The 56,998-nt window shown below is 69.4% G+C and carries 54 protein-coding genes and 1 pseudogene (1 of these 55 cut by a window edge); 22 read left to right on the top strand and 33 right to left on the bottom strand.

The window, feature by feature from the left end; genetic code table 11:
• A protein-coding gene (locus tag C1I95_RS02380; protein ID WP_111212084.1) for a ThuA domain-containing protein crosses the window boundary here: on the top strand, positions 1-3,204 show its 3' portion. It extends 876 nt beyond the left edge of the window; only the last 3,204 of its 4,080 coding nucleotides appear in the window; its start codon lies off the left edge, out of view; its stop codon occupies positions 3,202-3,204.
• Between the two features lie 283 nt (positions 3,205-3,487).
• Here C1I95_RS02380 and C1I95_RS02375 read toward each other — a convergent pair whose 3' ends face one another.
• Together C1I95_RS02375 and amcA are read right to left on the bottom strand one after the other, a co-directional pair.
• Positions 3,488-4,156 carry a pentapeptide repeat-containing protein gene (locus tag C1I95_RS02375; protein ID WP_111212083.1) on the bottom strand — a complete coding sequence of 223 codons (669 nt, stop codon included), beginning with the start codon at positions 4,154-4,156 and terminating at the stop codon, positions 3,488-3,490.
• A 74-nt stretch (positions 4,157-4,230) separates the two neighbouring features.
• Complete coding sequence (gene amcA / locus C1I95_RS37040) at positions 4,231-4,326, bottom strand: multiple cyclophane-containing RiPP AmcA (RefSeq protein ID WP_325048761.1); 96 nt, start codon at positions 4,324-4,326, stop codon at positions 4,231-4,233.
• Positions 4,327-4,773: 447 nt separating this feature from the next.
• Here amcA and C1I95_RS02365 point away from each other — a divergent pair, with 447 nt between their 5' ends.
• Positions 4,774-5,430 (top strand): HAD family hydrolase, encoded by a 657-nt coding sequence (locus tag C1I95_RS02365; RefSeq protein ID WP_111212082.1) that lies wholly within the window; start codon positions 4,774-4,776, stop codon positions 5,428-5,430.
• Here the strand turns inward: C1I95_RS02365 and C1I95_RS02360 are convergent.
• A complete protein-coding gene (locus C1I95_RS02360) occupies positions 5,427-6,761 on the bottom strand; it encodes a helix-turn-helix domain-containing protein (RefSeq protein WP_111212081.1) in 1,335 nt (444 codons plus the stop codon). The two genes, C1I95_RS02365 and C1I95_RS02360, sit on opposite strands and share 4 nt — an antisense overlap.
• Positions 6,762-7,413: 652 nt before the next feature.
• Between C1I95_RS02360 and C1I95_RS02355 the strand changes: the two genes are divergently transcribed.
• On the top strand, positions 7,414-7,992 hold the full coding sequence (locus tag C1I95_RS02355; RefSeq protein ID WP_111212080.1) for a carboxymuconolactone decarboxylase family protein: 579 nt from the start codon (positions 7,414-7,416) through the stop codon (positions 7,990-7,992).
• 87 nt (positions 7,993-8,079) lie between these two features.
• Here the strand turns inward: C1I95_RS02355 and C1I95_RS02350 are convergent, their stop codons facing one another.
• From C1I95_RS02350 to C1I95_RS02345, 3 genes are all read right to left on the bottom strand, one after another.
• Complete coding sequence (locus C1I95_RS02350) at positions 8,080-11,157, bottom strand: VWD domain-containing protein (RefSeq protein WP_111212079.1); 3,078 nt, start codon at positions 11,155-11,157, stop codon at positions 8,080-8,082.
• A 283-nt stretch (positions 11,158-11,440) separates the two neighbouring features.
• On the bottom strand, positions 11,441-11,590 hold the full coding sequence (locus C1I95_RS35095; RefSeq protein WP_158566256.1) for a hypothetical protein: 150 nt from the start codon (positions 11,588-11,590) through the stop codon (positions 11,441-11,443).
• A 217-nt stretch (positions 11,591-11,807) separates the two neighbouring features.
• Positions 11,808-13,328 (bottom strand): non-reducing end alpha-L-arabinofuranosidase family hydrolase, encoded by a 1,521-nt coding sequence (locus C1I95_RS02345; RefSeq protein ID WP_111212078.1) that lies wholly within the window; start codon positions 13,326-13,328, stop codon positions 11,808-11,810.
• 323 nt (positions 13,329-13,651) lie between these two features.
• On the opposite strand from C1I95_RS02345, the gene C1I95_RS02340 reads away from it, so the two are divergent.
• Positions 13,652-14,119, top strand: a complete 468-nt coding sequence (locus C1I95_RS02340) for a hypothetical protein (RefSeq protein ID WP_111212077.1) — start codon at positions 13,652-13,654, stop codon at positions 14,117-14,119.
• Between the two features lie 270 nt (positions 14,120-14,389).
• Positions 14,390-14,998 carry a TMEM175 family protein gene (locus C1I95_RS02335; RefSeq protein WP_111212076.1) on the top strand — a complete coding sequence of 203 codons (609 nt, stop codon included), beginning with the start codon at positions 14,390-14,392 and terminating at the stop codon, positions 14,996-14,998.
• On the opposite strand, the gene C1I95_RS02330 is transcribed toward C1I95_RS02335, so the two are convergent.
• The 4 genes from C1I95_RS02330 to C1I95_RS02315 form a co-directional block, all read right to left on the bottom strand.
• The gene (locus C1I95_RS02330) at positions 14,934-16,241 is read right to left on the bottom strand and encodes an MFS transporter (protein ID WP_111212075.1); all 1,308 of its coding nucleotides are present in this window, start codon (positions 16,239-16,241) and stop codon (positions 14,934-14,936) included. The two genes, C1I95_RS02335 and C1I95_RS02330, sit on opposite strands and share 65 nt — an antisense overlap.
• A 134-nt stretch (positions 16,242-16,375) precedes the next feature.
• Positions 16,376-18,007, bottom strand: a complete 1,632-nt coding sequence (locus tag C1I95_RS02325; RefSeq protein ID WP_199523568.1) for an amidase — start codon at positions 18,005-18,007, stop codon at positions 16,376-16,378.
• Complete coding sequence (locus C1I95_RS02320; protein ID WP_111212073.1) at positions 18,004-18,306, bottom strand: hypothetical protein; 303 nt, start codon at positions 18,304-18,306, stop codon at positions 18,004-18,006. Before C1I95_RS02320 ends, C1I95_RS02325 begins: the two co-directional genes overlap by 4 nt.
• A 223-nt stretch (positions 18,307-18,529) precedes the next feature.
• Entirely contained in the window at positions 18,530-19,522 is a 993-nt protein-coding gene (locus C1I95_RS02315) for a helix-turn-helix transcriptional regulator (RefSeq protein ID WP_111212072.1), read from the bottom strand.
• Between the two features lie 146 nt (positions 19,523-19,668).
• Here C1I95_RS02315 and C1I95_RS02310 point away from each other — a divergent pair, with 146 nt between their 5' ends.
• Positions 19,669-20,130, top strand: coding sequence for a VOC family protein (locus tag C1I95_RS02310; RefSeq protein WP_111212071.1), 462 nt, complete (start codon positions 19,669-19,671; stop codon positions 20,128-20,130).
• A gap of 205 nt (positions 20,131-20,335) precedes the next feature.
• Here C1I95_RS02310 and C1I95_RS02305 read toward each other — a convergent pair whose 3' ends face one another.
• Entirely contained in the window at positions 20,336-23,428 is a 3,093-nt protein-coding gene (locus C1I95_RS02305; protein ID WP_146605614.1) for a hypothetical protein, read from the bottom strand.
• A gap of 211 nt (positions 23,429-23,639) precedes the next feature.
• Between C1I95_RS02305 and C1I95_RS02300 the strand changes: the two genes are divergently transcribed.
• A complete protein-coding gene (locus C1I95_RS02300) occupies positions 23,640-24,011 on the top strand; it encodes an ArsR/SmtB family transcription factor (RefSeq protein WP_111212069.1) in 372 nt (123 codons plus the stop codon).
• Positions 24,012-24,204: 193 nt separating this feature from the next.
• Here C1I95_RS02300 and C1I95_RS02295 read toward each other — a convergent pair whose 3' ends face one another.
• From C1I95_RS02295 to C1I95_RS02280, 4 genes are all read right to left on the bottom strand, one after another.
• Positions 24,205-25,614 (bottom strand): FAD-dependent oxidoreductase, encoded by a 1,410-nt coding sequence (locus tag C1I95_RS02295; RefSeq protein ID WP_111212068.1) that lies wholly within the window; start codon positions 25,612-25,614, stop codon positions 24,205-24,207.
• Positions 25,615-25,714: 100 nt separating this feature from the next.
• A complete protein-coding gene (locus C1I95_RS02290; protein ID WP_111212067.1) occupies positions 25,715-26,044 on the bottom strand; it encodes an ArsR/SmtB family transcription factor in 330 nt (109 codons plus the stop codon).
• 8 nt (positions 26,045-26,052) lie between these two features.
• Positions 26,053-27,297 carry a M28 family metallopeptidase gene (locus C1I95_RS02285; RefSeq protein ID WP_199523567.1) on the bottom strand — a complete coding sequence of 415 codons (1,245 nt, stop codon included), beginning with the start codon at positions 27,295-27,297 and terminating at the stop codon, positions 26,053-26,055.
• On the bottom strand, positions 27,294-27,542 hold the full coding sequence (locus tag C1I95_RS02280; protein ID WP_111212066.1) for a hypothetical protein: 249 nt from the start codon (positions 27,540-27,542) through the stop codon (positions 27,294-27,296). The genes C1I95_RS02285 and C1I95_RS02280 overlap by 4 nt, the downstream gene beginning before the upstream one ends.
• A 152-nt stretch (positions 27,543-27,694) precedes the next feature.
• Here C1I95_RS02280 and C1I95_RS02275 point away from each other — a divergent pair, with 152 nt between their 5' ends.
• The 7 genes and pseudogenes from C1I95_RS02275 (at position 27,695) to C1I95_RS02250 (ending at position 31,650) form a co-directional block, all read left to right on the top strand.
• Positions 27,695-28,078, top strand: coding sequence for an ArsR/SmtB family transcription factor (locus tag C1I95_RS02275; RefSeq protein WP_111212065.1), 384 nt, complete (start codon positions 27,695-27,697; stop codon positions 28,076-28,078).
• Between the two features lie 154 nt (positions 28,079-28,232).
• Positions 28,233-28,919, top strand: coding sequence for an arsenate reductase/protein-tyrosine-phosphatase family protein (locus C1I95_RS02270; protein WP_111212064.1), 687 nt, complete (start codon positions 28,233-28,235; stop codon positions 28,917-28,919).
• 154 nt (positions 28,920-29,073) lie between these two features.
• Positions 29,074-29,817 (top strand): aquaporin, encoded by a 744-nt coding sequence (locus C1I95_RS36110; protein ID WP_233513328.1) that lies wholly within the window; start codon positions 29,074-29,076, stop codon positions 29,815-29,817.
• Positions 29,818-29,997: 180 nt separating this feature from the next.
• The gene (locus C1I95_RS36105) at positions 29,998-30,405 is read left to right on the top strand and encodes an arsenate reductase ArsC (protein WP_233513327.1); all 408 of its coding nucleotides are present in this window, start codon (positions 29,998-30,000) and stop codon (positions 30,403-30,405) included.
• Between the two features lie 15 nt (positions 30,406-30,420).
• Positions 30,421-30,531, top strand: a pseudogene (locus C1I95_RS37035) (thioredoxin-disulfide reductase); the annotation flags it as partial.
• Between the two features lie 88 nt (positions 30,532-30,619).
• A complete protein-coding gene (locus C1I95_RS02255; RefSeq protein WP_146605613.1) occupies positions 30,620-30,913 on the top strand; it encodes a hypothetical protein in 294 nt (97 codons plus the stop codon).
• Between the two features lie 155 nt (positions 30,914-31,068).
• Positions 31,069-31,650: a hypothetical protein gene (locus C1I95_RS02250; protein ID WP_199523565.1), complete on the top strand. Its 582-nt coding sequence runs from the start codon at positions 31,069-31,071 to the stop codon at positions 31,648-31,650.
• Positions 31,651-31,934: 284 nt separating this feature from the next.
• On the opposite strand, the gene C1I95_RS02245 is transcribed toward C1I95_RS02250, so the two are convergent.
• Positions 31,935-32,894, bottom strand: coding sequence for a hypothetical protein (locus C1I95_RS02245; RefSeq protein ID WP_111212062.1), 960 nt, complete (start codon positions 32,892-32,894; stop codon positions 31,935-31,937).
• Positions 32,891-33,244: a PadR family transcriptional regulator gene (locus C1I95_RS02240; RefSeq protein ID WP_199523564.1), complete on the bottom strand. Its 354-nt coding sequence runs from the start codon at positions 33,242-33,244 to the stop codon at positions 32,891-32,893. Before C1I95_RS02240 ends, C1I95_RS02245 begins: the two co-directional genes overlap by 4 nt.
• Positions 33,245-33,684: 440 nt before the next feature.
• Between C1I95_RS02240 and msrB the strand changes: the two genes are divergently transcribed.
• Positions 33,685-34,116, top strand: a complete 432-nt coding sequence (gene msrB / locus C1I95_RS02235) for a peptide-methionine (R)-S-oxide reductase MsrB (protein ID WP_233513326.1) — start codon at positions 33,685-33,687, stop codon at positions 34,114-34,116.
• Positions 34,117-34,363: 247 nt separating this feature from the next.
• A complete protein-coding gene (locus tag C1I95_RS02230) occupies positions 34,364-34,918 on the top strand; it encodes a hypothetical protein (RefSeq protein ID WP_111212059.1) in 555 nt (184 codons plus the stop codon).
• Between the two features lie 219 nt (positions 34,919-35,137).
• Here C1I95_RS02230 and C1I95_RS02225 read toward each other — a convergent pair whose 3' ends face one another.
• A complete protein-coding gene (locus tag C1I95_RS02225) occupies positions 35,138-36,172 on the bottom strand; it encodes a hemolysin family protein (protein ID WP_111212058.1) in 1,035 nt (344 codons plus the stop codon).
• The gene (locus C1I95_RS02220; RefSeq protein ID WP_111212057.1) at positions 36,169-37,521 is read right to left on the bottom strand and encodes a hemolysin family protein; all 1,353 of its coding nucleotides are present in this window, start codon (positions 37,519-37,521) and stop codon (positions 36,169-36,171) included. The genes C1I95_RS02225 and C1I95_RS02220 overlap by 4 nt, the downstream gene beginning before the upstream one ends.
• A 341-nt stretch (positions 37,522-37,862) precedes the next feature.
• Between C1I95_RS02220 and C1I95_RS02215 the strand changes: the two genes are divergently transcribed.
• Entirely contained in the window at positions 37,863-38,405 is a 543-nt protein-coding gene (locus C1I95_RS02215; RefSeq protein WP_199523563.1) for a DUF1990 domain-containing protein, read from the top strand.
• A gap of 134 nt (positions 38,406-38,539) precedes the next feature.
• Here C1I95_RS02215 and C1I95_RS02210 read toward each other — a convergent pair whose 3' ends face one another.
• Positions 38,540-40,225, bottom strand: a complete 1,686-nt coding sequence (locus tag C1I95_RS02210) for an MFS transporter (RefSeq protein ID WP_199523562.1) — start codon at positions 40,223-40,225, stop codon at positions 38,540-38,542.
• A 96-nt stretch (positions 40,226-40,321) separates the two neighbouring features.
• Positions 40,322-40,660: a hypothetical protein gene (locus tag C1I95_RS02205; RefSeq protein WP_111212055.1), complete on the bottom strand. Its 339-nt coding sequence runs from the start codon at positions 40,658-40,660 to the stop codon at positions 40,322-40,324.
• Positions 40,661-40,954: 294 nt separating this feature from the next.
• Between C1I95_RS02205 and C1I95_RS02200 the strand changes: the two genes are divergently transcribed.
• Both C1I95_RS02200 and C1I95_RS02195 read left to right on the top strand, forming a co-directional pair.
• On the top strand, positions 40,955-41,368 hold the full coding sequence (locus C1I95_RS02200; protein ID WP_111212105.1) for a hypothetical protein: 414 nt from the start codon (positions 40,955-40,957) through the stop codon (positions 41,366-41,368).
• A gap of 110 nt (positions 41,369-41,478) precedes the next feature.
• Positions 41,479-41,949, top strand: a complete 471-nt coding sequence (locus C1I95_RS02195) for a UPF0158 family protein (protein WP_111212054.1) — start codon at positions 41,479-41,481, stop codon at positions 41,947-41,949.
• A 119-nt stretch (positions 41,950-42,068) separates the two neighbouring features.
• Here the strand turns inward: C1I95_RS02195 and C1I95_RS02190 are convergent, their stop codons facing one another.
• Positions 42,069-42,578 (bottom strand): DUF2199 domain-containing protein, encoded by a 510-nt coding sequence (locus tag C1I95_RS02190; protein WP_233513283.1) that lies wholly within the window; start codon positions 42,576-42,578, stop codon positions 42,069-42,071.
• A gap of 308 nt (positions 42,579-42,886) precedes the next feature.
• Between C1I95_RS02190 and C1I95_RS02185 the strand changes: the two genes are divergently transcribed.
• Positions 42,887-43,336 (top strand): SMI1/KNR4 family protein, encoded by a 450-nt coding sequence (locus C1I95_RS02185; protein ID WP_199523561.1) that lies wholly within the window; start codon positions 42,887-42,889, stop codon positions 43,334-43,336.
• A gap of 119 nt (positions 43,337-43,455) precedes the next feature.
• On the opposite strand, the gene C1I95_RS02180 is transcribed toward C1I95_RS02185, so the two are convergent.
• A complete protein-coding gene (locus C1I95_RS02180; RefSeq protein WP_111212052.1) occupies positions 43,456-43,899 on the bottom strand; it encodes a winged helix-turn-helix transcriptional regulator in 444 nt (147 codons plus the stop codon).
• 141 nt (positions 43,900-44,040) lie between these two features.
• On the opposite strand from C1I95_RS02180, the gene C1I95_RS02175 reads away from it, so the two are divergent.
• Entirely contained in the window at positions 44,041-44,907 is an 867-nt protein-coding gene (locus C1I95_RS02175) for an aldo/keto reductase family oxidoreductase (protein WP_199523560.1), read from the top strand.
• 157 nt (positions 44,908-45,064) lie between these two features.
• Here the strand turns inward: C1I95_RS02175 and C1I95_RS02170 are convergent, their stop codons facing one another.
• The 4 genes from C1I95_RS02170 to C1I95_RS02155 form a co-directional block, all read right to left on the bottom strand.
• Entirely contained in the window at positions 45,065-45,853 is a 789-nt protein-coding gene (locus C1I95_RS02170) for a hypothetical protein (protein ID WP_146605612.1), read from the bottom strand.
• A gap of 634 nt (positions 45,854-46,487) precedes the next feature.
• Positions 46,488-47,408, bottom strand: a complete 921-nt coding sequence (locus tag C1I95_RS02165) for a carbohydrate ABC transporter permease (RefSeq protein ID WP_111212049.1) — start codon at positions 47,406-47,408, stop codon at positions 46,488-46,490.
• Positions 47,408-48,808 (bottom strand): ABC transporter permease, encoded by a 1,401-nt coding sequence (locus C1I95_RS02160; protein WP_111212048.1) that lies wholly within the window; start codon positions 48,806-48,808, stop codon positions 47,408-47,410. The genes C1I95_RS02165 and C1I95_RS02160 overlap by 1 nt, the downstream gene beginning before the upstream one ends.
• Positions 48,808-50,115, bottom strand: a complete 1,308-nt coding sequence (locus C1I95_RS02155) for an ABC transporter substrate-binding protein (RefSeq protein ID WP_111212047.1) — start codon at positions 50,113-50,115, stop codon at positions 48,808-48,810. The genes C1I95_RS02160 and C1I95_RS02155 overlap by 1 nt, the downstream gene beginning before the upstream one ends.
• Before the next feature lie 465 nt (positions 50,116-50,580).
• Here C1I95_RS02155 and C1I95_RS02150 point away from each other — a divergent pair, with 465 nt between their 5' ends.
• Positions 50,581-51,750, top strand: coding sequence for a uroporphyrinogen-III synthase (locus C1I95_RS02150; protein ID WP_158566254.1), 1,170 nt, complete (start codon positions 50,581-50,583; stop codon positions 51,748-51,750).
• A 48-nt stretch (positions 51,751-51,798) separates the two neighbouring features.
• Here the strand turns inward: C1I95_RS02150 and C1I95_RS02145 are convergent, their stop codons facing one another.
• The 6 genes from C1I95_RS02145 to C1I95_RS02120 all read right to left on the bottom strand — a co-directional run.
• On the bottom strand, positions 51,799-52,233 hold the full coding sequence (locus C1I95_RS02145) for a hypothetical protein (RefSeq protein WP_111212045.1): 435 nt from the start codon (positions 52,231-52,233) through the stop codon (positions 51,799-51,801).
• Positions 52,230-53,339: a hypothetical protein gene (locus tag C1I95_RS02140; protein ID WP_111212044.1), complete on the bottom strand. Its 1,110-nt coding sequence runs from the start codon at positions 53,337-53,339 to the stop codon at positions 52,230-52,232. Before C1I95_RS02140 ends, C1I95_RS02145 begins: the two co-directional genes overlap by 4 nt.
• Positions 53,340-53,461: 122 nt before the next feature.
• Entirely contained in the window at positions 53,462-54,061 is a 600-nt protein-coding gene (locus C1I95_RS02135; protein WP_111212043.1) for a hypothetical protein, read from the bottom strand.
• A complete protein-coding gene (locus C1I95_RS02130) occupies positions 54,058-55,392 on the bottom strand; it encodes a hypothetical protein (protein WP_111212042.1) in 1,335 nt (444 codons plus the stop codon). The genes C1I95_RS02135 and C1I95_RS02130 overlap by 4 nt, the downstream gene beginning before the upstream one ends.
• Positions 55,389-56,192 (bottom strand): ABC transporter ATP-binding protein, encoded by an 804-nt coding sequence (locus tag C1I95_RS02125; protein WP_438941272.1) that lies wholly within the window; start codon positions 56,190-56,192, stop codon positions 55,389-55,391. Before C1I95_RS02125 ends, C1I95_RS02130 begins: the two co-directional genes overlap by 4 nt.
• A gap of 66 nt (positions 56,193-56,258) precedes the next feature.
• On the bottom strand, positions 56,259-56,998 hold a 740-nt coding region (locus C1I95_RS02120), incomplete at its 5' end, for a hypothetical protein (protein ID WP_111212041.1).

Below are 56,998 nucleotides of genomic sequence, written 5' to 3'. Positions count from 1 at the left end.
AAGCAGTACACGTTCACCAACACCCAGGCGTACCAGTACTACCGGCTGAACATCACCGCGAACAGCGGTGAGCCGCTGATCCAGCTCGCCGAGCTGTGGCTGATCGGCCCGGACGCAGGACCGGCGCCGGAGAGCCGGGTGCAGGAGGCCGTGGTCGACGTGGTTGACCGGCAGCACCCGGCGAACAAGGGCCTGCCGTTGAACTGGACCCGGTCCGACCAGTGGATGAACTGGGACCCGAGCCCGGTCGGCCGGGTACACACCATCGCCCAGGTCAAGGAGAACACCTACGACGCCGGGCTGGCCGGCAACGGCGCGTTCCACCCGATCTCGTGGTGCCGGGACTACGACGGCGGCCGATCGTTCTACACCGGGATGGGGCGTACCGAGGCCAGCTACACCACCGACACGCGGTTCCGCAGCCATGTGCTCGGCGCGCTCCAGTGGACGGCCGGGCTGGTCCGCGGCGACTGCCAGGCGACCATCGCGTCGAACTACCGAATCGAGCGGCTGACCGCCACCAACCAGTCCGGTCAGCTCGACCAGATCGGTGAGCCGCACGGCCTGACCATCGCCGACGACGGCAAGGTCTTCTACATCGGCAAGGCCTCCTGCCCGAGCGGGCCGGTCGCGAACTGGACCGACCCGAACGTGGGCCTGGGCTGCGGCACCATCCACCAGTGGGATCCGAAGACCAAGCAGGTCAAGCTGCTGACCACCCTCAAGGTGATGGGCAACCGGGGCAGCGGCACCGAGCTGGTGAAGAACGAGGAGGGCCTGGTCGGCATCACCCTCGACCCGAACTTCACCGAGAACGGCTGGTTCTACGTCTTCTGGATGCCGCACGAGTCGATCGACCGGGACCGTCGGGTCGGCCAGCGTACGGTGTCCCGCTTCACCTACGACCACGCCAAGCAGTCGGTCGACCAGGGCACCCGCAAGGACCTGCTGAACTGGGACACCCAGATCCACAGCTGCTGCCACGCCGGCGGCGGCATGACCTTCGACAAGTCCGGCAACCTCTACATCGGTAGCGGTGACAGCACCTCCTCCGGCGGGTCCAGCGGCTACTCCGCGAACAACTGGACCCAGGAGTACGCGGGCATCTCGTTCCAGGACGCCCGCCGTACCTCCGGCAACACCAACGACCTGAACGGCAAGATCCTGCGCATCCACCCCGAGCCGGACGGGACCTACACGATCCCGGACGACAACCTGTTCACCGGTCAGGAGCAGGGCGGCGGCAAGACCCGTCCGGAGATCTACGTGATGGGCGTCCGCAACATCGCCCGCCTCGCCTGGGACCCGGTGAACGACTGGCTCACCGCCGCGTGGGTCGGCCCGGACGCCGGCGCGCCGGATCCGGAGCTCGGCCCGGCGAAGTACGAGACGGCGACGGTCATCACCTCGGCGGGCAACCACGGCTGGCCGTACTGCATGGGCGACCGGCAGCCGTACCGGGACCGCAGCAACACCGACGCGACCGTGCTGACCGGCTGGTACGACTGCGACAACCCGAAGAACGAGTCGCCGCGTAACACTGGTCTGGTCAACCTTCCGCCGGTGCGGGACAACATGATCTGGTACTCGCCGCAGGGCGGTGGCCCGGTCTTCCCGAAGCGCACCGACGGCAGTGGCCTGCCGACCTACAAGACCGCGGACGTCACGCTCACCCAGCCCTACCTGAGCGGCGGCGGTCAGGCCATCATGGACGGTCCGACCTACCAGCGTTCGAAGGTCGACGTCAACAGCGGCGTCGCCTGGCCGGCGTACTGGGACAACAAGTGGTTCATCGGCGACCAGTCCAACGCCAACAACCGGATCGCCGTCACCGTCGACCCGGGCACGGTCAGAGAGGCCGGAGCGCCGGCCTTCGCCGAGGATCTGCGCAGCATCATCCCGGGCGGCAACGGCGCCACCCAGCTCCAGTCCTGGATGGACGCGAAGTTCGGGCCGGACGGTGCGCTTTACCTGCTCGACTACGCCAGTGGCTTCTTCAGCCTGCACGCGAACCAGAAGCTGATCCGCGTCACCTACCAGGGTGGCCCGGCCACCCCGAACCCGAGCCTGGCCACGGCGCAGTCGGTCGCGCCGAGCCAGCCGCGGACCATCGGGTTCTCCGCCGCGAAGGTCGGCGGCGTGGCCTGGGAGTGGGACTTCGGCGACGGCAGCAGCAGGCGGGCGACCGCGCCCCACCCGACGCACACCTACAAGCGGTACGGCACCTTCCAGGCGACGGTGAAGGTGACGTACGCCGACGGTGAGGTGGTCACCGAGAAGGTCGACGTGAACGCCGGCTGCGGTGCCGCCGACGCTCGCCCGACGGTCTGGATGATGGACACCGACACCGGGGTGGCCAACCGGCAGGCCGGCGGCGGCTGCACGATCAACGACCTGATCGACGACGAGACGACCTGGCCGAACCGGGCGTCGTTCGTCACCCACCTCGACGCCGTGCTCGACGAACTGACCGCGGCCCACGTCATCGACAACCGCGAGATGCGGGCGCTGCGCACGGCCGGTAGGCAGTCCCCGATCGGCGCCACCAACGGCTACCAGCCGATCTTCGACGGTTCGGCGAAGTCGCTCGCCGGCTGGCGCCAGGCACCCGGCGGGTCGTTCGGCCTGCGTCCCGACGGCTCGATCCGCAGCTCCGGCGGCCTCGGCATGCTGTGGTACGCGGATCGGCAGTTCGCCAACTACTCGATCAGGGTGCAGTTCCGCGACATCTCCCCGGACAACGTCCGGGCCAACAGCGGCATCTTCGTACGGTTCCCGGACCCGAGGACCCCGCTGGACCAGCGTCCCGCCGGCAGTTGCGGCACGGTGGGCTCGGCCCGTAGCTCCCAGGCCTGGGTCGCGATCTACTGCGGCCACGAGATCCAGATCTACGACGGCGAGACCGGCGAGACGCAGAAGACCGGCTCGGTCTACAACTTCGCGCCGAACACGCTGGACAAGGCCGGGGTGACCCCGAAGAACCAGTGGAACGACTACGAGGTCCGCGTGATCGGCCAGCACTACACCATCACCCGTAACGGTGTGGTGATCAGCGAGTTCGACAACACACCCGGCAAGCAGTCGTCCCGCCAGGGCGACCCGCCGACCGATCTGCGGCAGTTCCTCAGCGGCTTCGTGGGCTTGCAGAACCACGGCAACAACGACGTGATCGAGTTCCGCAACATCAGGGTGCGCCAGCTCTGACCGACTGGTGCCGGATACGGGCCCGACGCCCGTATCCGGCACCGCCACGGCCACGCCCAAAGACACTGACACCGCCGCCATGCCCGATGCGCGGCCTCCCAGATGAGCCGAGGGCGCGCCACCGGGGTGCGGAACCAGACGGCAGCCGTGTCTCACGGTCACACCGAGCGCACTGGCCTTGTAGGGCGCTCGGAGCGACCGGCTGTGGCTGGCCCGCCAAGCGTTGGACGAGGGTGGGAGATCGTCCGCAGTGAGCTCAGGGCGTAAGCGGTCTCGGCTCCCTTCAACCCTCGGTACGGACGACGATGCTCAGGGCCTCGACGGCCAGGCGGGTTAGGTCGGGAAGCTGGTCCGCACCGAGAGCGACGCCTTGCAGGTTGTCCAGCGGTGTTCTGAAGTGGTGCAACCGGCTGCCCTGCAGATCGGCGCCGTCGAGGCGGCAGGATTCCAGCTCCAGGTCGCTGAGATCACAGGAGCGCAGTGCGGTGCCGGACAGGCGGCAGGACGACCAACTGCCGTGGCCGAGGGTGCAGTTGGTGAATGCCACCGAGCCAGCTGCGCTGACTCGATTCAGGGTGGCGTAGTCGAACCGGCAATTGTCGAACAGGACGTCTTTGAGGCGGACATCGGTGAGCCGGGTGCCGGTGAACCTGGATCCCGTGAACGAACACCGCTCGATGCTGATGCCGGTGAGGGTCGCACCGGACAAGTCCGTCCCAACGATTTCACATCCGTAGAGAGCCCCGGCTTCCCAGCTGACCTCACCGAGGTCCGCGCCGGTGATCCGGCAACCTCGGATGCTCTGGTCCGCAAACTGCTCACCACGCCAGGAGACCCCATCCACGAGACCGTCGCGGATGTCATCAATGGGTAGGTCGGCGACCTGGTCGAGGTCCTCCGGATCGAGGTCCGGCAGGAGAATCGTCACGTCACCCACGGTGGTGGTCCGCATGTCCCCTCAACCTGCTTGGGCGCGGGGTGGGCATCCCACCTCGCATCGAATCGCACCGCCGATCGGCGGACGAACTACTTCTTCTTGTTCCAGTTGTCCCAGCCGGGGCGGCTGTCGAAGTTCCCCTTGTTGTCCCAGGTGGGACGGCTGTCGAACTTCCCCGCGTCGATCGACGCTACCGCGCGGGTCGGGTCGACGCCGAGGAGGGCGAGGCGGTCCGGCGGGGGCGTCGAGAAGCGCGGCGAGGGCGTGGGTCATGACGGTTCTCCTTGAGGGGTGAGGACGCAGCCGCCGGCGTCCTCCTGCGTGACGAGGCCGGGCGGGTTTGGTGGTCCACCCGACGTGGCGGGCGTCTGAGGACGGACCCGCGACCTCTAACAGGTAGTCGGCCGCACTGAACCGCGATCGTGTTGCACGTGGCAGGTCAGGCATGGCGGAGCTACCGGTTGCTGCCGAATTAGAACGGCCTCGCGGCGGAGGTGGTTGCGACAGCCTGCTGCAGGGTCACGATCGGATCGTCGAACACGATCACCTTCGCCGCGGACTGCAGCCTCAGCGCTGGCCCGACCCGCGCGGTGCACGTTGATCCACCTGGGAGCACCAGGCACAATCGCCGGGTGATCGCGAGCGTGTTCTTCGATGTAGGCGAGACCATCGTCGACGAGTCCCGGGAGTACGGCACCTGGGCGGACTGGCTCGGGGTGCCGCGCCACACTTTCTCGGCGGTCTTCGGGGCGGTGATCGCTCGCGGCCTCGACTACCGGGAGACGTTCCAGGTCTTCCGGCCGGGCTTCGACCTGGCCGAGGAGCGGAAACGCCGGACGGCGGCGGGACAGCCGGAGTCCTTCACCGAGAAGGACCTCTATCCGGACGCTCGGCCATGCTTGGCCGCGCTGCGCGAGTCAGGGCTAGAAGTCGGCCTGGCCGGCAACCAGACAGCGCGGGCGGAGACCATCCTGCATGCCCTCGACCTGCCTGTGGACGTGATCGGCACCTCGGACGGCTGGGGTGTGGAAAAGCCCTCCGCCGCGTTCTTCGACCGAGTGGTCACCGAGGCAGGTTGCCCGGCTGACCAGGTGCTTTACGTCGGGGACCGGTTGGACAACGACATCCGGCCCGCTCAGGAGGCGGGTATCGCGACCGCCCTGATCCGTCGCGGCCCGTGGGGTCACATCCTTGGTGACAAGGCGGTCAGCGATCGTTGCCTGTTCCAGCTCGACTCGCTGGCCGAGCTGCCCGACCTCGTACGCAAGCACAACGAGTCGGCTCGCTAACTGCCTGGAAGGGCTGCCCGGCCGGCGGTGAGCGCGACGACGCGTTCGTCGAGCAGGGTGCCGTGTCGGCTGTCACCGAGCACGGGACGGACGGCTCGGACCCGGTCGAGGCCGACGCCGTACCAGTCGGTGTGCAGGGCGTCGACGGCCTGGTTGAGGTAGTCGGAGGCCCTGTCGCCGTCACTGCCGTAAGCGGTGGCGAGGTCGGCGAGTACTACGCTGCGCTGCTTGGCGCCGGTGGCGGTGAGCGCGGCGAGTGCCTGGTTGAGCTGGCCGGCGGCTTCGCTGTGGTCGCCGCTGGCGAGGGCCGCGTAACCAGCGAACGAGTGCAGGCGGCCGTTGTCGTAGAAGTCGAGCCATTCGGGTGGGGTGCCGTCACCGTCGACCGCGCCTGCGGCGAGGTCGATGTGGCGGCGGCTAGCGGCGGCGGCTCCGGCGCGGGCTTCGATCTCCGAGGCGACGCAGTGCAGCCATGACCGGATCATGGGGTTGACGCCGTGCCAGGTGTGTTGGAGTGCCGCGTCGATCAGCGGCCGAGCGTTGGCCGGCTGGTGGCCGAAGGCAGGAATGAACGCCATATGGCCGAGGACAGCGGCGGCCAGGGAGTGGTCGCCGGCCTCGCGGGTGGCGGCGAGGGCGACGTCGTAGCAGCGTTCGGCAATTGCAGGTTGACTGAGGTCGAAGAAGGCGAGCCGGGCGGTGAGCAGCGCGGACTCCGCGAGAGCAGAAGCAAGAGTGGTCCGGCTGGCACCGGTGGCAGCGCGCAGGAGCCCGACGCCGAGCTGGGTGTGGGCGTAGGCGGCCTCGTAGAGCGGCCGGGCCGGGCTGGTCCAGTACAGCTCGCGTTGGCAGCTCACGATCTGCTGGTACGAGTCGGGGTCGATGGTCTTGCTGTCGGCGTGTGCGGCTTCCGGGTCAAGGGACAGTAAGGGCGCGACCAGGGGCAGCATGCTGGCGCCGACCAGTGCGCGTAGCACGGATGCGCGGTCCCAACCGTTGCCGTTGTCCTCTCCAGTGAGCATGTCCCACAACCTCCTGAACTCGTGCAGTGTTTCCGTGTCCGGACGTACGGCCAGCTCGTCGGGGGTGAGCAGGCCAAGGTCGCTGGCCGGCTTACCGAAGATCGCGACCAGGTGTTTGCGGTACCGCGGATCTGGCCACCGCTCGCCGATCTCCCACCGACGGACGGTGTTGGCGTTGAGCCCGGTGTCGGTCTCACCGGCGCGGCTCATCTCGGTGCGAATGCGTTCGGTGACCTCCTCGTAGGACCAACCGCGTTGGAGTCTCTCCCACGCTAGCCGCCGGTTCGAGGGGTAGCGCCGTCCCGCCATCGCGCACCTCCGGGCATCGCCTGCCGACATCGATCACGCTAGCCAGTCCGGCTACCCGTCGTCACCACGTGGTTGCGATTGGACGGGTGGTGGACAGTACCGGACCGCTGCCGTGGACGGTTCGCTATTGCCGGACATCGAAGCCGCCCGTCCTGGGCTGGCCTCGGTGGTCGCCGACCAGTCCCGTCTACGGCATGAGGTTCATGGTGGACACGTCGCACAGACCCGAGATTGCGTCGCCCCGGATGGATCCGATTGCCGCGACGGTGGTCGGCTCCGGTGCCGTGAGGTTGACTCCGCGCCCGCGTACCGCCAATGAGGCTGCGCGGGCGGGTGATCGGCGAGAATCCCCCACTCGCCGCCTCCCGGTCGCGGGCCCGCCAGGCTCCCAGCGGGCCCGCAACACCGGTCGCCGATTCCGCGTGCGGGACAGCCGTTCGCAGGTTGCGCAACAAATCGACCGCAACGTTGCCGAGAAGCCGGATCTGATCTGGCCCAACCGGCAAAGAGCAACGAGCGAGGAAGCGCGACCGGCAGGCGAAATGGGATCGTGGCTGTGCGGCGTCACTCACGCCGCCCCGCGCGGCAGCCGTCCTCGGTAGCGACGTCGTCCGGTCGGGCCGCATCTCGCTGCTGAAAGGGCATCGCAACCATGACGCACATCGATCTCGGGATCGACGAGAAGCAGTTTCCCGGCATCACCGGCCTGATGCGGTACCGCCCGGAAACGGCGAAGCCGCTCAACGAGCTGGCCGAGGTGCTGCTGCGCGCCCCTCACTCGCTCCCGGCCGGCGAGCGGGAACTGATCGCCGCGTACGTGTCCGGACGCAACGAGTGCGATTTCTGCTGCGCGTCGCACTCGGCGGTCGCTGCGGCCCGGCTCGACGAGGGGTATGACCTCGTTGACCAGGTGCGCGCGGACCTCGACACCGCTCCGATCTCGGCAAAACTGCGGGCGTTGCTGCGCATCGCCGGCGCGGTGCAGGTCAGTGGCCGCGACGTCACCGCCGAGCTGGTCGCCGACGCCCGCGCGCAGGGTGCCACCGACCTGGAAATCCACGACACCGTCCTGATCGCCGCCGCGTTCTGCATGTACAACCGGTACGTCGACGGGCTCGCTACCTTCGCACCCGAAGGTCGGGACGCGTACGCCGAGTCCGCTCGTCGGCTGGTCGAGCGCGGCTACGGATCGACGGTCGGTGCCCGGCCGGCCGACGAGCCGGTCGCCTGAGCGCCGACAAGGGATCTGTAGAGATTCGCGTTCCCCTGCGCGATGGGTCCGTCTGCCCGGTCCCGGCCGGCGGGTGCCCTGGCCCGGTCAGCGCTGCAAGGTCAGGGTGACCTGTCCGGTCGCCGGGCCCGACGGGTCGACCAGGACCGTCCAGGTGCCGGCGACCGGCAGTGTGGTCGGCGCGATGCCGCCGGTCCCGTTGACCACGCAGCCGGTGGCGACCGTGCCGCCGTCCGGGGCACGCAGCACCAGCAAGCCGCACAGGTCGGGCAGGGTCGAGGCAGTCGCGGTCAGGGTCACCGAGATACCCGCGGCGGCGTTGAACCGGTATCCGGTGACGGCGCCGGGCCGGTCGACGACGGCGACGACCGGCGGTCCGCCGACGGCGATGGTCGCGTCTCGGTCCCGGCCGCTGACCAGGCGCAGCGTGACGGTGCCGGTGGTGCGCTCCGTGGGGTCCACCAGCACGGTGTACGTGCCGTCCGCGGGCAGGAGTGTGCCGTCGATCTCGCCGGTGCCGTTGACCACGCAACCGCTGCGCAGCAGCTGCCCGTCGGCGTCCCGCAGTTGCAGTGTGGAGCACTGGTCGGTCAGGGTGCTCTCGGGTACCTCGACGTAGACCCGCTCCCCCGCCTGCCCGGTGAACCGGTACCGCGCCCGGGCCCCGGGTTGGTCGACCGTCGCGGTCACCGCCGGGCCGTTCGGCTGCAGGGTGCCGCCGTTGTCCCGGGCGGTGTAGACCCGGACGGTGGCGCGGCCGGTGTCGCCGGGGGCGGCCGAGACCCGCAGCGCGTACGTGCCGGTGGTGGTGAGGTCGACGCGGTCGACGTAGCCGGCGCCGTTGATGTTGCAGCCGCTGGCGATTTCCCGCCCGCCCGGTTCGACGAGCTGGTAGGGCGAGCAGCGGTCGGCGATCCCGGGTGCGGTGGCGTCGACGAAGACGGCGTCCCCGGCTCGGCCGGTGAAGGTCAGCGGCGCGCCGCCGGGGGTCAGGGTGGCGGTGGCGGCCGGTACGGCGGTGATCGGCGTACCGGCCGGTGGGGCGACCCGTTCGGTGGTGGCGCCGGCGACGGCGAACTCGGGGCGTCCGCTGACGCCGACGTCGAAGACGCACTCGGCGAGTTGGGCGGGTGAGGTGACGCCGGCCCACCGGCAGACTTGTTCGGCGGCCGCACGGCGGGCGGGGTCGAGGTCGGCGACGGTCATCTCCCGCTCGGGGAAGGCGCGATCGGTGAAGGTGCCGGTGTCCTGCCCGTCGTCGTAGTGGAACAGCGAGCGGTCCATGGTGATCCGCCAGCTGTCCGCGTACGCCGGGTAGAGCTGTGCGAAGGGCACGGGTTGGGCGAGGGCGGCGCCGGTGGCGGGGGCGATGTCGTCGGCGGGGTCGCCGTCGAAGTCGCCGAGCAGGCCGCGTACCTTTCCGGCTCGGCTCTCGGCCAGCCGGATCAGCAGCCGGTAGCCGTAGCGGCCGATCTGGTCCACCGCCGCAGCGGACCCGTCCGGCCACGCCACGTCGTACCCGTCGGCGGGGCCGGTGTCGGAGGGGCGGCGGGTGAGACTGCCGCCACCGGCGAGGTCGGTCCGCTGCGCCGGCGTGGCCAGCGGCGCCCCGTCGACGTGCACCCGGGTGCCGCCGTCGGTGAGGGTGAGCGCGACGCGGTGGGCGCCGAGCCGGAAGGCGACCGCGGAGTTGACCGAGGCCGTGCGGGTGCCGGTCATCGGCGCCTGGCGGACCTGCACCTCCAGCGGGTCGCCTCCGGTGGAGGCGACCAGGACGAACTCGCCCACGGCCTGGAAGTCGTAGGCGACCCGGTCGAAGGTGACCAGGTGCGGGTCGCCGTTGCTGCCGCCGCAGGCAGCCCCCTCCTCGCAGAGCTTGACCGGCCCCTTCGCGGGCGGCGTCTTCTTCGCGGGCTTCTTGCACTCGTCGAGGCTCTTCGGCAGCGGCTTTCCGTCGTACTCGGTGCGCGGCGGCAGGCCCTTGGCCGCGCGGTAGCGGTTCTCCGCGAGCGTCGCCTTGACCTCGGCGGTCCGGATCCCGGTGCTTCCGCACTCGCCCTGGGGGACCGCGTCGCGGGAGATGTCGTCGGCGTGGTTGAGCTCGTGGTAGAGCGCGGCGCAGGGGTCCCGCACCACCCCGTCGCCGTACGGCTCGACGGAGGTCGGGTTCCAGGTGACCGTCGACGAACCCTTGCCGTCGGTGCTGTCCGGGGTCTCGAAGGCGCCGGAGCCGCCCGGCGTGGGGATGATCCGTACCTTGGGGCTCTTCTTGTCCCGCAGTCGGGGCAGCAGGCCGGACGGGTCCCCGCCGGCTGCGGCGAACCCCGCCAGGCAGCCGTCGACCGCGGCTTGGAAGTCGACGCCGCTGACCGGAACGCCGGCGGTCGGGTCGACCGTGTAGTCGGCCCGGGCCGGCCGGGGTCCACTCCCGACCAGGGCACCGACCGCGACGAGCAGCAGCGCCACGGCTGCGGCGGTCGGCCGGCGACGGCGTACCAGCAGCAGCACGACCAGCACGGCGACGAGCAGCACCAGCAGCGCCCCGCCGGCCAGCCAGACCCGGCGCTGGCCGGGCGGGCCGGCGTCGCCGACGGTGAACGTGACGGTCCGCAGGGCGGTCGCGCCCGGGCAGAGATTCACGGCCCCGGTTACGGGCAGCGTCACGTAGCCGGCCGTGACCTCGTACCGGCCGGGTTCCCCGACCGGCCACAGGGTGGCCAGGCCGCTGCCGTCCGCGGTGGCCGCCACCGACCGGAGCACCACGTCGCCGGCCCCGCCACCGTCGTGCACCCGTACGCCGGTCAGCACCACACTCGCGGACGCACCGGGCTCGACCGTGGTCAGGCCGGCGGTGGCGACGGCGGCGATACCGTCGTCGTGGAAACTGCGGGCGAGCACCGGGGTCAGCTCCCGCCCGTCCCGGCGTACCGCGGTCACCTGGACGGTGCCGGCAGCCTGGGTGGCCAGCGCGCACGCCGACGTGGTGGTGTTGGTGACGGTGAACTCGAGCCGGACCTGCTCGCCGGAGCGGTGCTGCGCCCGCTCCGGGCGCAGGGCCAGGCCGAGGCCGCCGTCGGCGGGCGCCGCGGCAGCGTTGGCCGCCCCCGCCACCAGGGCAGTCAGCAGTACGGCGAGCCCAGCCGCGAATCGCACCATCCAGCTCATGGACGGGACTGTAGGGCGGCCGCACCGCGATTCCCGCGCTCTGTCGGAGACCGGTCGCTCACGGCCGGACGGGCAGCCCCAGCCGTGCGGCTGGCCGGCTTCCCGATGACATCGACGCCAAATTATGCCCGCAGATTCGGGTCAAAGGTCGGGGACGAGGAACAACGGCGGTTAGGGTTACGCGACAACGCACTGCGGCGATGGCATTGGCAACCGTAGCGCTGATCGCCAGTCCGTTACTCTCATCTTGAGGGCGATCATCGCGCTGGCAGAGTGGTTTGCCTTATCGGTGCGGTCTGATGTGCGGTTTCCTGGTGCGCAGGTCGCCGCTTTGCGCCGTTTCGATCAGGGCGAACACGACGCCGAGGATGGTGAGCAGGAACAACGCTGCCACCGGTGGCAGCGGGATGGTCAGCGGTGCCAGCACGGTCATCGCGCACGCGCCGATGACGCGATGCGCCGCCGGACCGTTCGAAACAGCAGGGTGATCTGGCCCCCTACGTGGCCTGGGCGGGCTCGGCTGTGCACCGAGCCCGCCTGCGCCGGATCAACCCGATCCCGATCACGAGCCGTGGCAACGCCTCACACCGATTCGGCGTACACCGTTGCCGGTGAGGGTCGGGAACCTGAGCCGGATATGCGTCACGTGACTAGCGCTGCAGGGTCAGCAGACCGGGCCGATAGGGCAAAAGCCCGTAGTCGCCGCCGGAGTTGGGGGCACGCCCCTGGTAGAGCAACTGCAGGTTGCAGGGATCGATGGTCATGGTCTGATCGGCGTTGCTGCGAATCAGCTCGCCGTGGCTGATGTCGTTGGTCCAGGTGGCGCCGCTGTTGGCCTTGCCGGCGAAGGGATTGCTCTCGGTGGCGGCCTGCGGGGTCCATGAGCCGCCCAGACTGGTGGCCGTGAACGATCGGAAGTAGCGACCCTGCGCGCCGATCGCCTCGACCAGCATGAGGTATCGGTTCTCGCCCTGGATCTTGTAGACCTGAACCCCTTCGAACAGGTTGTTCGTCGAGTCGGTCATAATGATCGTCGAGGTGGAGCCGAAGCTTCCCGGGAAGTTACCGATGGGCATGCTGGCCCGGTAGATCCGGCCGTTGTCGCCGGCGAAGAACAGATACATGTTCGTGCTGTCACCGATGAGCGCCTGGTCGATGGGTCCCGTACCGGAATTGGCGATGCTTCCGGAGAAGAGCACCTGCTGCGACGACCAGCTGTTCACGTTGGTGGGGTCGCTCGACGTCCGGTAGGAGAAGGCGGTCCCACCCCACTGGTAGGCAAGCACCCAGATGTTCCTCGGGGCGAAGTAGAACAGCGTAGGCGCAACAGCGGAGAAAGGCATCGCGTTCTGGCTGGCCGAGGCCATGTCGGACCAGTTCGTGAAGAGGCCGAAGTTCATCGAGCCCCACGACGTGCCCGTGTCGTGCGTCGTCGCATAGACGAGATGCCGGCCGTTGTACGGGGCGTGGGTGAAGTCCTTGAGCGAGACCCACCCCGACCTCGGGTTCGCCAGCGAGCCCGTCGATGTCCAGCGGTACGTCGACGGAAGAGCGCACGTGCCGGGCGGCGGTGTGGTGGGGTTGGTGCCGCCGTCGACGCGGACGAGTTGCCATTGCTGGTTGTTGCCGCCCCAGTCGTCGTACTGCACGATGTTGCCGCCGTCAGCGGTCGAAGCGCCCTGCACCTCCACCGCCTTGTTACTGTTCCGGTTGATCAACCGGACGTAGCCGCCGGCCGAGTCCGCCAGCCGGAACTGCTGGTTGGCCCCGTTGCCGTCGGTCCACTGCACGATGTTGGCACCGTTGGCGGTCGACCAGTTGTAGACGTCCAGCACCTTGCCGGACAGCCGCGACTTCAACCGGTAGTAGCCGCCGCCGGAGTCGACGAACTGCCACTGCTGCTGGTTGCCGTTGTTCCGGGCCCACTGGGTGATCCGCGCCCCGTCGTTCGTGGCGAGGTTGTACACGTCCAACGCCTTGCCACTGTTGCGGTTCAACAACACGTACCACGCGCTCGTGTCGACCGTCGCCGCGGCGGCGGGCGTCGACACCACTGCGGCGGCGACACCACTGACCACCACGGCCGTCACGCCGGCGGCGACGACCCGCGGCAACCACCTACGCCGCCGCGACGGCGGCGCGATCGATGGAGACCTACCAAAGGCAGACATGATCCTCCTCCAATGACCAGAAGCCGAACGGTGCGGCCGAAGATGGGCGCACCGCGACGCGTGGACCGGGCGCATGCGGGGAGAATGTCAGCGCTAACAAGGCCCCGCATGCCCTGGCGCACGCCTGGATCCAAGGTCCAACGAGGCAGGCTTGCCCGGTAAGCCACAGGCATCGTCGTCCTTGAGTATCGACTGTGAGCGATAACATGCCGTTCGTCAAGTCGTAATCTTCTATGTCCACCAATGGTGCGCACGGCCACCCCGGAGGTACAGGAGCCCACCGGGTGTGTGGCCAGCAGAGGCTCATCCATAGGCTGCCGCGGGTGAGATACGACGAACTCGAAGCGGCGATTCGCCACCTGGTCGCCGGCGCCGGCGACGACAACCTCCGCCGCTTCGGCGCCGAGACGGTCGCCCGCCTCGTGCGCGACGAACGGCTGCTTGACGTCGCAACCGAGGACGAGCTCGACGAGGACGCGTTGGCGGCGCTCACCCTCGCCCGCGAGAACCTTCTGACGGCCAGCCCGACCGAGTTACGCGCGCAGCTGACGCGCATCGATGACGGCATCCTCACCGACGGTGACATGGACCCCGAACTCCTGACCGCCGTCTCCGCACTCGAACACTGGACGACCTACCTGGAGACGGGCCAGCGCGACGAGCTCTACCAGCTTGCCCTCCGCTCCATCGAGCAGGTCGATTTCCAGGTCTCGGCCGATCTCGGCGACTTTCTGGCCGAACCCGAGATGGCCGCCGAGTACGACCGGATCGCGCGCCTGCTCACCACGTAGGGACGGCCGGAACCGGCGGTCCCGAGCAGCCGCGTCTGCCGCAGACCGAGCGTCGTACGCAGCCGTGGTCGGACTCGCGTGCGAGCAGGCCAGGACGAGTCATGGAAACGCTCGTCCCGAGACCACACCCCGCGGGTATACATCCCATATATATGACCCCGCCGTATACGGGTGATGCGAACGGATCTCGATAGTCCGGCAGGGCGCACCGCCTGTTGCGCTGTTCCCCTATGACCGGCGCGTGACTGAGGGAGAAGGGATGGTGGTGCGGTGCCGACCAACCGGCTGGAGGCGTTCAGCGACGGTGTGCTCGCCATCATCATCACGATCATGGTCCTGGGGCTCAAGGTCCCGACGGGTCACCACCTCTCCGACCTCCTCCACACCACCGGCATCGGACTGTTGACCTACCTGCTCAGCTTCATCTACGTCGGCATCTACTGGAACAACCATCACCACATGTTCCGCCTGGTGAAGCAGGTCAGCGGCGGAGTGCTGTGGGCCAACCTGGCGCTGCTGTTCAGCCTGTCGCTGTTCCCTTTCAGCACCGCCTGGGTCGACGATTCACGATTCGAGCGGACCCCGGTCGTGATCTACGGTCTGAACCTGCTCGGCGCGGCCATCGCCTACTTCGTGCTCCAGAGCGTGATCATCCGGCAGCAGGGGGCGGAGTCGCCGCTGCGGGAAGCCGTCGGCGCCGACCTGAAGGGCAAAGTGTCCCCGGTCTTCTACGTCGCCGGGATCCTCAGCGCCCTGCTGATCGGTGGGCCGGTCGGAGTTGGGCTCGCCGAGGCGTGCTTCGTGATCGTGGCGATCATGTGGGTCGTACCGGACCGCCGAATCGACCGGGTGGTCCGCCAGCACCAGGCCCCCGACTGAGGAGTGGGTGGAGCCGGAGCATGGCGACCGCGCCGAGCAGCGGTCCGGCTGCCAGGATAGCGACGGCGAGCGGCCAGCCCACCGCGTGGGCGACGACGGGCAGTCCCTGGATGGTGAGGGCGGTGATGAGGAAGCCCACGGCAGTCTGGAACGTGAGGGCGGTGCCGACGAAGCGGCTGTCGACGACCGACGTCGTGCAGGCCGAGAACATCGCCGAGTCGGCGATGACGCTGGTGCCCCAGACGAGCAGCACCGGGACCATGAGCCAGAGCGAACGCCCGAAGGCAAAGGCGGCGGCGAGACAGCAGAAACCGCTGACCATCATCGCGCCCGCGGCGACCCTCGCCCGCCCCCATCGGTCGCCGAGGCGTCCCGCCAGCACGCAGCCTGCGGCCCCGCAGACGCCCAAGGCGATGAAGGACAAGGTGCCTCGTGCGGTTCCGGTCAGCGGGGTGCCGTACGCTGCGGCGCTCGCGCCGAGGAAGGTGGGCACCCAGGCCCAGACGGCGTACAGCTCCCACATGTGGCCGAAATATCCCAGGTTCGCCAGCAACGGTCCGCGGTCCCTGAGCAGGGAGAGGACGACCCGCGGGTGCAGGCCGGTGGACCGGGCGACGTACGGACCCACCGAGACCCGTTGCACGAGCACGGCGGCGACGACGGCGAGCGCGGCGGAGACGAACAGACCCGTCCGCCACGCCGAGTCGAGCGAGCCGCCGATGAGCTGCGGCAGGGTCGATCCGAGGGTCAAGGCACCGACGAGCGCACCGAGGGCGAAGCCACGGCGTTCGAGGAACCAGCTGCTGGCCAGCTTCAGCCCGACGGGGTAGACGCCGGCGAGGGCGATTCCCGTGACGAGACGGAGGATGATCGCTGTCGTGGCCCCGTGGGCGAAGACCGCCAGCGCGGCCGTGCTGCCGGCGGCCAGCAGGGCTCCGGCAGTGACGAGGTGCGGTGGGTGGACGATGTCGGGGAGGTTCAGCGCGGCGGAGACGAGCGCGCCGATGACGAAGCCGAGCTGCACGGCAGTGGTCAGCAGGGTGGCCTGGGCCGAGCTGAGCCCCCACTCCGTGCGGAGAGCCGGCGCGGCCGCAGACGCCGCGAACCAGGTCCCCATCGCCAGCACCTGCACCGATGCGATGAGCAGGAGCTGACGTCCGGCCCCCGAACGGGCCGCGCCCAGCGGGACCGACGGGACCGGTCCCGTGCCTGCTGGCGCCAAGCCGCGCGTCGTCTCGTTCATTACCTCTGCTCCACGTCGGCGGGCTCGGGGGAAAGACCAGCAGGCTATCGGGTTGGCTGGTGCTCGAAGCCCGCGGCCACGTGCCGGCTCGCACGAGCGGGCGGAGGGCGGGCACATCCCGCCCTCCGCCGTCGTCACTGGGTGAGTTCGGCGACCTGCTCGGCCGTCAGGCGCAGCTCCTCGGCCGCGGATTCGGCCCGCGCCCGGGCCGCGGCAGGCGGGTCGGCGGGCCGGCGCAGATGCCAGTCCGTCGTCGCCTGGTACGCGGCCACCACGGACAGCAGCCGGTCCTCGGCGTATGGCAGGGCACCGAGGATGGTGCCGATCGGCACGCCGGCGCCGGTGAACCCGATCGGGAAGGCGATCTCCGGCAGACCCAGGATGTCGAAGGGCACCGGGTCGGTCTGCACGACGATGTCACAGGTGTCGAACAGGTCGTCGAGTACCCGTTCCAGCAGCAACAGCTTGGCCCGCTGGCCGGTGAGGAACTCGTTGCCGCCCAGCAACGCGCCCTGCAGCCAACTGGTCACCGACACGCCGAAGCCGCGCAGGTCGCTGCGCAGGTAGGGCATGAACGGTTCGCTGCGCTCGGGCAGCCGGATGTTGTTGAAGGTGCTGCCGGTGAGTTGGCTCCACCCCTCCGGCAGTGACACGTCGACCAGCGTGGCGCCGGGGATCGCGGCGAGCTGCGCCAGGTACGCCTGGCGGGCCAGCGCAGTGGCCGAGGTGCCGTTGGTGAAGCCGGGCAACACCCCGATCCTGGTGTTCCAGCGCAGCTTGACCCGGTTCCGCTGGTACACGGGGGTGGCTGCGTCGATCAGGTTGGGCACCTTGGGCAGCCCCTGGCTGCGCGGGTCCGCCGGGTCCTCGCCCGCCATCGCGGTCAGCATGATGGCGGCATCCTTGGCGTCACGCGCCAGCGGCCCCGGATGGTCCCGGGTGTAGGTGAGCGGGATGATGCCGGCCGCCGAGACGCGGCCCATGGTCGGTTTGAGCCCGGTCAGGGCCTGGGCGTTCGAGGGTGAGGTGATGGAGCCACCGGTCTGGGTGCCGATGCCGGAGGTGGCCATGCGGCCCGCCACCGCGGTCGCGGTGCCGGTGGACGACCCGCCCGGGTCGGTGTTGCGGTTGGTCGGCGTCCACGCGTTCACCGTGGTGATCACTCCGGCCGGCGTGGTGGCCCGGGTGGTGGCCAGCGGGCCCATCTGCGTCTTGCCGAGGACGATCGCGCCGCCCGCCTTGAGCCGGGTCACGGCGGTCGCGTCGTACGGCGGCACGAAGTCCTGGAACAGGAAGGAGTTCGCGGTGGTGTGAACCCCTTCGGTGTAGTAGTTGTCCTTGATCGCCAGGGGAATTCCGTGGAGCGCTCCGCGTCGAGGCCCGCGGGCGGCCGCGCGGGCCGCCGCGACGGCCGCGTCGGCCAGCACCAGGTTGAAGGCCCGATAGGTGCCGTCGTACGCGGAGACGCGAGCCAGGTACGCCTCGACCAGTTGCTCGGGGGTGAGCTTGTTGGCCCGGATGAGCCAGGCCGCCTCGGCGATGGTCAACTCGGTCGGATCAGCGACCGCCTCCGGGCGGGGCTGAACGTAGGCGTTGGGCTGGTCCAACGCCCCGTGCTTCAGCGGACCCAGGTGCAACGGGCTGCTCGCCGCGGCCATCGAGGGGGCGGTGACGGTCGCGCCGGCGGTGGAGGCTACGGCCAACGCGGCGGCGCGGGCCAGGAAGGCCCGGCGATCGACCGAACGGTCGAGGGGTTCGGCAGTCATGCCTTCCGCCATTCTGTGCTGTTCGCCGGGTACAGGATCGGCACGCGTTGCTGCGACAACGCCGCCGCGACCTGGGGATCGGTGGTGCCGGCGGCGGGCAGCTGATAAGCGGCCAGCCCGGCGACGGTGCCCCGCATGAACGAGCGCAGCGAGGCGAGCACCGAGTCCCGGCCGGGCGCACCGGTCTCGGGATCGGCGGTGGTGCCGGGCGGGAGCTGGTCGAGATCTATGCCGAGGACTGCCAGTCGCGCCCGGATCAGGACGTTCAGCTCAGCATCGGTAGGCGGAGTGGGGGCCATGGTGCTCCTCTCGGGAGGCAGGTCGCCGTGTTCCGTCGAAGTGAGCCGAACCTAGGTCGGTCCCGGTGTCGAGAGAGGACCCCGCGACGGAAATTGAGCGACACTTGAGCCTCGTGATCGGCCAGCGCCGCCAGGACCGAGGTTCGGCAGGGGCGCCGGGACGACGAGGGCGCGGTCAGCCCGCAACAGTTTTCACCGCCGGGAGGCCTCGTGAGCATCACCATCACCCGGAGGGGACTGGGTTGGGGTGGCCTGCTGAGGTTCGGGTGAATCGGCGGGCGAGATGCGCGAAGGCCTCGGTGAGTTCGTCGGGGCCGACGACGTCGATGTCGGCGTCGTAGCGGGCGATCGCGGCGGCGAGGCTGGGCCAGGACCAGGAGCCGAGTGTGAGCCGGCAGCGGTCGGGGGTGATCTGCTCGACGAGGCCGTCGCGGGTGTAGAGGGCCACGGTGGCGGCCGGCAGGTCGAGGAGCACCGTGCCCTGGCACGGCCAGTTTCCCGAAGCGTCCTCGGAACCACGGAAGACGCCGGTGACGTACGCGGCGACGTCTCCGCCGGGCAGCGCACGGTGAGTGAAGCGCGGCCCGTTGGGGGTGCGCAGGCGCATCCGGTCGACGCGGAAGGTACGCCAGCCGTCACGGTCGAGGTCCCACGCCACGAGGTACCACCGCCCGTCCCAGGTGATCACGTGGTGTGGTTCGGTGCGGCGCGGCGGCGTCGTGCTGTCGGAGCCGTAGTCGAAGCGCAGGATCTCGCGGGCGCGAACGGCGGCGCTGATGGTCAGGAGCACGTCGGTGTCGACCGGTTCGGCCGGCCGTGTGGTGGGCCGCTCGACGGCGGTGACGTCGAGTGCGGTGATGCGGTGACGTAGCCGGGAGGGCATCACCTGGCGGATGGTGTTCAGCGCCCGTTCGGCGGCCTCGGCGAGGCCGCTGTCGGGGGTGGTCGCGGCGATCTGCAGAGCGACAGTGAGAGCGACCGCCTGATCGTCGTCGAACAACAGTGGGGGCAGTTCGGTGCCCGCACTGAGCCGGTAACCGCCCTCCGGGCCTTTGACCGCGGCGATGGGATAGCCGAGCTCGCGCAGCCGGTCGACGTCGCGGCGCACGGTGCGCACGCTGATGTCCAGGCGGTCGGCCAGCACGGTGCCGGACCAGTCCCGGCGGGTCTGCAGCAACGACAGCAGGGCCAGCAGTCGCGCGGACGTTTTCGGCATGATCCTGATTCTGCCCGCAGTAGGTGCCACAACCTGTCACCTACTGCTGCGAATCTTGTTCCCCCTGCTCTGGTTCCCCCACATGAGGTTCAACCAGCCCATCGCGGGCGCGATCCCGCCCGCGAACGACCACCAAGGAGTCCCGCATGGCCATCATCACCACCACGCACCTGAACTTCCGCGGCGACGCCCGGGCAGCGCTGGAGTTCTACCAGTCGGTGTTCGGCGGCCACCTGACCGTCGTCGCCTACGGGGACTTCGGCATGCCCAAGGAACTGCCCGACGCCGACAAGGTGGTCTTCGGTCAGGTGACCGCCGACAACGGGTTCAGCATCATGGCCTACGACGTGCCCAGCCAGGCCCCCGCCGCCGTCCCGACCGCAGCCACCACCCGCGAGCACGGCATGACCCTGACCGGCGAGCGGTTCTTCGTCTCCGTGCGCGGCGAGACCGCCGAAGAGATCAGCGCGCTGTGGGACAAACTCGCCGACGGCGCCGAGATCATCGAGAAGTTCGGCCCCTCGCAGTGGGCGCCGGGCTTCGGGATGCTCACCGACCGCTTCGGCGTCACCTGGATCCTCGACGTCGCCGTTGCCTACGCTGGCTGACCCACCACACCCGTCCGGTCCGGGGCTGCCGAGCCAGGCCGCCCCGGACCGCCCCGTCCCGCGAAGGAAAAGCACATGCGTATGCGCCCCCTCGGCCGCACCGGAATACGGATAGGCCTGACCGATCCGCGGGGTAGCGGGTGCCGCCGCGTCGGAACGACGCGGCGGCACCCGCCGGTGGATCCGCTCGGTGTACGCGCTCCGGTCAGCGAGTCGAGTCGCGGACCATCCGCAGTTTCTGGACCCGCTCCACGATCAGCGGCGGGCCCTCGACGTACTCGCCGTGCTTCAGCCGCGCCGAGTTGACCTTGTACCGGTCGGCGAGGACCGCCGTACGGTGCAGGGCGAGGCTGCGCAGGCAGTCGCTCACCGGGTCGACCCGCTCGGCCGCCGGCACGTCCGACACGTCGCAGTCGCCGGCGTACGCCAGCCCGTCAGCTGGTGCCTTGCCGTCCCGGACGTTGTTGCGCGCCGCGAGCAGGCTCGCGGTCACCACCGGCGACCGGTTGGGCAGGTCCGCCGGCAACTGCTCTCCGCCGAAGAGGACCATGGCCAGCAACTCGTCGTGCTCCAACGCCCGCGCCCAGCCGAGCTTGGAGTAGGCCTGGAGCAACTGGACGGCCTTGGTCACCTCGACGTTGGCCTTGCCCAGCGGCGTGGTGGCGTTGCTGATCTGCGCGTGGACGTTGTCGTAGTACCGCTGAATGTCCACGTCCAGCCGGTCCTTCACTTCCTTCTGGGCTCGCGTCTTGACCTCGCCGTTCTCGCGGCCCTGCTGCGCGGTGGACTGGAACTGGGTGCGGAAGCGGGCGTCCCACTGGCCCAGGAAGTGCCCCACGTCGTAGCACGCGCCGACCACGCCGGTGTTGCGGTTGCGGCGGCACACCTCGCCGGCCGGCATGACGGCCGACCAGTCCGTGAAGCGCTGGGTCTGATCGCCCCAGACCACCTGGAGTGCCATCGTCACCTGGATGTCGGCCCGCTCGACGTCCCACGGGCCCTGCGATTCGATCTCCCGATTGACGAGCTGTGCCTCGTGGCAGAGCCGGATCACCGGCCCGGCGGGCAGGACGTGCCGGGCCAGGTGGGCGATCTCCGGCGTCTTCGCGATGGTCACCTGGGTCGGGCGGGTGAGCTGCTGAGTGGAACCCGGCTGGCAGGCCGGCACGCGGGTCGGGTCGACCGTCCGCCCCTCGGCCGGGGCCTGCTGCGCGACACCACCGAACATGTCGTGCCGGCGGTCGCCTCGGATGGCGTCACGCTCCGCGATCAGCAGACCGTTGAGCTCCTTGGTGGCCTTCTCGTAGCCCTCGACCAGCTTGGTGAAGAGGTTGTTGGTCCAGTTGCCGTTCACCGTCTGGTCCAGTGGCTCGCTGAAGTGCCGGTGCGCGTCGAGCAGCGACTCGCCGTCGTTGACCAGGCCGGTGATGCGGTCCGCGACCACCCGCCGGATGTGGTGCGGGTTCTCCGCCGACATCAGTTCGTAGGCACCGGTGAGCACGTTCCAGTTGGCCACATCGGCGACCTGCCGGCCGGACCCGGGGTGACCGTACGTCGTGGCGGCGTACCAGTCCAGGTATGCGATCGCACCGTTCGGACCGAACACGTCGTCCCCACCCCGGTTGATCACCGAGATGACGTCGGCGTTGGCATAGGAGCCGGGGCTCGGCCCGACGAACGGTTCGGCACGCATGGTGACCGTCGCGCCGACGTGCAGATCCCGCTCCGCCCGCCAGAAGTCGTCCCAGGACAGCACCGCGCCGTCGTACTTGTCCGCGTGGTGCACGGCGCCGTCGATCGTGTTGAGCAGCGGCGTCATCTGGCTGGTGCGCTGCGCGGCGAGGATCTCGGCTCCCCAGGTGTCGAGTTGCACGGAGAGCTGGAACAGGGCCTGTTCGATTCCGACCAGCTTCTCGATGGTGTGGTTCTGGCGCTCCAGCAACTCGTCGAAACGTGCCTCGGTGTTCTCGAGAAGTTGGGCGAGTTTCGCGTCGATCGCGTCGAAGCGGGTGTCCATCTTTTCGGAGAGCTTTTTGATGTCGTCGCGGATGCCCGCGAGCTGGTCCATCATCTGCTGTTCCATGCTCGGCCCGGTGAAGAGCGGCACGAGGGCGCCGACCACGCCGATGATGTTTCCGGCCAGCGCGGCGGTGCCGAGCGAGAAGATGGCCTCCTTCGCGCCGAGTCCGGCGATCTTCGGCAGGTACTCGTTGATCGCCGTGGCGACCTTCACCGCCGCGTCGCCGATGCCCTTGACCCGCTTGCCGGCGTCCTTGTCGACGAAGGTGACGATCTGGGCCAGGCCGGTGATCATCTCCTTGCTGTCGTCGATGTACTTCTTGCGCCCCTTGGCGTCGGCCTCCGCCTCGGTCCGGACCGCCTCGCTGGGCGTGGGTCCGTCGGTCTTGGCGCCGTAGGCCGCATCAAGCTGCTCGGCCTTGGCGATCGCCTGGCCGGTCTGCGTGCGCAGGTCAGCCAGCATCCGGTCGAACTGCTGGCCCGCCTCGGCCAGCAGTTCCGTGGCGTTCCCGTCCTCCGCTGCCGCCAGCAGGGCCGACACGTCGAAACGTCCCTTGAGCAGCGGATCTTTACTCAGGTTTGCCGATCCGATGGTGGGCCGGATGCCACGGGGGGCGCCGTAGCGGATCCGCCACACCTCGGCGAAGGTCGCGTCCTCCAGCGCCCGGACCCGCACCGCCGACCAGGCGATTCGCCGGACGGCGGTCACCCGGTCCTCGTCGGAGGAGGAGCGGCGCAGGTTGGTGACGACGTCCCGCACCGAGCCGAGGTTGGGTCGGCCGACACCGACGAGTTCCTGGGTGACGGCGAGCATGGTCGGCGAGGCCATCGCCGCCGGGGTACGGGTGGTGTCGTTGGTGGTGTCGTTGAGGATCTCGATCAGGCGGAGGGTCAGCTCCCAGGCGGAGCGCCGCTTGTCGTCCTCGGTGAGCTTGGCCGCCATCCGGCTGGCCATGAGGTCGGCATGCGCGGTGATCGCGGCGGCGTCCGCCGTCGGGTTGCGTTCGCGCCAGCCGACCAGCTCGGCGCTGAGCACCGCGTCGCGCTGGGCGAGAACCGGGTCTGCGTACCGCAGGCCGACGTGGGTGACGAAGAGTTGGCGGTCCAGCGCCGTCTCGTCGATCTTCATGGGCTCGGCCGCGCTCGCCGGCCCGGGGGCGACCACTTGGGGCAGGCTGGCCAGCACCGCCCCGGCCAGCAGGCCGGTGAGTATCCGGCGGATCCGGCCGGCCGATACCGAGGCGCGTCGGTGGACGCCGCCTCTACTTTCCTGTCGCACTTGCTCTCCCTTGCTGCGTGCATGGTGACGGCCGGACGCGATGGCATCCGGCCGCTCACGAGCCTCGCGTGAGCCACTGGAAAGTCACTGGAACCGCTGGCTGTCGGCTTGCGGCCGGTCGGACCTTGCGACGGACATCCCAGGACCGGGCCCAAGCCGACATCCACTACCAGCGCGGTTCTACCGACCTGTCGATGGCTTTGGTGGGACCATGGCAGACGTGGGAACTGCGAAAACAGCTACACCGGCCGTCTCGCCGCTGGCCGGCGAGCCAATCAAACGTGCCGATGCCGAACGGCTCGCGGGAGTGCTGAAGGCATTCGCCGACCCGGCCCGGCTGAGACTGCTCAGCCTGATCCAGTCCGCCCCCGACGGCGAGGCGTCCGTGAGTGACCTCACCGCGCCGCTCGGTCTCTCCCAGCCGACCGTGAGTCATCACCTCCGGATCCTCACCGAGGCCGGTCTGCTCGAACGCGATAAGCGGGGCGTCTGGGCGTACTACCGCCTGGTGCCGTCCGCGATCGCGGCGGTCGCCGAGCTGTTGACGCCGCCGCGCAAGCGGGCAACCAAGAAGGCCCGCTGAGCGGAGCGCTCAGCAGGTCTGCTCACCGGGCTTGCCGCCGCTACGTGTCGCCGTCGCCGGCATGCCGGCGGCGGCGAGGAGGCGTGCGGCGGTGACGGCTGCCAGCGGTACCCGCCGTGGTTGACGGCCATGGCGGCGAGCGGAGGTACGGCGGCCTTGGGGTCGGCGGGCACCGTGGCGGTGGTGGTGGGCATCAGCTGCCGCAGCAGCCGCCGGTCTGGCTTTCGGTGGCGGCGTCGGGGGTGATCAGGGTCAGTGGCGCGGACAGCAGCCCACCGGAGACGCCGGTGGCCAGACCTCGGCCCGCGGCAGCGGGGGCGGGGCCGCAGCAGCTGTCGGTGCCGGTGGAGTCGACGGGGTTGCTGTTGCACACGCCGGTTTCGGGCAGGTCGAGCTGGACGTCGTGGGCTGCCTGCCAGTCGCCGGCGAGGGCGGCGCTGACGGAGCGGACCTGCTCGTAGCCGGTGGCCATGAGGAAGGTGGGTGCGCGGCCGTAGCTCTTCATGCCGACGGCGTAGTAGCCGGCCTCGGGGTGAGCCAGTTCGTCGACGCCGTGCGGGGGGACGGTGCCGCAGGAGTGCTCGTTCGGGTCGATCAGTGGGGCGAGAGCCCGGGTGGCGCCCATGATCGGGTCCAGGTCGAGGCGCAACTCGGCGGCGATCGTGTGGTCCGGGCGGAAGCCGGTCGCGGCAACGATCCGGTCGACGAGCACCTGCTCCTCGCTACCGTCGGCGTGCCGTACGACCACGGCGACGCGGCCGTCGGTCGGGGTGAGGGCGTGGACGGAGAAGCCGGTGAGCAGCCGGATCCGACCGGTGTCCACGTGCACCCGCAGTCGGGTGCCGAGCGCACCGCGGGCGGGGAGAGCGTCGGCGTCACCCCCGCCGTAGGTGCGCGCCGGACTGTTGGTGCGGATCGCCCAGGTCACCTGCGTTCCCGGCGCCTCGGCGGCGAGTTCGGCCAGGACGAGCAGCGTGTTGGCCGCGGAGTGGCCGGCGCCGACGACCAGGGTGTGTCGGCCGGCGAACCGGTCCCGTTCCGTGCCGAGCACGTCCGGCAACGCGTGCTCCAGGTGCGCGGTCACCTCGTTCTCGCCTCGGGCGGGCAGGCCGGAAGCGCCGAGGACGTTGGGGGTGCCCCAGGTGCCGGAGGCGTCGATGACTGCACGGGCCAGCAGGTCGTCACCGTCGGCGAGGCGGATCAGAAACGGCGTGTGCTCGCGGCCGGCGGTACGCAGCCGGTCGTGGCCGAGGCGGCTGATGGCCTCGACCCGTGCGCCGTAGCGCAGGTGGGGCTTGAGCTGCGGCAGCTCGGCCAGAGGCTGAAGGTAGTCGCCGGCGAGCTCGGCGCCGGTGGGCAGGGCGTCGAGGTCGGGGGCGGCCCAGCCGGCCTCGTCGAGCAGGCGGCGGGCTGCGGTGTCGATGTTGTACCGCCATGGTGAGAACAGGCGGACGTGTCCCCACTGCCGTACCGCCGCGCCAGCGGTGTCGCCGGCTTCCAGGACGAGGAAGGGCAGACCGCGCTCGTGCAGGTGGGCGGCGGCGGCCAGACCCACCGGGCCTGCGCCGATCACCACGACGGGCAGCTGGTCCAGGGCGCTCATCAGGAAACTCCTCTGTGTCGATAACTGTCGAATCAAGAATGTGCAGTTGTGCTGCGGTGGGTGGTGCCGAAGGGGTTCAGGTGCAGGGCGAGGCCGGCGGTCAGCAGGCTCCGATCGGGTTGGGGGCCGGCCGGCCCATGACGACGTCGGCGGCCGACGGGAAGCAGCCGACGCAGGCGTCGTTGATGCGGTAGTGGCGGGCGGTGCCGACCGGTTCGACGAGCACGAATCGCACCTCGGTGAGGATCTTCAGGTGTTGGGAGACGGTGGACTGGGCCAGCCCGACGGCGGCGACGACCTCCCCCACGCTCATCGGTCGGGCGTGCCGGGCGAGGTACTCCACGATCTGCACCCGCGTCGGGTCCGCGAGGGCCCGGAACCACGAGGCGTACGTCTGCGCGGTCGCCCGGTCGAGTAGGTCGCCCACCATCACTCCTTCTATCGTTTATCGCCGATTGGCGATGAAAGTGTAGCGGGGGCGGTCGCGGCAAGGTGGGCGGTCGCGAGAACAAGGCGGACGACCGCGGCCAGCGTGGCGGGATCGACCTGGTCGGGGGTGTCGGCGGGGCTGTGGTAGCCGCCCATCCCGGCACCGATCCCGACCGCAGCGAAGCCGGCACCGCCGTAGCGGCGGTTGTCCGACGCCACCGGGCCTGCGGTGAGCGGGACGCCGGTGTGCCGGCCGGCCTGGTCGAGCAAGGCCAGGAGCCGCTGGGCGGGGCCGCCGGCCTCCACCGCCGCCGCCCCATCCAGGCGGCCGGCTCCGTCGACGTTGATGACCAGCGGTGAGACGCCTGCGGCGTGGAGTTGAGCGGCGTGGTGGGCGGAGCCGAGCGCGCCGACCTCTTCCCCGTCGAGCAGCGCTATGGACAACCCGACACCGTCGGCGAGCCCGCTGGCGAGGATACGGGCGGCTTCGAGAACCACGGCAACGCCGGTGGCATTGTCCGACGCGCCGGGCAGGCGCAGCCCGGGGTGATCGCCGACACCGTCGTAGTGGGCGGTCAGGAGCAGCTCGACACCGCCGGAGGCGGGCTGCCGGAGCCGGGCGTGGATGTTGGTGCCGGTGACGTCGTCGCGGCGCAGTGGCGTCGTCCCGTCCAGCCAACCGTCGCCTGCGGCTGCGGCGGCGAGGACGCCGTGGTGGGTGTCCGGGTCGAGGGTCAACACCGGCAGCGGCCCGGGATCCGGGCCGGCGAGCATGGTGAACTGCCAGCCCTCGGCGTCGACCGGGCGACGGACCAGCAGCCCCGCCGCGCCGCGGGTGTCGCGGTAGGCGTCGAACAAGCTCATCTCGGCCGGCACCACGAGCCACCGGCCCGCCGGGTCCTGCTTGCCGGCGACAGCGAGTGCGCCGCGGCGAGGGTGGACGGTGTCGGCGGAGGCGGTGTGGATCGCGACCTGCCGGCCGAACACCAACTCGACCGCGCCGTGCCGGTCGCCCCAGGTGACCGTTGGCGTTTCGTACACCTGCGGCACGGCCCGGACGGGGAACTCCTCGGTGCGGACGTCGGCACTGATGGCGGCGAGCTGGTCGACGAGCCAGGCGCGGGCTGCCGCGCCGCCCGCTGAACCGACTCGCCTGCCCGCGAAGGGGTCGGAGGCGAGAGTGGCGATGGCGGTGGTCATCCGGTCGACGCTGACCCGGTCGAGCAGCTCAGCGAGCTGCCTTGAGCTGGTCATGAGCAGCACCCCTGTCCGGCGGCGATGGCCTCGGTCCGGGCCTGGGCGCCGCAGCACGAGTCGACAGCCTGGGCGGCCGGCCGGGTGCCGCAGCACGGGTCGGCGCTCGTGACCTCGCCAGCCGGCGGGAGGATCCCGCCGACGTCCTGGGCGGGACTGCCGCAGCAGGCGCCGGAGCCGGTGATCCGCAGCGCGGCAGCGGGGTCGCCGGTGAACCCGCCGACGTGGGTCGTGTTCTGGCTCATGTCAGGTCCTTTCCTCAGCGGGGACTGATCAGTGCATAGACGGCGGTGCGGGTGGTGTCGAACACGCTCTTCCCATCCCCCAGGGACGCCTGTCTTGACGTCTGTCTAAGCAGACAGTTGCACGCTGATTAGAGAGATGTCAACCTAGAGGCATGTCGAAGCAGCAAGCCTCGCTTCCGGTCGTCGACCTCAACGCCGACGCACCGTGCTGCCCACCGCTGGCGCAGCGTCGGATCCCCGCCGAGACGGCCGCGGTCCTCGCGCCCGCGCTCAAGGCCCTCGGCGACCCGGTGCGGCTGCAGCTGATGTCGATGATCGCCTCCGCCGAGGGCGGAGAGGTGTGCGTGTGCGACCTGACCCCGGCGTTCGACCTGACCGGCCCGACGATCTCCCACCACCTCAAGACGCTGCGCGAGTCGGGCCTGGTGGACGCCGAGCGGCGGGGCACCTGGGTCTACTACCGGGCCCGCCCACAGATCCTGCGGCAACTCGCCGCACTGCTGTCGGTCGAGCCCGCCCCCGCGGCGCAGCCGTAAACCGCCACCCCGCCACCGCCGCCCGATGCCGTGCCGGCGGGCACTCGACGGTTCAGCGCCTCGCCGCCTCCCGCACGCGCGCCGGACGCCCGACATTCCGCCGCCGCCGGCACAGCCTTGACACGAAGTCGATTGCTCAACGATAATTGAGTCAATGGACATTGAGCTTGCTTCCCTGGCCGGGCGCGCACGGATCCACGCCGCCCTCGGCGACCCCGCACGCCTGGCGATCGTGGACACGCTCACCCTGGGCGACGCCTCCCCCGGGGAGATCGCCCACACCCTCGACATGCCGACCAACCTCGTCGCCCACCACGTCAAGGTGCTCACCGAAGCCGGCCTCGTCCTGCGCGGCCGGTCCGAGGGCGACCGGCGGCGCACCTACCTGCGACTCCAACCGGCCGCCCTGGCCGTCCTCACCCCGGCCCCGCTGGCCAACGTGGGACGGGTGGTGTTCGTGTGCACCCACAACTCCGCCCGCTCCCAGCTGGCCGCCGCGCTGTGGCAGCGCCGCACCCACGGGGCCGCCGCCTCGGCCGGCACCAAACCGGCGGCCCGCATGCATCCCCGGGCGATTGCCGTGGCCCACCGCCACGACCTCTCCCTGAACCCAACCGGCACCGCGCACGTCAGCGACGTCGTCCGCGACGACGACCTGGTCATCGCCGTTTGCGACAACGCCCACGAAGACCTCACCGGACAGGTGCGCCCCCAGCTTCACTGGTCCGTGCCGGACCCGGCCCGTGTCGACACCGATGAAGCGTTCGAGGCCGCGTACGCCGACCTTGCCGACCGCGTCGACCGGCTCGCCCCCGCCACCACCCCGGGAGGCACCCGATGACCGGCACCAGGCCGTACCTTCGCCAGAACCTAACCGTTGACCAGCAGCTCGAACGCCGGATCCGCCGGATCCTCGACGAGTTGACCGTCATCCCCACCTGGTAACCCACCACCCGGCGAGCCGGGCCGTTCAGATCATGGGAGAGAACAGCCTGATGACCATCGCACTTCGGCGGCGCCTGCTGGCCGAGTTCCTCGGCACCGCCCTGCTGGTCACCGCCGTGGTCGGCTCCGGCATCATGGCCACCGCCCTCTCCCCCGGCGACGTCGGCCTCCAGTTGCTGGAAAACTCGATCGCCACCGCCTTCGCCCTCGGCACGCTGATCCTGATCTTCGGCCCGATCTCGGGAGCCCATTTCAACCCGGTCGTGTCCGCCGCCGACTGGTTCCTCGGCCGGCGCACCGGCACCGGTCTGACCGCCCGCGACCTGGGCGGCTACGTGGTGGCTCAGGTGATGGGCGCAATCGCCGGATCGGTGCTGGCGAACCTGATGTTCGACCTCGCCGCCGTCGACTTCTCCGGCAAGGACCGCTCCGGCGGCCACCTGTGGCTGGGCGAGGTCATCGCCACGACCGGTCTGATCCTGCTGATCTTCGCCCTCGCCCGCTCCGGCCGCACCACCGTCGCCCCCGCCGCCGTCGGCGCCTACATCGGCGCCGCGTACTGGTTCACGTCGTCCACGTCGTTCGCCAACCCGGCGGTCACCATCGGCCGCGCGTTCACCGACACCTTCGCCGGCATCGCCGCCACCTCGGTACCCGGGTTCGTCCTGGCCCAGATCGCCGGCCTCGCCGTCGGCGTCGGCCTGCTCGCCGCCCTCTACCCCGACGCGGGCGCCGCCGCCGACCAGGTCGTCGTCCCCACCGACGAAACCGCCGCCATCGGCCGCCGGTCGTGACACCGCACCCACGCGACACCGGCACGGCTGGGCCTTCTCCCGGCTTCGTCAACCGGCGATACGGTCCCGGCCGCTACCGGACGGTCGACCGCAACAGCATCCCCGACCAGTTCCCGTCCGACAGCGTCGACGACGCGCCGGTCAACCGGCCCCACGACTCGTACTGCAAGAAGGCACCTGATGAGCGACAAGCCCAGCGTCCTGTTCGTCTGCGTCCACAACGCCGGCCGCTCCCAGATGGCCGCCGGCTGGCTACGCCACCTCGCCGGCGACGCCGTCGAGGTCCGCTCCGCCGGCTCCGCCCCCGCACACCAGATCAACCCCGCCGCCGTCGAAGCCATGCGCGAGGTCGGCATCGACATCACTAACCAAACCCCCAAGCTTTTCGAGTACGAAACCGCCGAATCCTCCGACGTCATCGTCACCATGGGCTGCGGCGACGCCTGCCCCGTCTTCCCTGGCAAGCGCTACGAGGACTGGAAACTCGAAGACCCCGCCGGCAAAGGCGTCGACGCCGTACGCCCCATCCGCGACGAGATCCGCACCCGGGTCGAGAAGCTCCTCACCGAGCTACGCCCCACCGCCTGACATCGCCCGCGTTGTCGCCCGCCAGCCCATGACAAGATCCGGGTCGAGTGGAACAGCGTTGTCGAGGAAATCCTCGGCGACGATGGCGTCGTGGTCGGCGTTCACATCCGGGATGTCCACACCGGCGCCTGTCACCGGGTCGTGCTGTTTCCGTGACCGCGGATACGTAACCTTCCGGTTCATGCGGTCCTGGCGTGAGCTCGCGGCGACGGTGGTGACCGTGCCGCTGGCCTCGTTCGCGCTTCTCGGCTGCTGGTTCGGCCTGGTGTCCGTGATGCCCTCGGAGCCGTGTCCCGGCGACCCCGCGGACTGGGAACGCTGGTGGCTGCCCATCGCGATCCTGCTCTGCGCGTTGATGATCCTGACGGCGGTGCTGTCCATCGCCGTCGCTTGGTTGGGAGTGTCGAACCCTCGCCGAAGCGCCTGGCCGTTCCTGGTCGTTTCCCTGCTGGGGCTGGCCTTCAGCGCCAGCCTGATGATCTTGATCGATAGAGTGACCTCCTGCTGACCGCCACGATGCCCAATGCCCGGTCGCCGTCAGCGCCGGGTACGACTTCTGGCGCGACTACAAGCCCCACTTCTGGGGGTCACCGGCTGCTGTCCTGGCGGGTCGCCACACATTGATCTGGTCTTCTCTATCCGTCGCTGCCAGACTGATGTGTCGTGGATACGGCGACAGTGATCATCACGGCCTTCGGCGGCGCGCTCTCGGCGACGCTGGGCGTTCTTGTGGGCGGTATGGTCACTCGCCGGGTTCAGGAACGACACTGGTTACGCGACAAGCAATTGCGCGCGTACGAGGAACTGTTCTCGCAGTACGCCCGGTTCATGATGATGCTGCGGCAGGCGCACCTGAGCCGGACGCCGGTCGACGTCGACTGGGGCGCCTGGAGCGTCTCGCTTACCTCCGCGAGCCTGGTGGCCCCGCTTGCCGTAGCTCGGGCGATCGACGCCTTCGGCCGCGCCGTCAGCGTCTTCCTCGACGCCGTCTCAACCCGGGATCCCGTCGCGAATCCAGTCGACGAAGAGATCCTGACCGAGGCGTCCCGACCGGCCGCCGCGGCGCACCTCGCGCTGCTGAACACGATCCGTCGGTCCATGGGCCGTTCCCTCGAGGACCTGCCTTTCTACCTCGGCGGCACGCTCGGCCGCCATCCCGAGGGAACAGAGTTTCCCCGCGACGAACCGCCTTCGCTGGCAGTGCCCGACGGTGAAGCACCGGAACGACTGAACCGGGCAGGATAGTCGCGCTGGTCGCACGTCGTCGCCAGCTCGTAAACACCGAGCACCGCAGGCGAACGCCAGGAGAGCCTCAGTCCGTCGGCACTTTCGCTCGGTACTGATGCCGGCGTCGCCATCGCGATCGGTTGATGGGAAGCGGCCATCGCGTTCTCTTTCCTTCTCTGACCTGGCTGTCTTGAAGGATCGACGCGATGGCCGTCTCCCATCTAAACAATGCGCCCATCACGGGCAGATGGCACACCGCTCCCTTGGGACCCGACCTTGCGCCGCGGCATCGGCCACGCTGCTCATAGGGCGACTTGCCGGCGGGCGGCCCTTCTGCTGACCGCGACGTTGATAGCAAGACTTCCGATCACAGCTCCGAGGAACACGTCTCGAGGTCCCCAGCCCCAACCGCCGACCATCCAATTGGTTGGTTCATAGGCCAGCATGGGCAGGGTCAGCGCCAGCAGGACTGCGCTGGCCGCGATGGACACCCGCACATCGAGCGCCGCGCCCACGAGAGCCGCCACCAGCCCGGCGGCCACGATGACCGGCAGGGTCAACAGTTCGGTCCAGCCGGTGAGCGGATTCGGCGTTATGACAGCCATGGTCATTGCCGCGCCGACAAGCCAGGCCCATGGCCGCGCCACCCGTGATTCATGCGCTCGAAGCAGCGGCACCATCGTCAGAGCGGCCAACACGCACGCCCAGGTAGAGAGTTGCGTGGCCAGGTAGAGCGCATTCTGGAGCTCCCCCGGCATCGCGTTGAGCCCTCCCCATGGATCCGCCGTGTACCACAGGTCGTTCGCCGCGGCGTACCAGATCTCGGCACCGAAGGCGCCGATGGTCAGGGCGAGTGCGAGGCGGTAGCGAGCCCATGCCGCCGTGGCCAAGGCGAGTAGCAACAATGCGGGCGTGACCAGGCTTCCCCCGTACAGAATGTTGGCGGAGTTACCCGGCAACAGCAGCCATAGGCGCCATATGAGGGGCAGGGCCGTAAGGGCAATGCCGCACACGAGCAGCGACAGCGCGGTCAATCGCAGCGCGGAGTATCGCAAGGTGTCCCGGGAGCCGAGCCGGTCCACACCGGAGCGGACCCGCAGACCTCCCACCACGAGCGCCAGGGACTCCCGAAGGCTGATGTGCCTCCGGTCCGTCTCGCCCACGACCCGCAGCGTTTCCAGCATCTCGTCGGCGCGGTACCGCCGATAGGCCCGAGGGTATGCGCGCAGCAGCCACCGGTAGCGGCGCTCCAGGCCGGTCATGCCGGCACCGCCCGAACCGTCGCGGCCGTCGCAGCCGTCGCAGCCACCGACTGCACGGAACGGTCTCGCACGACCCGAGCGGCGGCAATCATCCGCGCCGCCTCCTCATGTAGTGCGGACAACCCACGCTCGGTCAGCTCGTAGGTGCGGCGGGCGCGGCCGTTGACCACCGCCTCCTCGGCCACTTGCACCATCTCCTCGCTGGTAAGCCGGTCCAGTGCGGCGTACAGGGTGCCTGTCGTCAATCGCACTCGCCCGTCGGACAGCTCCTGCGCGCGCTTGACGATGGCGTAGCCATGCAACGGTTCGTCCTGCAAGGCGGCGAGGATGAAGTACGTGGGTTCGCGCATCGACGCGGAGGGCCTAGTCATGTCATCAACATAAGCAGATGATCGACATATCAGTCAAGCCCGAGACCTTCAATCGGTACGCGGGACGTCACCGTCCGTCGAGGTCGCCATCCTCGTCTGGCCCGGCGAGCAGCGCGATCGCCCGTGGGGTCAGCCACTGCCGGCGGGGCGGACCGAAACGCCGGCCACTGCGCGCAGCGTCGGCCAGGACCGACCCTCGGAACCGGCCTATCACGTGGTTGGGGAGAGTCCGGATGTTGCTGATGCAGGCGCAGAGCGTGTGCGAACAGGGGCGGCTCTGCATCCGCGAGCGGGTGTAGTCAACCGCAGGCGGGGTACCCGGTCGCGACGCATGTGGGCCGGAATCCCGACCCCTTCGTACCCGACGGTCCGGCCGGGAGGAAAAGATGGTTTCACAGGATTATCGCAAGAGCCCCGAGGTGATTTCGCGACTGTCGCCTGAGCAGTACCGGGTCACCCAGGAAGCCTCGACCGAGTCGCCTTTCAACAATGAGTACTGGGACAACGAGGAACCGGGCCTCTACGTCGACATCGTGTCTGGCGAGCCCCTGTTCGCCTCTGTCGACAAGTACGACAGCGGTACCGGCTGGCCGACATTCAGCAAGCCCATCGCACCGACGAACGTGGTCGAGGTCCCCGACACAAGCCTCGGCGCCACGCGTACCGAGGTCCGGTCGGCGCACGCGGACAGCCACCTCGGGCACGTGTTCGACGACGGTCCGATCGAGACCGGCGGACTGCGTTACTGCATGAACTCGGCGGCGCTTCGGTTCGTCCGGCGCGACGACCTGGAGCACGAGGGCTACGGCGAGTACCGCGAGGTGTTCGAACGCCCGGCTGGAAAGCGATAGCCACGGGCGACAACACAGCGAAGGCGATCCTGGCCGCGGCCGCCCGCGAGCGGCGCCCAGCACCATGATCGGGCCGCCCATGTCGCGGCCCGGAGGCCGCCGCGCCTGAAGCAGAGCCGCGGCAACCAGGAGCCAGCCACCGGCCTTGCCCCGCGCACCTGTGCCGCTGGCGGCTGTTGCTGTGCCCGGACTACTGGCGGAGCATGGGCACGGCAGACGGCCCACCAGGAGACGGGCGAGGCGGAACGTGAACGCGGACTTCACCAGGCGCGGCGGTAACGACCGCGTCTTCTACGGCGTCGCCGACCGCTGGGCCGGGCGGCTCATCCTGTTGTTCGTTGTGGTGGCTGTTCCGCGGGAAATGTCTGGACCAGGTCTGGCCGGACTGCCGTTCGAATTCGGTGCCGCGGCGTTCTTCGCGACCTTGGGCTGGCTCTGCTTCCGGGTGGGCTTTCGCACTCAACTGACGGCCCGATCCGACCACTTTGAGTTGGCCAACCTGCTGACCGACGAACGCATCACCTATCGCGACGTGGCGTCCATCGACCTGGATCTGCTCTCCGTACGCATCACACTGGCCTCAGGCAGGCGAATTCGGGTCTGGGGACTGTCCGACTCTTTGATGAACACTGGGGGCCCCAAGGGCCAGAAACTCGTCGACCGTCTCGGCGCGATAGTCACCGAGAGGCAGACCGCCGACGGGCCGGAACACAGCCGCGCCCGATTCTGCGATTGGTGGGTGCTGGTAGCCCTGTTCGTACTCTTCGCGGGCGCGATCGTCTACCGCCTGTTGACGCAGTGACGATTCCGTGGCGTGGGCGGCGAGCTGGTCGGCGGGCTTGCGCACGCACTACCGGGTGAGCGCCCGCCCCAGCGGTTTCGGGGCGGGCGTTGGCCGACCCGACGGTGAACACCTCGTCACCGGGTCCAGTTTGGCCCGGTGGTGCACCATGCTGGCGATGAAGCGCCGGGTCTTCCTGTGCGGGGGCAGCAAGTGGCCCCCGCACAGGCGATCGGTGGGTCAGCGGGTGGTGGCGTCCTGGACCTCGCCGATGAGCTCTTCGACGATGTCTTCAAGGAAGATGACGCCGGTGGTGCCGGCATTCTCGTCGAGGACCCGGGCGACGTGGGCGCCGCTCCTGCGGATCATGGCCAAGGCGTCCTCCAGTTCGCTGTCGCGGCGTACGACCGCGAGCCGGCGGATGCGTTTGGTCGGTACCGGGCTGGTGTAGCGGTCGCCGGTCAGGTCCATGACGTCCTTGATATGCAGATATCCGCTCGGTTCACCGTTGTCGGTGAGCAGGTAGCGGGAGTAGCCGTGCGCGGCGACGGCCCGCTGAATCTCGGCCGGCGTCACGGTCGCCGGCAGCACGACCAGATCGCCGAGGGGCACCTCCACGTCGCCGGCGGTCTTCGCGGTGAACTCGACGGCGGCGGTGAGGGTGCCGGTGCCGTCGACAAGCACCCCTTCGCGGGTCGACTGCGCCACGATGGTGGCGACCTCGTCCAGCGTGTAGGTGCTGGTGGCCTCGTCCTTGGGTGTTACCCGGAACAGCCGCAGGATGCCGTTGGCAATCCCGTTCAGGCTCCAGATGATCGGCTTGAAGATCCGGGCGACGAACACCAGCGGCGGGGCGAGGATCAGCGCCGCCCGGGTCGGTACCGAGAACGAGATGTTCTTCGGCACCATTTCACCGAACACCACGTGCAGGAACGTGACCAGCACGAGCGCGACGACGAAGGCCAGCACGGTGACCGCGTTCGGCGACAGCGGTGTGTTCGCCAGCGGGATCTCCAGCAGGTGGTGGATCGCCGGTTCGGAGACGTTCAGGATGAGCAGCGAGCACACGGTGATGCCGAGCTGGCTGGTGGCCAGCATCAGGGTGGCGTGCTCCATCGCCCAGAGCGTGGTCTGGGCGGCGCGGCTGCCTGCCTGTGCCTTCGGCTCGATCTGAGACCGGCGGGCGGAGATCACCGCGAACTCCGCGCCGACGAAGAAGGCGTTGACGACCAGCAGGACGACGAGCCAGATGATGCCTGATAGGTATTCGCTCACCGGATCGTCTCTTCCTGACGGTCGTGGGCGCTAGGGTCGGCAGCGGAACTGCCGGTTGCCTCGGTGGGAACGAACCGCAGCCGGTCGGCCTGGATTCCGTTGAGGTGTTCGACGCGCAGCAGCCCGCCATCGATGGCCACCTCGTCACCGACCTTCGGAAAGCGGCTGAGGCGGGCGGTGACGAACCCGGCGACCGTGTCGTACTGGTCGTCCTCGGGAACCACGATCCTGGCTCGTTCGAACAGTTCGTCGGGGCGCAGCGAGGCGTCGAAGTAGACCGACCGGCCCCGGCGCAACATCACGGTGCGGGCCCGGTCGTGCTCGTCCTCAAGATCGCCGATGATCTCCTCGACCAGGTCCTCCAGGGTGACGATCCCGGCGGTGCCGCCGTGCTCGTCGTAGACGACCGCGAACTGTAGGCCACCGCCGCGCAGCGTCGGCAGCAGCACGTCGAGGTGCATTGTCTCCGGTACCCGCGCCGGCTCGATGACGAGATCACGCGCCCGCACCCCGCCGCGCTCGGGCAGCGGGATCGCGAAGGCGTGCTTGACGTGCAGGACGCCGATGATGTCGTCGACGTCCCGACCGATGACCGGGAATCGGGACAGCCCGGCGGCGGTGGCCCGTTCGATGATCTCGGTGGCGGTGGCCGAGGAGTCGACCGCCGCCATTCTGACCCGCGGGGTCATCACATCGGAGGCGTCGTGCCCGGAGAACCGCAGGGTGCGGTCCAGCAGCGTGGCATGGTCCGGGTCGAGGACGCCGGCCCGGGCCGAGTGCCGCAGCAGTGAGCTGAGTTCCTCGGCGCTACGGGCGCCGGACAGCTCCTCCTTCGGCTCGATGCCGAACGCCCGGATCACCGCGTTGGCGGTGTTGTTGAACAGCAGGATCACCGGCTTCAGCACGGTGGTGAACAGTGCCTGGAAGGGCACCACGAACTTCGCGGTCTGCAGCGGCACCGCCAGCGCGAAGTTCTTCGGTACGAGTTCGCCGATCACCATCGAGAACAGCGTCGCCAGCAGGATGCCGACGAGCGCGCCGACCGCGGGCACCGCCGATTCCGGTACGCCGGCCGCGTCCAGCGGATTGGCCAACAACGCGCTGACGGCCGGTTCGAAGGTGTAACCGGTGAGCAGTGTGGTCAACGAGATGCCGAGCTGCGCGCTCGACAGGTGCGTTGAAGTGATCTTCAGTGCGGCGATCGTGGGTCCGAGCCGCTTCTCGCCACGGGATTGGCGTGCTTCGAGTTCGCCGCGATCAAGGTTGACCAACGCGAACTCGGAGGCCACGAACATGCCGGTGCCCACGGTGAGGAGCAGCCCGATCCCCAGCAGGATCCATTCAGACATCGGTCGGCCCCTGTCGCGCGACGGCGGCCGTACGGACGGCCGGGACGACTAGGGGCCACGGACTATGGTGTGGAAGATCATCCATAAGGCTGCAGAGGGTAGTCGGCCGGGCTGAGAGCAAGCTGAGACAGCGGAGCACGACGCTCCGGCCGTACGCGCCAGACACGCTGAGGCGCGGATCCGACCCAGCCGAGGCGCACCCTCGGCACTCGACGGCCCACCCCTCCGATCGGTCGTATTCTCGAGAACTCGGGGTAGTTATACGGCTCGAAGGAGCACAGTTGGCGGCACCTCGCCCCGATCGAGGGCCCGCACGGCTGCGGTAGGAAGGGCAGACAACCGTGACAGCCGCCGAGGGCTGGCTCGCCGAGGTGGCGGCCCGACCCCTGACGTACGCCGAGGTCGGCGCGACGCGCCACGCCTTGCCCCCGGGATACCGGCACATCCAGCGAACGGAGATCATCGGCACCGGCGCCGACACGTTCCAACGCGCTGGCGAAGCGCTCGATCACTGGACGGTGCACCGGGCGGCGGGGCTCCGGGTGTTGGCGAGCGGGCCGGCCAACCAGCCCGGAGTGGACGCTGTCCTGCTTCTCGGCACTCGGCGGCTGCAGGTGAGCGCCGCCTGCCGGGTGGTCTACGCCATTCAGGAGCCCAACCGCCGCGGTTTCGCGTACGGCACCCTGGCGGGACACCCGGAGACCGGCGAGGAGGCATTCCTCATCCACCTCGGCGACGACGGTCGGGTCACCTTCTCAATTGCTGCGTTTTCCCGGCCGCAGCGCCTGGCCGCGCGGCTCGGTGGTCCGCTGACCCATGCGGTGCAGGAAGTGATCACTAGCCGGTATTTTTCAGCTGTGCGCCGCCTCGCCGCCGGCCGCTGAGGTGCGTCAAGGGCCGAGGGTCTGGGCTGCCGCCGTACCCAGGATCAACCAGCCCAACGCGCCGACCGGGCGGGCGACCGAGACTGTCATCCCCGTTGGCGCCACTGCCGGTAAAGGGCGAAAGGGCCGGCGGATCACCCATGTGGAGGCGAGACGAAGTCCTTGGAGCGGATCATGAGGAAGGACAGCACCCCGGCGACGATGGTGACGATCGCCGCGAGTAACAGGATCTCATTCAAGGCGCTGGCAAAACTGCCGCGTGCGATCTCGACGAGCTGACCGCGCTGCTGTGGCGGGACGGTGGCGAACAATCGGCTCACGCTGCCGCTACGGAGGGCCGCCGCGATCTCGGCGCTGTGCCCAGCCAACGGCGTTCCCGCGGCCTGGGTCTGCACCACGGTGGTCAGTCGGTTGGCGAACAGGGTGCCCAGGAGCGCGACACCGGTGGCAAGACCGACCTGCCGGAACGTCAGGTTGATCCCCGAGGCCATCCCCGATCGCCGTGGCTCCACCACCCCGACCGCGGTGGAGGCTAGCGGTGGGTTGACGAACCCGACGCCCACGCCGGCCAAGATCAGCCCCGGGATCAGGTGTGTCCACGACGAGGCTGCGGTCAGGCCGCGCATGAGCAGCAGCCCGACGCCCACCAGCACCAACCCTGGGCCGACGATGGCGCGGATCGGCACCTTCTCGCTCAGCCACCCCGCCACGAGGCTGGCGACCAGGACGCCGCCGGAGAGGACGAGCAGCCGCACGCCGGTCTGCAGTGCGGTGTAACCGAGCACGTTCTGCAGGTAGAGAACCACGTAGAGGAGCATGGCGAAGATGCTGAAGGAAAGGCCGAACGCAGCGATGTCGCCACCGACAAAGGTGGGCACCCGGAACAGCCGTAGCTCGAACATCGGGTGCGAACTGCGGATCTCGATCAGCAGGAAGGCGATGAGCAGCACTGCGGCCGCGGCGAAGCATGCGATGACAACGATCGCCGTGAAACTGCTGCGTCCCGCTTCGATGAGGGCGTAGATCAAGGCGGCCAGTGCCCCGGAGAAGGTCACAAAGCCCAGCCAGTCCGGGCGCGCGGCCTGCTCGTCGCGCGACTCGACAACCTTCAGCATGGTCAGGGCCAGCGCGACGACACCCACGGGCACGTTGACGAAGAAGATCCACCGCCACGACAGGCCCGACACCAGCGCGCCGCCGATGATGGGACCGACGGCAGCGGCGAGCCCGGCCAGAGCGCCCCAGACGCCGAAGGCGACGCCGCGCTCGGCGCCCCGGAACGCGTTGGCCAGCAGGGCCAGTGAGACGGAGAACATGATGGCGCCACCGATGCCCTGCAGGCCACGGGACAGTTCGAGCATGAGCGGGGACTGCGCGAGGCCGCAGAGCGCGGACGCGGCGGTGAAGACGACCAGGCCGACCAGGTAGACGCGGCGGCGGCCGTACAGGTCCGCCAGCGACCCCGCGGTCAGCAGGAGAGCGGCCAGGGTGAGCGCGTACGCGTCGACGACCCACTGCACGTCGGAGAAGGACGCCCGCAGCGACGCCTGGATGTCGGGCAGTGCCACGTTCACGATCGTCAGGTCGATCAACAGCATGAACGTGCCCACGCAGACCGCCGTGAGAGTCCACCATTTCGGGTCGGCTCCCGGGTGTGGCGACCGGTGCGCCCCTGCGCCGGCGGCTCCGGTCCGGCTTGGCTCGGTCATAGCCGGGACGGTACCGATACGCGCAGTGCTACATGCCTCTTGGTGAGCATTTGACCGCTTCGGGCGACAGGCCCAGATAGTGTCCCACAGGCACGCTGGGACCGTACCCACCTGGCCGCCCGATGCTCGCCGCAGGCCGGGCAACCCCCGGTGCCGGGGTGGCGCGCCGCGATGTGTCACCCCCGCCCTGTCCCGAGCCGCGGTCAGTCATTGCGACTCCGGTTGCGAACACCGGGAGGTCGACGCTGCAGCTCGGGCCCGTTGCCGCCGGCTGGCAGGCCCTGCCGTGCCGCCTCGGCTTCGGCTCGGGTGGCGTAGGTAGAGGACCTCGTCGCTGCCGCCGGGGGCGGTGACCGCGACGATCCGCAGGACGTGGGTCAGGCCCACGGCGCGGGCGGCAGGCGGCATCTCGTCGAGGAGGTTGGCGGATGTCGTGCCGGGTTCGCCGGGTGCCGCGGAGCTGGCGACGACGACGGCGCAGGTGTCGGCGGTCATGATCAGTCGGCAGGCGGCAAACAGGTCGGTGATGCTGGCCGCAGCAGCCACAGGCGCATCCATCGATGCCGCTTCCAATCAGCAGGTTCAAGAGCAGACCCATCGATCAGCGGTGGCACTCTGAGAGCGAACGAGAGTCGCAGTCGAAACCGTGTGAGGTGCCAAAACTGAGCCGCCAGCTCCGATGAGGAAGACATGGTCCTTCGCGCCAAACGGGTGCCAAGGGGGCGCATGGATGGTTGATCGAGGTGCGCCAGAACCGGAGCCAACCGGGTGATCTGCTGGACTGGGAAGACGAGGACTTCCGCCCAATGTCGATGGTGACGGTGCAAGCACCATATGACCATGAGCTTCGGTCTCGTCGTGCTTGCTGTCGACCGGGACGCGACCGATGTCGCGGTACGGGCTATGGCGGAGCAGTGTCAAAGCCTGCATCACCCCGAGGGCGAGCTGGACGAACGCATCGTCGGGTTCTACGAGAACCTCCGCGCCCACTACCCGGACTTCCCGCCGTACGATCACGACTCCCCGTGGATGGCCATGCCGCTGGATGTCGGCATCGACCACGTCAGCATGCATCTGAGCTTCAGCGAACGCAGCACGCCCGCGTTGCAGTTGATTGACCAACTCGCCCGCCGGTTCCACCTCACCATCTACGACCCTCAGGACGACGAGGTCACGCGACCTACGGACGTACGAGCGCCGGTGGATCCCGTGATCGTGGCGTTGATCGAGGAATTACGGGCGCCGGACCGTTGACCACCAGGCGGCCCCGACAGGCTGTGTGCGGACAATACAAACGATCTTGACCTACGGGCCTGCCGCTGGTCGTGAGGCGAAGCGCGGAGGAGCCGGTTTATGGTGGCCGGATGCTTGACCTGAGCAGACTGAACCTGGAGGAGATTGCTACCGCGCTCGAGGACCAGACCGACTACGAGCACCGATGGCTGATCAACCCGCAGACCGGCGAGATCGCGTTCTGGACAACGGACGGTGGCATCGACGGACACGCGCCCGTCGACCTTGACGACCTCGACCTGGTCGGTATTGATCCGCTGCCGTCCTACGTCTGGTACCAGGACATGGCCGACTTCGCCGAGAAGATCAGCGACGCGACGGCCGGCCGTAGACTCGCGCGAGCCATCCAGGGCAAGGGCGCCTTCCGCCGGTTCAGAAACGAGCTGCACGACGAGTATCCGGACCTACTGCCAGCCTGGTACGCATTCCGCGACGTGCGCGCACAGCGGCGGGCTGTGGAATGGCTGGTCGACAACTCGCTGCTCGACGACGAGACGGGCGAGCGGTTCGTGGCCGAGCACCCCGATCCCGATCTTCCCTGAAGTGGCCCCCGCACCGCACCTTCGTGGACGACGAACGCATGCATCTGCCGCAGACGGCGCGCTGCCGGCGCCGCTGATCGGTCGGGCCGATGCGTCGATGTCTCGTGACGTCGGCAAGATCAGTTCTCGGGGTGGAGCAGAAGCTCCGCGATCTCCTGTACTCGTTTTACGCTGATGCCGCTGCGTTGCTCTACTGCCAGTGGGTGGTCAGTCGGCTCGATGACGATATGTGGTCGGGTGCCGACCTGCTCGGTATGCACCTCGGTCTTGAGGTTCAGCGTCTCGATCGGGTAGGCCGTGAGCTCGGTGGACAGCCAGCCGAAATACGCCGGCTCCTGCTCTCGCCCAGGAGCCGTCCAGAGATCCAGCATCCGGCTGAAGTTCGTGCCGCTGAGCGACACCCACACGCCCCATTCGAAGTCGGCATCGGCGTCAAGGACAGGTATGACCAAGCGCGCACGGACGAAGTAGTGCTGGGCCTGGATGATGCAGATCTCGTCCTCAAGCACACTGCGTTCGTCGCTGTTGAGATCGTCTCGCCAGTAGGCCGGGGCTGGGGCCCCGTACGAGAACGGCAGGCCCTCATGGCGCTGGCCACAGTTGTGGCACACGAACCCCTGATCGATCACGGACGAGACGGTACAGCCCGATATAGAACCGAGCATCCGCACCTGCCGCAGACCGCGCGTCGTTGGTGCGGGTTGTGAGGGCCTACTCGTAGGGGGGTCGGCCGTCGAGGATCGCGGTGACCACATTGTCGATCTCGGTTGGGGTGACGTGGGCGTCGAGTTGGGCGCGTACGCCGGATGTCCATCTCACGGAACCAGTCGGCGTCGAATCCGCGTTGTCGCAGGGTCTCCGCGACGGGCCAGCGCGTTGCTCGGTGGGGCTGGACCAACCGCTCGCCGCCCAATCCCACGTGGTACGACTACGCGTCATGAACGAGCACACCGCCCCAGACGACCTCGCCGAGCTTCGCGCTGCCTTCATGGTGGACGACGCCGGTGAATCGGCTCTGGGCTGGCCAGGTGTGCACGCCTTCGAAGCGGAGCACGGGGTCGTGCTGCCGGAGCCGTACCGGAACTTCGTCGCGGAGATCACCGACGGATCGTTCGCCGGACCACCGGACTTCGGCCTCCTCGGCATCAACGAGATGCCCGATGACTGGGGCGACGACCGCCCGGTGCGCGAGTTGGCGGCCTCGTTTCCGCTGACCGAGGCGTGGCTGTGGGGAGGAGGACTCCCGGCCGTCGGAGGAGATCGAGCCGCTGCTCGATCCCGTCTTCGACCATGGATCGATCGTGCTCGGCACGGATGGCTGTGGGATGTACTGGCATCTCATCGTGACCGGCCCGCACCGCGGGCACATCTGGAACATCAGCGGTGAGGGCGCGGTGCCCTTCGGAGCGGAGTTCGGCCACACCACCGGGGCGTCGGGGTTCGCCGGGTGGGTTCGGCACTGGGCCGCCGGCAAGCCATGGTTCGACGCTGCCTGAATCGTCGGGCTCAGGCGACGTGGTTGTCGTACGTCGCGCGGTTGGCGAGCACGTCGTCCATGTGCATCTCGGCCCAGGCCTTCAAGCCGCGTATCGACTGGTGCAGGGACAGGCCGAGGTCGGTCAGCTCGTAGGTGACCGTGACGGGCACCGTCGGCACCACCGTGCGGGTGATCAGACCGTCGCGTTCCAGGGAGCGCAGCGTCTGAGTCAGCATCTTCTGGCTGACGCCCGCCAGCAGGCGCGACAATTCCGAGTACCGCATCGAACGGGGCTCACCGGCGCAGTCGGCGCCGAACTGATGCGAGCCGTCGCTGCGTAGCGCGGCCAGGACCAATATGACCCACTTGTTCGCGATCTGGTCGAGCAGCTTGCGACTGGGGCATTGTGCCAGGAAAGCATCATATTCGGCCCTGGCCTGCGCCCTCTTCTGCGCCGCTGTCGTCGTCGCCATCGAACCGCTCCTTCCCCAGCAGGGTGCGTTACGCACCTCTAGGTGCCTACTACCCGTGAGAAAGTTACCCGCTGATAGTGGAGCAGGCATCCGCGGTACAGCAGTACCGCTCAGCGCGACACGAAAGCCAGAGGTTTGAGCATGGCCTCCACTTCCCTTCCCGGCGGCACCTGGACGCTGGGAGACCTGACCGTCACCCGGTTCGGCTACGGCGCCATGCAGCTCGCCGGCCCCTGGGTCATGGGACCACCGGCCGATCACGATGGCGCACTCGCCGTCCTCCGCGAGGCCGTCGAGCTCGGCATCACCCACATCGACACCGCTGACGCCTACGGGCCGCATGTCACCAACCTTCTGATCCGGGAGGCGCTGCACCCGTACCCCGCCTCGCTGCACATCGTGACCAAGGTCGGCGCGAACCGCGACCAGCAGGGCGGCTGGCCCCCGGCCCGGGACCCGGAAAGCCTGCGCCGGTCTGTGCACGAGAACCTCGAGAACCTCGGTCTCGACGTGCTCGGCCTAGTCAACCTCCGGCTCGGCAATGCCGAGGGACCCCAGCCCGGTTCGGTCGCCGAGGCGTTCGAGACGCTCGTCGAACTCCAGCAGCAGGGCCTGATCCGGCACCTCGGACTGAGTAACGCGACGCCGGAACAGGTCGCCGAGGCGCAGACGATCGCGCCGATCGTGTGCGTGCAGAACATGTACAACCTCGCGCACCGCCAGGACGACAAGCTGATCGACGCCCTCGCCGACCAAGGCATCGCCTACGTGCCGTTCTTTCCGCTCGGCGGCTTCAGCCCGCTACAGTCCTCAGTGCTCTCGACGGTAGCCGCCCGGCTGGAGGCGGCACCGATGTCCGTCGCCCTGGCCTGGCTGCTACAGCGCTCGCCGAACATCCTGCTGATCCCCGGCACCTCGTCCACGACACACCTGCGCGAGAACATCGCGGGCGCGGGACTCTCCGTCTCCAACGACGACCTCGCCGAGCTGGACAAGATCGGCCGCTAGCGGAACCTTCGCCCGCCTGCGCGTCGGCCCTCACTGCAGATGGCCAGCGCCTCGCGCTGCTCGGGCATCCCGAGTAGCCGGTGAGCGGAGGCGCAGGTGGCGGGTGCCGATGCTCCGCCGTCCACGAACGCGCTCCCGGTCGTAGGTTCGCCGGCGGTTAGGTGATCTTGGCGGTGAAGACGCCGAACTGGCCGCGGCCCTGCACGTAGTGGGGCAGGTAGAGCTTCCATGTGATCGACAGCTCGCGCCCTGCACGCATCGAGGCCGGCACCTCGGTGACCATTTCGTACACGGCGGTGCCGCCGGCCGGGATCTGCGTCAGCGGGCGGCAGTTCAGCCGGTACAGCTGGAATGTGTTCACTGGCTCGTTCGTCGCGTCACCGAGGGAGAAGCGTTCGATCGAGTAGCCCGGGCAGGGGTCCAGCGTGAGCGGGCCGCCGGTCGGGTTTCCCAGCGTCACGCGGAAGGTGAGCCGCGATCCGGCCGCGGCGGTCGGTGGCCCCGCGACAGTGACGGTGAGTCGGGTGAGCGCCGAGGAGGGGGGTGCCGATTCCACGACCGGCTCGGTGAACCCGCTCGCGTACAGGGACGCCCGGGCGTTGGGATTGATTCCCTCGCGCTGCTGGCAGGTTGGGTGGTCGTCTGCGGTGATCGGTGCGCGAAGCGTACCCCCGCCGTTCGGTACTTCGATCGCGAGTTCCAGCTGTCCGTCCACCGGTTGGCAGAACGGCCCGGACCAGTCCAGGCGCAGGCTGGCGTGGCCGCCGGCCGGTACGGCGACCACCCGGGCCCGGCCCTCTTCGTTGATGCCGTGCGAATACAGCATGGGGATCTCGCGGCCGCCGGCGCGCATGGTGGTGGGTACCTCGCCCTGCAAGGTGCACTCGACGGTCGATGTGTTCTGCACGTCGACTTCACCGATGAGATTGTCGATGGCGGCGTCCATGCCGCGGGGTTTCTCACCGCCGTGGTCGGGACGCCTCCAGTCGGTGAGCCGCCCGGACAGCTGCTCCGCCCGACACGGCTTGCTTCCGGCTGCCGGCGACCGTGGCTCGGGCGGTCGCCCGTTGAGATCTTCGCCGGTGATCTCCAGATCGGCCCACGGCACGCTGCCGTCGGCAAGGAGTTCGGCGGGGGCCGTCTGCTCGGCCGAGCGAGCCGGACCGTCCGAATCGGCCGATCGATCCGGACCGTTCGGCTCGGCGCTCGGAAGGGCGCAGCCCAGGGAAACGGCGATGGCAGGCACGATCAGCAGCAGCCACGGTCGACGCATGCCACCACCATCACATTGCGGGACGGTGCCGCGCCTGAGTAGCCGTGCTCAGAAACGGGAAGCCGCTCCCGATCAGCTGGCCCTGGGCCGGACAACTCACCGCCGCCTTCAACCGGAGTCGTCGTACCACTCCCCCGCCATCGTTAGAGCGACCGGCAATAGGACTGGCGGGGCTGCGGCGCGCCCTGGCACTTCGGCTGGCGGCGTTGTCGTCGTCGGCCATGCAACACCGGCATGGCCTCCTCCTCCGCCTTGCCATCCTCGGCCAGGACCCGCCTCGCCTCCACCGCCCTATTGCCGGTCGCTCTTACTTGACGGACCCGGCAAGCACTCCGCGGACGAAGTAGCGCTGGAAGGCGAAGAACACCACGAGGGGCACCAGCATCGACAGGAAGGCGCCGGGGCCGATCGTGTCGAGGTTGGAGGAGAACGAACGCATCTGCTCGCGTAGCGCGTAGGTGATGGGTGCGTTCTCGCTGGTGGCGAAGACCAGGGCGACGAGTAGGTCGTTCCAGACCCACAGGAACTGGAAGATGGCCAGCGATGCGATGGCCGGCCAGCCGATGGGCAGCACCACCCGGGCGAAGATCATGAGTTCGCCGGCGCCGTCGAGCCGCGCCGCCTCCAGCAGATCACGCGGGATGTTGAGGAAGAAGTTGCGGAGCAGGAAGATCGCGAAGGGCAGCCCGAAGGCGACGTGGAACGCGACCACCGCCGGAATCTCGCCGTAGATGCCCAATGCGCGGAAGATCCGGGCGGCAGGCACGATCGCCACTTGGACCGGCACCACGATCAGCGCCACGACCACGACGAACATGGCGTCGCGGCCCGGGAAATCCAGCCAGGCCAGCGCGTACGCGCCGAGGGCGCCGATCAGCACCACGAGCAGCGTCGAGGGAACGGTGATCAGAACCGTGTTCCACAGCGAACCGATGATGCGTTCGTTCTGCAGCACCTGCGCGTAGTTGTCGAGGGTCAACTGCGCCGGTGCGGTCAGGACCGTCCACCATCCGCTTGCGCTGTTGTCGGCGCTGGTGCGCAGGCTGGCCACGGCGAGCCCGACGGTCGGCAGCAGCCAGAACGCCCCGATGATCAGAACGAGCCCGCGTACCACCGCGCCGCCGAACCGCATCACGAAGCGGGTCCACAGGCTGTGCCGAGGCCGGCTGTCCCGCGCGGTGCCCGCCGGCTGCAGCACCGGGACCGCTTCCAGCGTCGAGTTACTCATCAGCGGTCTCCCTTGAGGCGCCGGATATTGAACAGCATCGCGGGTAGCACGAGCGCGAACAGCAGGACCGCGAGCGCACTACCGAGTCCGTAGTCGAGCCCGCCGCCGAAGGACACCCGGTACATCTCCAGGGCCACCACGGTCGCGTGGCTCTGCGAGGCCTCGGGGGCGAGCACGTACACGAGGTCGAAGATCTTCAGGACGTTGATGGTCAGGGTGACCATAACGACGATCAGCACCGGCCGTACCAGGGGCACCGTGACGTGGCGGAACGTCTGCCACTCGCTCGCTCCGTCCATCCGTGCCGCTTCGAGTGCCTCGCGGGGCAGGGCCGCCAGGCCGGCCGACACCAGCACCATCGCGAAGCCGGCCCAGATCCAGATGTACGCGCCGATCACGGCAGGTGTGATCAGTGACGGGCCGAGCCAGGTGATGCCGTTGAACGGCTCGGCGAAGTTGTCGGCGGGTAACCGGACGACGTACGGGCCGCCGGTGAGTTCGGGAAACGCGAACCGGCCTGCCACGTCGGTGTGCGTGGTGGCCACCACTTCGCCGCCGGCGGCGAGGGCCTCGACGGTCATCTGGGGTAGTCCCACCTCCGCAGAGTCGATCACTCCGGGCTGGCCGCTGCCGCCCCGGGTGAAGTCGAGCCACACCACACCCTGCAGTCCCGGCCCTGCCGGCGGAGGTGAAGCCGCGACGGCGTCGGCCGGAATCCGGTTCGGGGGCAGACCCACCAGCGGCAGTTGGATCACCTGGCCCGACGCCACCGGCCCCCTGGTTTCGAAGCCGTCTGCCACCGAAACCACTTCACGGTTGTCACGGACGTCCATACCGTGGTAGCGCGACGGGTCGACGAACACATCGTGCACCGTCACGGCCGCCGCGTTCACGACTCCCCGGTTCGGGTCCTCGTCGTAGACCAGCCGGAAGGTGACACCGGCCGCCAGGAAGGAAATGGCCATCGGCATGAACAGGATCGCCTTGAGCGCCGACGCCCGACGCAGCCGCTCGGTGAGCACCGCGAAGATCAGCCCCACGACGGTGACCACGGTGGGTGCCACGACCACCCAGATCAGGTTGTTGAGGATCGCCCGCCTCGTGTTGGACGACGTGAGCATGGTGGCGTAGTTGTCCCACCCGACGAACCTCGTGCCGTCACCACTGCGGAAACTGAGCCACACCGTGTAGACGATCGGGTAGCACACCAGGACCAACAGCATCAGCAGGGCGGGTCCGAGGAAGAGCGCGGCGATCAGCCGGGCGTCCCGCGAACGCCGGGGGGCCGGGCGCACCGTACGGTGTCGGTCGCCCGGGCCGCCGGCCACACTCGCCCGGCCGATCACCCGCTCGTCGCTGGTTGGACGGAGGTCCTGGGCCGGATCGGGTGTGATGGTCATCAGTTCCCTCCGAATTCCCTCTTCGCGGCGTCTTCCAGGTGCTGGGCCAGATTCTCAGGGGTGACCGATCCGGCCAGGAAGTCCTGCAGCTGCACCCAGAGGGTGGCGCTGGTCCCGCCGCCGAAGGCCTGCGGGGTGAGGTCCGACAGGTCGAAGCGCAGCAACTCCGCGTTCACCACCGCCTCGGCGAGCTCGCGGGTCGTCGGGTCCGGGTAGGCCGCGGTGTCCAGTCCCGAGTTCGCCGAGATGAACCCGCCCTTGGCCGCCATGATCCGGGCCGCCTCGGGTGAGGCGAGGAACGCCATCAGCGCATTCGCCTCCGGTGTGTCCTTGAAGGCGACGGCCTGGTCGCCCGCGGTGACCACGGCGGGCTTCGAGCCGTCGATGGCCGGCCAGTTGAAGAACTTGGCCGTCTCGCCGACCGTCAGCTCGCCCAGCTTGGTGATTTCGGAGGCGACGAAGTCACCTTCGAACAGCATCGCCGCCTTTGGTGACTTGCCGAACACGTCGGCGATGGACTGGGTGAACGTGGTTTGTACCGCGCCGCGCGGTCCACCGGCCAGGAACCTGGGATTGCGCCAGTACTCGGCCAGCAGGGTCAGGCTCTTCACCACGGTGGGGTCGGTCCAGGAAATCTCGTGGCGGGCCAGCTTGTCGTAGTTCTCCGGGCCGCCGACCCGCAGGTAGACATTCTCGAACCAGTCGGTCAACACCCAGCCGTCCCCGCCGGCGGCCACCATCGGCGCCACCCCCGAATCGGCGAGCGCGGTGGACACCGCCCGGAGCTGCTCCCAGGTCGTCGGCGGCTCCACACCAGCGTCCGCGAAGCTGTCCGTGCGGTACCAGATCACCGACTTGTTGGCGACCTTGAAGTACACGCCGTAGAGCTGCCCGTCGACGGTGCCGAGTTCCTGCCAAGCCGGGCTGTAGTTCGCCCTGATTGCCTCGGCCGCCGCACCGGTCAGCGGCTTGACCGCGCCCCGTTTGACGAACTCGGACACCACACCCGGCTGCGGGATCAGCGCCACATCGGGCGGAGAACCGCCGGCGATCCGACTGTTGAGCAGGACAGCCAGGTCGTTGCCGCCGGTGGTGTACTTGACCGTCGCGCCGGTCTTGGCCGCGAAGGCGTCGAGCACGGCCTGGAAGTTCTCCTGCTCCGTGCCGGACCAGGCGGCCGCAACCTCGACGGTCTTGCCGGACAGATCTGACCGCGCCGGGTCGGATCCAGGATCAGCATCGCCTCCGCAACCCGCGGTCACGAGGACGACCGCAGTGGCCGCGAGTGCTACCAGTCGTCGTGTCATCAAGCCTCCAGTGGTGGACGTGTGTGCGGGAGGTGCGCCGCTGTGGGCTAGTTGCCGGCACGGCCCCGCAGATCGACGTTGGCCGGTCTGTTCCGTTCGAGGGCCGGCGACTGGTGCGAGTCTTCAACACGGTCATGTTCCCGGGAAGTGTCGGCGTCGCTACGTAACGAAAAAGCCGAACACCTCACAAGATCCACCCACCAGAAAGCGCTACCAAACCACAAGCGCGCAACGCGACAGGCCAGATGAGCTGCGGTTTGTCCATTCACCCCTGCGCATTTCGGCGAAAGCTCGGGCGGTGAACCCGGTGAACGAACCGTCACGGTTTCGAGATTGGATTGCGCTGTGGCATCCGGGCCGTTACGGCAAGACTTCTTGCCAACGAAAAGGGATGCGCTGTGGATTGAGCCGCCACCGGCCCGCAGCCGTGGTAACCACGACGACACTACGCGCGGGGAGGCCGATGTGCAGGAGCTGGCTGGCTGCACGATCGCGGTCGTCTCGGAACGACGCCGGCACGACCTCACCGACCTGCTGGAAGCCACCGCCGCCCGTCCGGTCAACATCCAGGCGGTCCGCTCCGTGGCTCAGCCCATCGCCGAGCACGTCGCCGCCGCCACTCGCCGGTGCATCGAGCGGCCGGTGCACGAGGTCATCGTCTCCTCCGGTTTCGGTCTACGGGCATGGCTGCGGATCGCCGAGCAGAACGGCCACCTCGACGCACTCGTCGCCCGACTCAGTCACGCCCGCCTGCTGGCCCGCGACGCACACGCCGCGGACACTCTGCGGGACCTCGGCCTGAGCCAGATCTGGGCCACCGCCTCCGCCAGCGTGGAGGACCTGTTCCGCTACCTGTCGGCCCAACCGATGACCGGCCGCCGGGTGGTGGCGCAAGTGGAATCCGAACGCCACCGCGAGTACTGCGAGGCGCTGCGCCGCCACGGCGCCGTCGTGGTCGAGGTCGCGACCAGCCGATTTCTGCCCCCGCTGCGCACCGATGTCCTCCGGCGGCTGGGCACACTCGTCATCCGCCGCCAGGTCGACGCCCTCGCCCTGACCGGGCCCAGTAGCAGCGAGAACCTGCTCCGGCAGGCCACGGCCGACGGAGTTCTCGACGAAGTCCTCAACACACTCGCCACGGACGTCACACCGGTCTGCCTCGGGCATCTCGCCGCGGAACCCCTGCGCGCACACGGCCTCACGCCGTACGTAGCGCGCGCACCGGCCCTGACCGACCTCGTGAATGCCCTCTCCGCGTACCTGCCCAGGCGGACGATCGAACTGACGGTGGCCGGTCACCGGCTCGGCGTCCGCAGCCAAGCGGTCGTGATCGACCACCGGGCGATCCCGGTACAGCCCGGCCCGATCGCCGTCCTGCGGGCACTCGCCCGCCGACCCGGCCGGGTGCTGTCCCCGGCCGAGATCCGCAACGACTCACCCACCTGGTCCGATGTCGACGACCACGCGGTCGAGATGGCGGTATCCCGGCTACGCCGCGCCTTCGACGGCACTCCCCTACAGGGCGTCGACCTCGTCCAGACCGTGATGAAGCGCGGCTACCGCATCGCGTCCGCCCGCGTCGCCGCCACACGCTCCGAAGCCAGCACGGCAGATCGCACCACTCCACTGCCGTGACCGGCAGCTCGCAAACTGCCATGCCTGACCGCGCCCGGCGGGTCACCGCTAGCGCGAGCCGCCGGGCACGGCGGGCAGCAGCACGATGTACCAGATGCCGTCCGGCCCCGCACCATCGCCGGCCCGGCCCGCGGCCCAGGTACCCAGCATCCGCATGCTGCCCGAGTGGATCTGGTTGCGGGCCGGCTCGTACCAACGCAGCGCCGTCGTGGGAAGCACCACTGCGGCGGCGGCGGTGGATCCCGCGACGACGACCACCCGGGCGCCCGGCGGCGGAGCGGACGGTCGTTCCCGGGTCGGCGGCTGCACGGTGAAGCCGAACCCAGGGGGCGCGCCCAGCAGGTCAGCCAGAAGGTCGGCCCGCTGCCGCGGATTGGCCGTCAACCAGGCCCGGGCCACGTCGTCGGGGCGGGCCGCGTCGACCGGCCCGCCCGGCTGCGTATCGGCGGGTACCGGCCAGGTCTCGTTCAGGCCCGGGGTCAACGGGCGGACGCGGGGGCGTCCACCGGCGGGTCGGGCTGAGTGATCCACTGGTACGCGAGGTGGCCCTGGTACCGGTTCAGGTTCGCCACCACTGAAGCCACGCCGGCGTCGAAGTCGTGTCGGAACTCGATCTCCGCTTCGTGCAGGATCTCCAGCCGGGTCCGGACGTCGGGCTGGTGCCGATACGGACCCAGCTCGTTCTGGATGTGCTGCGGCAGCCGCCGGACGGCGTCATCCACGGTCTCGGGGCGGCCGGTGACGTCCAGCCGCACCAGAGCCCCGTCGGGGTAGGCGAGGTACGGCGCGCGGCGGGGTGTCGTACCGTCGCCGACCCTCAGCTCGACCAGGGTGTCGAGGCTGCGGGCGAGGTCGCCGGCCAGCTGGACGCGGTCGAGGTCCGGCATTGCCGGGTCCCCCGCGGGGACGGAGGTTCCGTCGGGCACCGGCCGGGTCAGGACGGTGGTCAGCACCACCCGGGCCGGAGGGGTGCCGCCGTGCTGCTCGCGCAGCGTGCGGCTCAGCTCGACGGCTGCCTCGGAAGGACCGTAGTGCTGCTGGGCGAGGTCGGCCAGCACCGCGTCCACATTCGTGACGGCCGCGCCGGGTCGGGCCAGCGGATCCGGCAACTTCAACTGGTCGACCTGGGATAGTGCGCTGTCGAGGGCCGCCTCGCGGGCCGCCATCTCCGTGTCGAGCACCTGGACAGCGTGGGCGTGCGCCTGGGCCGCGACCTCGCGGGCGTCGCGCACCTCCCGCGCGCTCTCCACCTGCGGGCGCAGGTCCGGCAGTGTTACGTCGACGAGCTGGCGGCGGGTGTTCCGGGCCTCGTCACGGGCGTCTTCCGCGTTCTTGACAGCCGCCCCGGCGTCGGTCAGTTCCTGCCGTACCTCGCCGAGCGCCGCCTGGGCATCGGCCAACGCCTGCCCGTCGTCTGCCGGTGCCCGTTCGGCATCATGCACCCGCTGCTCGGCGGCCCGTACCCGGATCTCGACCTGCCGCACGTGTTCGTTCAGTCCTGGCAGTTCGTCGGTGCGGCGGCGGATCTCCGCATCGGCCGCGGCAAGCCGGCCCTCGGCCTCGACGAACTCGGTCCGGACGCAGAGCAAAGCATGCGCGGGGTCGACCAGCGACGACCCCGGCCGCCGCTACGCAAGATTGCAGTCACTCCGCTGGGCCCAGAGCTGCCCTGGGCCCAATGGGGTGTCGGCGCCTCGATGCGTCCGAGCGCTCAGGTGACGTGCTCGGACGGCTCCTTGCGGGCCGGACCGGCGATCGAGTAGGCGACGAGCCCGCCTAGAGCGAGTACCGCAGCTGTCACCGCGGCGGCGTAGTTGTCGGGTGGCTGGCCCTGCCACGTGGCGGTCGCTCCCCCGACACCCTCCTGGGGATACATGGCCGCGACGGTGGTCCAGCCCAGCGGCAGGAACCATGATCGGGCGGCGCCGAGCACCGTCGCGCACAGCGCTGTCAATCCCAGCAGGCCGGCGGCGTCGCGGGCCACCAGAGCGGCCGTTCCGAACCGGGCTCCGGTGTGCCGGGTGGCGAGCAGGACCATGAGGACGACCACCAGACCGGCGAGCAGGTGCACTGCGCGCCGCCAGGGCCAGCGCATCGCCGCAGTTCGTTCCAGATCCTCGTCCGGGCCGGCGAGCGTGGCCGAGAGCACCCCGACCATCAGCAGGACGGTCATGACGACCACGGTCGGGGCGACGTCCCGCTCGTCGGCGAGGGCCAGCCACAGCGCCCAGACCACCCCCGCGCCGCCGAGGGCTACGGCCAGTGCCAAGGGCACGCGCCGCGAGCGCAGGTACAGCATCGTCCAGGTCACCGCGCAGTCCGGGACAGCAGTTCGGTGGTGTCCTCGCAGGCGAGGATGGCTTCGCGGACCGCCACCACCCGGGCCAGCGCCTCGTCGTCGGACAGCGCACGCAGCCCCTGCCACAGCCTGACCGCCTCGGCGTTCAGCTCGGGGTCCTCCTCGATCATGCCGGGAATCAATCCGACATCGGACTGCGGCTCGCGGCCCAGCAGCCAGTAGGCTGCCGCACGTTCGACCGGTTCACTGCGCTCCCGGCACGTCCCGTCATAGGCGACTCCCAGCCCCGAGACGATCTCGATGACCACGACGGCCGGGTGCGCGAGCTCACCACGTTTGTCGATCCGGACCGGCACCCGGACGACACCATCCCGGGGCGGCATCGCCTCGCCGAGCCGGTACGTGGCGGTGTCCTCGTGTACGGCGGTCGGCGTGTCCGGCAGTTTCGCCAGCGCCGCCATACCTTCCCGGGCCACTGGGGTCAGGGCTTCGAGCACGTTGGCGTGGACTCGGCTGACGCACACCGTCGGGGTGTCATCGGTGCAGACCAGTTCCCGCGCGACCGGGTCGACCGGCCTGTCGAGCACGTCCGGATCGCGGGGAACGACCGCCGTCGCCGCGATGAGCCCGAGCAGCACGGGCACCAGCGCGACCGTTCGGGTGCGCCAGCTACCCGCGACGAGCAGCAGCAGGCCGGTGACCGCGAGCGCGGCCAGCCAGACCGCGAGCGCACCGCTGACCCGGTTGTCGATCGTCTGGTAGGGATGGAAAACGCTCGTGCCGTAGGTCGGAGAGATCGCTGCCGCCAGCCAACCCGGGGACACGAACATGCTGAAGGAGACCAGCAGGACCCCGACCACCCCCAGCACCGGTGCGGTCGCCGGGGCGGGCAGCAGACGCCCGATCCCCAGGCCGAGCCACGCTGCGCTGATCAGGGCGAGCACACCGACCACGGTCACGACGGCGAAGTTCAGCAGAGGCAGATACTGTGCGGTGGTGATGATCCAGGCGATGCCGGTCGCGGTGACCAGCAGGTAGGCGACGGCGAGGGTGATGGCCATCGCGCCGAGGACCGGCAGCATCCGCTGAGCGCGGGGCCGGGCGGTGGTGGCGAACAGTTCACCGACGTTCGTCCGGTGCTCGCGGCGTCCCTGCCAGGCACCCGCCGCGAGGGCCAGCGGCCACATCAGGAGCAGGTACTCGCGGATCGCCATGGCCAGCACCATCCAGCCACCCGACCACCGGCCCGGGGCCACATAGAGTGCGCCGGCTCCGGCCACCACCGTGACCAGTGCAGCGCCGAGCGCTGCGGAGCGGCGCAGTTCGACACCCAGGACGCTCATCGGGTGGCCTCCGTACGGTGCTGCCGGAGGACGGTGGTGTAGCCCCGTTCGGCCGGGCTGTCGCCGGCATGGCCCGGGTCGCCCTGCGCGGTCATGGCCTCGGGGGTGCCCTGCCACACCAGGCGGCCCTCATTGACCACCACGACGTCGCTACAGGCCGCCGCCACATCCTCGACCAGGTGGGTGGAAACCAGCACGCAACTGTCGGTGCCGAGGTCTCGCAACAACTCGCGGAAGTCGAGTCGCTGTTCCGGATCGAGGCCGACGGTCGGCTCATCGAGCAGCAGGATCTGTGGGTCGTTGACGATGGCCTGTGCGATGCCGGCCCGGCGCAGCATGCCGCCGGAAAGCGTCTTCAGCCGGGCGTCGGCCTTGGTGGTCAGCCCGACCCGGTCGATGGACCGCTGGACCGCCGCCGGGATGGCGCCCTTGGGCATCTCCTTGAGCCAGGCCATGTATCCGACGAACTCACGTACCGAGAACCGAGGGTAGAAACCGAAATGCTGCGGCAGGTACCCCAACGCGCGGCGCACCGGTCGCAGGTCGGAGCGGCCGTCGACCGGGCGGCCGAGCAGCGTCAGCCGCCCGCCGGACGGCGTCAGGACAGTCGCCAGGGACCGCATCAGCGTGGTCTTTCCGGCACCGTTCGGACCGAGCAGTCCGTGCACGCCGGTGGTCAGGGCCAGGTCAAGGCCGTTGACGGCCAACTGCCGTCCGGCGCGGACCTGTAAGCCCTCCGCGTGGATCGCCCAGGGATGGGTGGTGGCGGCCGTCTCGGCCGCGCTCAGGGCACGCATCATCATCTCTTTCGGTCGTGGTCGACGTGGTGGGGGTGCGGTATCCCGCCTTCGGCGGCGGAGGATCGGCTAATCGTGGTGGGACAGTCGCCGCAAGCCGTCGACCCGGAAGAGGGCCATGATGGTCAGCAGGACCGTGGCCAGCGCCCAGACGCCGACGCTGTCCGCTTGCAGGACCACCGGAATCCGGGCGGCGGCGAGGCTGGGCGCGATCACGACGAGCGCCCAGATCGCGATCAGTCCGATCGCGGCCCGGCGTACGCCGACGAGGGTTCCCAGCAGGAGTGTGGCGGCGGTGAACGCCAGGCAGGGCAGCAGCATCAGCGCCAGCGACACCCCGGTGCCGGCACCCACGACGGCGAGCGCGGGAATGACGAAGGCCAGCACCGCCGCGGTACGCCGTAGCAGCGTCGTCAGACCGGAGGCGGGAGTTGCGGCAATCAGTTCCCAGGCCGGGTCGGCACGGCGGTGCCAGGCAACCGCTACGCCGGGTAACGGAGCCAGCGGGGCGATCAGCAGCACCAGTGCGGGAAGTCCGGACCGCAAGCTGGTGAGCAGGGCAGCACAGGCGAGCACTGCGGCGGTCATGGCCAGCCACGGCGACAGCGTGCCGACCAGCCACCGGTGACGCAGCACCGACCAGGACCGGCTCCGACCCGCGGGAGCCGGCGTGGCGGCGATCTCCTGGTCCAGGCTCATCGCGACCCGCTCGATCAGCGCCCGGGTCTCGGCAGTGGTGCTGCCGGCCAGCCGGGCACGACAGTCGGCGCAGTCCTCGAGGTGGACCTCGATTGCCCAGACGCTGGGCT

The organism is Micromonospora craterilacus, assembly GCF_003236315.1.
GTDB lineage: Bacteria > Actinomycetota > Actinomycetes > Mycobacteriales > Micromonosporaceae > Micromonospora > Micromonospora craterilacus.
This window is presented reverse-complemented; position numbering and strand designations above follow the sequence as displayed.

Coding starts and splice junctions, on each gene's coding strand:
- C1I95_RS02375 (WP_111212083.1), bottom strand. CDS start 4,156: ATGCGGACCACCACCGTGGGTGACGTGACGATTCTCCTGCCGGACCTC.
- C1I95_RS02360 (WP_111212081.1), bottom strand. CDS start 6,761: ATGGCGGGACGGCGCTACCCCTCGAACCGGCGGCTAGCGTGGGAGAGA.
- C1I95_RS02355 (WP_111212080.1), top strand. CDS start 7,414: ATGACGCACATCGATCTCGGGATCGACGAGAAGCAGTTTCCCGGCATC.
- C1I95_RS02350 (WP_111212079.1), bottom strand. CDS start 11,157: ATGAGCTGGATGGTGCGATTCGCGGCTGGGCTCGCCGTACTGCTGACT.
- C1I95_RS35095 (WP_158566256.1), bottom strand. CDS start 11,590: ATGACCGTGCTGGCACCGCTGACCATCCCGCTGCCACCGGTGGCAGCG.
- C1I95_RS02345 (WP_111212078.1), bottom strand. CDS start 13,328: ATGTCTGCCTTTGGTAGGTCTCCATCGATCGCGCCGCCGTCGCGGCGG.
- C1I95_RS02330 (WP_111212075.1), bottom strand. CDS start 16,241: ATGAACGAGACGACGCGCGGCTTGGCGCCAGCAGGCACGGGACCGGTC.
- C1I95_RS02325 (WP_199523568.1), bottom strand. CDS start 18,007: ATGACTGCCGAACCCCTCGACCGTTCGGTCGATCGCCGGGCCTTCCTG.
- C1I95_RS02320 (WP_111212073.1), bottom strand. CDS start 18,306: ATGGCCCCCACTCCGCCTACCGATGCTGAGCTGAACGTCCTGATCCGG.
- C1I95_RS02315 (WP_111212072.1), bottom strand. CDS start 19,522: ATGCCGAAAACGTCCGCGCGACTGCTGGCCCTGCTGTCGTTGCTGCAG.
- C1I95_RS02310 (WP_111212071.1), top strand. CDS start 19,669: ATGGCCATCATCACCACCACGCACCTGAACTTCCGCGGCGACGCCCGG.
- C1I95_RS02300 (WP_111212069.1), top strand. CDS start 23,640: ATGGCAGACGTGGGAACTGCGAAAACAGCTACACCGGCCGTCTCGCCG.
- C1I95_RS02295 (WP_111212068.1), bottom strand. CDS start 25,614: ATGAGCGCCCTGGACCAGCTGCCCGTCGTGGTGATCGGCGCAGGCCCG.
- C1I95_RS02290 (WP_111212067.1), bottom strand. CDS start 26,044: ATGGTGGGCGACCTACTCGACCGGGCGACCGCGCAGACGTACGCCTCG.
- C1I95_RS02285 (WP_199523567.1), bottom strand. CDS start 27,297: ATGACCAGCTCAAGGCAGCTCGCTGAGCTGCTCGACCGGGTCAGCGTC.
- C1I95_RS02280 (WP_111212066.1), bottom strand. CDS start 27,542: ATGAGCCAGAACACGACCCACGTCGGCGGGTTCACCGGCGACCCCGCT.
- C1I95_RS02275 (WP_111212065.1), top strand. CDS start 27,695: ATGTCGAAGCAGCAAGCCTCGCTTCCGGTCGTCGACCTCAACGCCGAC.
- C1I95_RS02270 (WP_111212064.1), top strand. CDS start 28,233: ATGGACATTGAGCTTGCTTCCCTGGCCGGGCGCGCACGGATCCACGCC.
- C1I95_RS36110 (WP_233513328.1), top strand. CDS start 29,074: ATGACCATCGCACTTCGGCGGCGCCTGCTGGCCGAGTTCCTCGGCACC.
- C1I95_RS36105 (WP_233513327.1), top strand. CDS start 29,998: ATGAGCGACAAGCCCAGCGTCCTGTTCGTCTGCGTCCACAACGCCGGC.
- C1I95_RS02245 (WP_111212062.1), bottom strand. CDS start 32,894: ATGACCGGCCTGGAGCGCCGCTACCGGTGGCTGCTGCGCGCATACCCT.
- C1I95_RS02240 (WP_199523564.1), bottom strand. CDS start 33,244: ATGCGCGAACCCACGTACTTCATCCTCGCCGCCTTGCAGGACGAACCG.
- C1I95_RS02220 (WP_111212057.1), bottom strand. CDS start 37,521: ATGTCTGAATGGATCCTGCTGGGGATCGGGCTGCTCCTCACCGTGGGC.
- C1I95_RS02200 (WP_111212105.1), top strand. CDS start 40,955: ATGAGCTTCGGTCTCGTCGTGCTTGCTGTCGACCGGGACGCGACCGAT.
- C1I95_RS02195 (WP_111212054.1), top strand. CDS start 41,479: ATGCTTGACCTGAGCAGACTGAACCTGGAGGAGATTGCTACCGCGCTC.
- C1I95_RS02185 (WP_199523561.1), top strand. CDS start 42,887: ATGAACGAGCACACCGCCCCAGACGACCTCGCCGAGCTTCGCGCTGCC.
- C1I95_RS02180 (WP_111212052.1), bottom strand. CDS start 43,899: ATGGCGACGACGACAGCGGCGCAGAAGAGGGCGCAGGCCAGGGCCGAA.
- C1I95_RS02175 (WP_199523560.1), top strand. CDS start 44,041: ATGGCCTCCACTTCCCTTCCCGGCGGCACCTGGACGCTGGGAGACCTG.
- C1I95_RS02170 (WP_146605612.1), bottom strand. CDS start 45,853: ATGGACGCCGCCATCGACAATCTCATCGGTGAAGTCGACGTGCAGAAC.
- C1I95_RS02165 (WP_111212049.1), bottom strand. CDS start 47,408: ATGAGTAACTCGACGCTGGAAGCGGTCCCGGTGCTGCAGCCGGCGGGC.
- C1I95_RS02160 (WP_111212048.1), bottom strand. CDS start 48,808: ATGACCATCACACCCGATCCGGCCCAGGACCTCCGTCCAACCAGCGAC.
- C1I95_RS02155 (WP_111212047.1), bottom strand. CDS start 50,115: ATGACACGACGACTGGTAGCACTCGCGGCCACTGCGGTCGTCCTCGTG.
- C1I95_RS02130 (WP_111212042.1), bottom strand. CDS start 55,392: ATGAGCGTCCTGGGTGTCGAACTGCGCCGCTCCGCAGCGCTCGGCGCT.
- C1I95_RS02125 (WP_438941272.1), bottom strand. CDS start 56,192: ATGATGCGTGCCCTGAGCGCGGCCGAGACGGCCGCCACCACCCATCCC.